We start from the raw sequence: 57,671 nt of genomic DNA, 5'->3' as shown, positions 1-57,671 counted from the left end.
GCTCCGCGCCGTCGACGACGGCTCCTTGCGCGCCCTCGCCGCCGACGACGAGCACCTCGAGATCATGCGCTGCATCGGCACCACGTCGGCGATCGTCGTGCCGCTCATCGCGCGAGGCCACACCCTCGGTGTGCTCTCGTTCGGCACCACGCGCGCGCGCTACACCCAGGCCGACCTCGCGCTCGCCGAGGAGCTCGGCCAGCGCGCCGCGCTCGCGCTCGACAACGCGCGCCTCTTCCACGAGGCCCAGGAGGCGAGCCGCGTGAAGGACGAGTTCCTCGGCGTCGTCTCGCACGAGCTGCGCACGCCGCTCAACGCCATCCTCGGCTGGGCGCGCATGCTCCGCACCGGCGCCGTCCGCGAGGGCAACCAGCCGCGCGCGCTCGAGTCGATCGAGCGCAACGCCGTGCATCAAGCGAAGCTCATCGACGACCTGCTCGACGCCTCGCGCATCACGGCCGGAAAGCTCCGCCTCGACCCGTCGATCCTGGAGCTCGCCCCCGTCGTCGAGGCCGCGGTCCACTCCGTCACGCCGGGCGCGACGAACCGCGAGATCACGCTGCATACGGCCTTCGATCCGGGCAGCGTCCCGGTCTTCGGCGACCCGAGCCGCCTCCAGCAGGTCGTGTGGAACCTGCTCTCGAACGCGATCAAGTTCACCCCCAAGGGCGGGCGTATCGACGTGCGGCTCGCGCGCGCGGGCGACGAGGCCGTGCTCGTGGTCCAGGACAGCGGCCGCGGCATTCGCGCCGAGCTCTTGCCGCACATCTTCGAGCGCTTCCGCCAGGGTGACGGCACGCTCACGCGCGCCTCGGGTGGCCTCGGGCTTGGCCTCTCGATCGTGCGTCACCTCGTCGAGGCGCACGGCGGCACGGTGCGCGCCGAGAGCGACGGCCCGGACACGGGCGCGAAGTTCACGGTCAAGCTCCCGATCGCCAAGCCGCGCCCGCTTGCCGTGCAGGGCCCGCCGGCCGACGAACGCCGCGCCGAGAAGCGCGCGCTCGCGGGTCTGTCGATCCTGGTCGTCGACGACGAACCCGACGCGCGGGAGATCCTCTCCGAGATCCTCGACATCGCGGGCGCGACCGTGAAGACCGCGGCCGACGCGGCCGAGGCCCTGCGCATCCTGTCCGACTTCGTGCCGGACGTGCTGGTCTCGGACCTCGCGATGCCGGGCGACGACGGCCTCTCGCTCATCCGCAAGATCCGAAGCCGCACGCCGGATCGGATCGCGACGGTGCCGGCCATCGCGCTCACGGCGTACACGCGGCCCGAGGATCGCGTGCGCGCGCTGAACGCGGGGTTCCAGATGCACGTGCCGAAGCCAGTGGATCCGACGGAGCTCGTGGTGACGATCGCGAGTTTGCGGACGCTCTTGGCCTGAGGGGGCGGGGCGAGCGCCGCTTCAGGACGGCCCGACCCCTCGCCTCCACGGACGGGGTCAAGCGGGGGCTCCAGTCCGCCTTTGGCGCTTCGCCGACGACCCCCCCGGCCGCTCCCACCTCCCGTCGGCGCTCCGCCGAAGGGCCCCCGGACCGCTCCAACCCCCTCTTGGCGCTTCGCCAAGCGTCACCCGGACCGCCCGGACCTCGCTTCGGCGCTTCATCGCTCCATTTTCGGAGCGATTGCTCACATTCTAGGCGATCGAGCCTCAGGGCCTCGGCGGCGGGCAGGTTTCCAGGATGGCCCGCCCTCACAGCGGCGGGCACCTCTCCAAGCAGGACCTGAGCCAGCTTCCACACGTGTTCTCATCGTACACTTCGAGGCACTCAACATACTCCGTCTCGCACTGGGTCGTGCAGTCGTCCTCCGCGGCAGGGGCCGCGGCAAAGGCGAAGAGAAGCGCGGAAAACAACGCGGTTTTCATGGGGACCACCTCCTCGCTTCGTTCGACCGCAACGGTCGTACCGCGCGTAGCCGGTGTCCGCGGTGCAAGCGTTGCTCGCTCGCGAGTCACCGCCGTGCACGCGTGCCGATGGGAAGGGATGACCTGGAGGGGGACGTGCGACGGGGGCTCAGGGCTTGCCCGCCTGCTCCTGCACGAACTTCGCGAGCAGCGCCCGATCCTTCTCGGACAGCTTCTCCTTGAAGCCAGCATGTGCCCTTCGAGCTTCGGATCCATCGCGCCCTTCGGGTAGGTCGCGCCGCTGCCCGGATCATCGATCTGCGCGAGGATCCACGGCACCGAGGCCCAACCGCGCAGCTCCGGCGCGAGCGAGTCCTCGTCGTCCGTCTTGCCGTCGAGCCTGTGGCAGCTCTCGTGGGGGTGTCGGCCTTCATATCGCTCCATTTTCGGAGCGATTGTTCACATTCTAGGCGATCGAGCCTCAGGGCCTCGGCGGCGGGCAGGTTTCCAGGATGGCCCGCCCTCACCGCGGCGGGCAATTCTCCAAGCAGAAGCTGTACTGGTATTTACACATCAAAAAATCCACCGGGTCGCGGGCCGATCCCCGGCACTCGGCAAACTTCGTCTCGCACTGGGTCGTGCAGCTCGGCGGCGGCTCGTCCTCCGCGGCAGGGGCCGCGGCAAAGGCGAAGAGAAGCGCGGAAAACAACGCGGTTTTCATGGGGACCACCTCCTCGCTTCGTTCGACCGCAACGGTCGTACCGCGCGTGGCCGGTGTCCGCGGTGCAAGCGTTGCTCGCTCGCGAGTCACCGCCGTGCACGCGTGCCGATGGGAAGGGATGACCTGGAGGGGGACATGCGACGGGGCCTCCCTTGCGAGGCCCTTCGGCGGGCTCAGGGCTTGCCCACTCATGGCGTACACGCGGCCCGCAGCACTCGCCCCGCGGTCGCGGCGTAGTTTCTCGCGTTTCACCTGTAAGGTTTTCCGTGGAACATGGGCCCCCCGCGCGATGTGCTAGACAGAGCCCCTCGTCGGATCCGGGGTGAAACCCCGGCGCTACGCACCGGAACACCCTCTCAGGGCTGCCAGCAATCCGCAGGGACCTTGCAGACGTCGGTCGCGCTATCGCAGCTCGCGTGCGCGCGCTCGAACTGCGCCGCTACCTCGGGGTCGTCGGTCTGCGCTCGGCAATCCGAGGGGCGCGGCTCGTCGGCCATGCAGAGCGTGACCACGTCCCCAGGATCGCTGATCTCTCCCTTCCGCTCGACGTTCTGGCACAGGCCGCCGGAGCACACGTACTCGACGTCCGAAAATTGCGGGCACTCGTCGTCCGCGTCGCACGCGACGAACCTGCACATCGACGGATCCGTGAACCACGCGCCGCTGTCCAACCCGACGGCCGAGCAGATCTCGATGAACCTATGCCAGAAATGCGAATAAAAAACCCTGCCGGGGCTCCCGCTGCCGCTGTTGCACGGCACCGGCGGCGGCGCATCGAGGGGCTTTATCGCGCAGCCCTCGTTGTAAGCGCACGTCAACGAGAACGTCGCGCCTGTCGTGTCCCGCAAAACCTCGGGGATGGAGTTCCCGCAGGAGATGTTCAGCGCGGCGGAGAGAGCGACCAGCAGCCACACCCCCCTGGTCAGACCGTATCGAGTCTTGCGCATCGACATGTTGCTGCTCATACGGCACGCGGCCGGATGCTGGGTCAAGTGTGAGCACGAATCCGCCCGCCGCTTGCCGCCTACGCTCCCGCGGTCGCCTCGACGCCCCGTTGGGGCTCGCCTCTCGCGCCCCGCAAGCCTCGCGGCCCTGACTCCCCGTTCCGGTCATTGAGGCTTTCCGATCGCCAGCCCGCAACTCGCACGCTCCACCTGCGATTCTTGGTTTCTACGCGTGCAGGATGAACCATCTCGCGCAGTCGGCGCTCCAATGGGTCGCGCAGCCGCCCAGACGTGGATCCACGCGCGCGCCGACGAACCCCTCGCCGGCCGAGTGTACCAACGGCCCGCGCTCCGACGCCCTCTCCCCTGCCGAGGCAATCACCCACCCACCCTCCGAAGCCCCCATCGGCTCCCCAGGCGCCCACCCGCCCACGCGCCGACATGCCTCTCGCCTGCCGAGGTGCCCGCCCGCCCGCCCTCCGCCTCCTCCTCGGCTCCCGGGTCCCCCACCTGCCCGCCCTCCGACGCCCCTCTCCCCTGCCGAGTTCGTGCTCCCCCTACGCTATCTCACTCTCCAGCCTTTTTCGTATGCCACGATGCCGATGTTCTGGACGGACATTCCCCCCCGTCCCGGGAGGAGACCTCATGGCCGACGATTACATCGACTACATGGAGTGCGCTGAGTATGCCGATCACCTCTACACCGAGGGCCAGAAGCTCGTCGGCGCCTCGCCGCTGGTGGATGTCTCGGCCCTCCTCTCTTACGTGAAAGGCGCAGCGGACGCCGTCAGCGCCGAGCTCTCGAAACAGACGCTCACCACGAGCGCCGCGCGTGGCGGCCGCGCGGACGTCGAGGCGCAGGCAGAAGCCGGGCGCAAGGAGGTCACGCGGTTCTTCAAATACCTCGGCACGCTCGCCGACGACGTCCCCCATGACAAACAGGCCTTCTTCCCGGGAGGCAAACAAGGCGACGTCAAAAAGCTGAAGCCCGCCGACGTGCAAAAGAAGCTCGCGAAGGTGCTCGCCGGCTTCGATGCGAACGCGAACGCGCTTCTCCCGGAAGCGGCCAAGTGGAAGGCACGGCTCGTGAAGGCCGAGGCGGATCTCGGCGCGGCGATCGGGCAAAAGACCTCGACGGTCGGGACGAAGATCATCCACACCGCGGAGCTCGTCGCCGCAAGGCAGGCCTTCCTCAAGGCGTACACGAACGTCGCCAAGCCCCTCGTCCGTGGCCTCCTGGCGAAGCTCGGGCGCGAGGACGAGTTCTCGGTTTACTTCAAGGACACGACGGTGGTGGAGCGGAGGCCCCGGAAGAAGGGAGCCGACGAAACCGTGGCCCCCTCCTGATTCGACTTGACATGAGCGCGGTGGTGTAAAACCGCCGCCACCTTCCCTACTTGCCCGCCTGTTCCTGCACGAACTTCGCGAGCAGCGCCCGGTCCTTCTCGGAGAGCTTCTCCTTGAACGCCGGCATGTGGCCTTCGAGCTTCGGATCCATCGCGCCCTTCGGGTAGGTCGCGCCGCTGCCCGGATCATCGATCTGCGCGAGGATCCACGGCACCGAGGCCCAGCCGCGCAGCTCCGGCGCGAGCGAGTCCTCGTCGTCGGTCTTGCCGTCGAACCTATGGCAGCTCGTGCATCGTTGCCCCACGAGCTTCTCGCCCGGCATGCCCTCGCCCTTCTTCCCTTGCGCTTGCGCCGCGAGGAAGTCCGCGATCGCGTCGAGGTCCGCCGGGTTCATCGCCGTGAACGCCTTCGCCGCCTCCGGATCCGCGGGCGGCTTCGTCATGCTCGGCATCTCGCCCTTGAACGCGGTCTTGCCGAACATCATGTCGTGATCCGGCTCCTCCATCACGCGCTTCGCCCACGCCTTCGTGCCGAAGCCCGAAAGGTCCGGCGCCGTGTCCTTGTCCTTCGGCGGCCCCAGATCGCCCATGCGATGGCAGCTCGCGCAGTGCTGCTCGAACAGCGCCACGCGCCGCGTCTCCGGATGGTTGCGCAGCATCGCGAGCGCGCCCTCCGGCGGCACGCCTTCTTCCGCCAGCTTGCGCGCCTTGTCGCCTTGCGCCCCGGCCTTCACCACGGCCTTCGCGAACTCCGCGTCGGCGGCGTCCGTGCGGATCGACGCGAACGTCAAGACGCCGAGCGCGGCCCCGAACAGACCCACCGGCACGAGCAGCGGCAGCCGCTTCATCACGCCGCGATCGGCCTTCTTGTCGATCAGCGGCAGGACGAACAGATAGCCCGCGACGAGCCCCGGGATCACCACCGTCGCGATCAGCTCGAGCTTGCCCGGGAAGGGCTTTCGCATCTCGTAGAGCGCGAGGAAGTACCACTCGGGCCGCGCCGGATAATCGCTCGTCGGATCCGCCGGCGCGTCGAGCGGCGCGCCGTGCCGCAGATACGTGAGCGCCCCGATCACGCCGAGCACCAGGACCGCCACGATCACGTCGCGCGCCGCCTGCGTCGGGAAGTACCGATCCGACTTCACCGCGTCCGCGGGCGTCGCGAGCGCCGGCCCGTGCTTGCGCGAGAGCCAGAAGTGCGTCGCCGCGATCGAGCCGAGCAGGAACGGCAAGACCACCGTGTGCAGCGTGAACAGACGCGACAGCGTCATGTGCCCCGGCGTGCCTCCGCCGAGGAGGAGCTGCTGGAGCACGCCGCCGACCACGGGCACCGTCCCGATGATCCCCGTCTCGACCCGGAGGCCCCAGAAGCCACGTTGATCCCAGCGCAAGGGATTGCCCGTCAGCGCCGCGACCACGACGAGCCCCACCATCGCGAGCGCGAGCCAGTACGTGATCTCGCGCGGCTTGCGATACGCCCCGCGCACGATCGCGTAGCCCACGTGGATCACCGCGAGCACGATCGCCGCCTGCGCGCCGAACTGGTGCAGCCCGCGCACGACCCAGCCCGCCGGCACCTTCTGCTGCAGGTACGCGACGCTCGCCCACGCCGTCGTCGCGCTCGGCGAATACACGGTCATGAGCAAGATGCCCGTCACCGCTTCGAGCAGAAGCACGATCCCGAGCGCCGCGCCCCACGCGTACGCGAAGCGCGCTCCGCCGGGGACGGTCGCTTCCACGAGCTTCCGGGTGAGCGCCCGGTAGCCCGTCCGTTCGTCGAGCCAATCGCCGAGCTTCACCCGACCTCCTTACGCTCCGCGATCCCCTGGCGGAAGAGCTTGAAGTCCACCTCGACGTGACCGTCCACCACGCGCACGGCGAGCGGATCCATCCCGCGCGGGCTCGGCCCCGCCTCCGCCGCGCCCACGAGCGAGAACCTCGACGTGTGGCACGGGCACGAAAAACTCTTCTTGTCGCCGTTCAGATCGATCGAGCAGCCGAGGTGCGGACAAACCGCGCTGAGCGCCGACACCGCATCGCCCTTCTTCGTCAGCCAGATCGAGCCGAGCTGTTGATCCTTCGTCACGGTGTACGCATCACGCTCGTCACCGACGACCACGACGCGCCGCGGCTCGCCCTCGGTCAGATCGGCGAGGCGACAAACGCGCATCCAGCGCGCCGCGCCCACGCCGCCTTCGGACGACGGGGCCAGCATGGTCACGGCCGGAACGACGATCGCGCCCGCATACGCCGCGCCGCCCAGCGCGACGAGCACCTTCAGCGCGCCGCGACGGCCGCCGTCCACGCGCGAAGGTTCCTCGGGACGCTCGGCCCGCGGCGGCTCGACGCCGAGGTCGTTTTGCATTGGCTCCGCCATCTCGTAGGCTCTCCCTCCGCCGCGACCGCGCGCGGCGGCTTGAGGATACCCGAGGGGGAGGTCACTTGACGCAGAACAGGAGCACGTCCCGCGTCGTCTTGCGCAGGCTTTTGCCCCTCGCCTTGCCCCTCGTCACGTCCACGGCGTGCCAGACCACGCCCCCCAAAACCCCGACGTGTAACCCTCAAGACCTCTCCGGCTGCATCATCGAAGAGGTCGACGTCCTCGGCAACGACGAGATCCCCGACGCCGCGATCAAGGACAGCATCGCCACCGCGGAGAGCGCGCACCCGCTGGGCGGGGTCCTTCAAGGCATCCCCATCGCCGGCTTGAGCGACGTCCTCGCCGTCGAGTACGAGCGCTTCGATCGGTTCGTCCTCGAACGCGACCTCACCCGCATCGAGCGCTACTACCGCACCCGCGGGTTTTACGAGGCGCACGTCGAGGCCGGCCGGGTCATGCGCCGCAAGTCCGACGGCAAGATCCGCATCGAGATCGTCGTTCACGAGGGCAAACCCGTGAACATCCGGAAGGTCGATCTCGCCTGGGTCGACTGGCGCATGCCCGACGCCGCCGACGTCACGCGCCCCGTCACCGAGGCGAAAAACGAGCTCCCCCTCGGCAAACGTTTCGAGGAGAACAGCTACGAGGCCACGAAAAAGGCCATCACCCGCGTCCTCACCGACCGCGGCTTTCCCTACGCGAACGTCCGGGGCGACGCCAAGGTCGACCTCGTCGCCCACACCGCCGACGTCACGTACCACATCGAGCTCGGCCCCCGCGCCACGTTCGGCGACATCCGCATCGAGGGCCTCGGCGAGCTCCCCGAAAAACCGATCCGCGCCGCCCTCGGCTTCCACAAAGGCGAGCGCTTCTCCACCAAGACCCTCGCCTCCGCCGAGCGCGCCCTCGCCGACTTCGGCATCTTCGGCGCCATCGACGTCCGCCCCGAGCTCCCGCCGCCCGATAAGCCCCGCACGAGCGTCGTACCCATCACCATCGTCGTCCAGCCCGCCGCGCTCCGCGCCGTCAAGCTCGGCTTCGGCGCCGAGGCCGGCGGACGCGTCGAGGCGCACGGCGTGGCGAGCTGGGAAGACCGAAACTTCCTCGGCGGCTTGCGCCGCTTCGCCATCGAGGCGCGCCCCGGCCTCGTGTTCTACCCGAACGCCCTCTACAACCTGTTCCTCGCGCGCCCGAGCTACATCCTCCCCGAGATCCGCCTGCGCTTCGAGCTCCGGCAGCCCGGCGTGTTCGAGCCGCGCACGCAGGCCGTCCTCCGCGGCGCGGGCAACGTCTACCGCCCGCTCAACATCATCACGGCGCCCGCCCCGGGCACACCCGAGGCCAAGGAGCCGGCCCTCGGCTACCGCGAGGCCGCCGTCACCCTCGGCCTCGAGCGTCGCTTCTCCGACTTCACCCACTACCTCGGGCAGTTCATCCACGTGCAGTACGACGACCCGTTCCTGTACTGGCACGACGCCGCGCCCGAGGGTTTTACCCGGCTCCTGTTCACGTACCTGGAGACCGTCGGCACGCTCGATTTCCGTCAAAACGACCGCGGCGAGACCGACCGCGTCGCCCCGCGTCGCGGCGTCTACCTCAACCTCAACGCCCAGCTCGCGGGGTATTTCCTGCCCGGCGCCGCCGACGACGTCCGCCTGCGGCCCGAGTTCCGGGCCTACGTGCCCGTCGCCAAGCGCGTCACGCTCGCCTTCCGCCTGGCCGGCGGCTTCCTCATCCCGCGCTCGGACGACTTCAAGCAGACCCTCGAGATCCTCGAACCCAAAGCCCGCGAGCGGAAACGCCCCGACGAGGACGACGACGGCATCGTCGACGGCACGAACGTCTCGCTCGACGACCTCCGCCGCTCCCTGCAGCTCCTGCAATTCCGCGGCTTCTACAGCGGCGGCCCCAACTCGAACCGGGGCTACATCTACAACGGCGTCGGCATGCACGCGAGCGTGCCCCTCCGCGACACCGCGCGCGGAGCCGTGCCGCCGTGGGCGCCGACGGGCGGCCTCACACTCTGGGAGTCCGCGCTCGAGGTGCGCCTCTCCTTCACCGACAACCTCGGCGCGATCCTCTTCCTCGACGCGAGCGACGTCCGCCCGGGCCTCGGGGAGCTCGCGCTCACCCGCCCGCACCTGTCCGCAGGCCTCGGCCTCCGGTACGCGACCCCGGTCGGCCCGGTCCGCGTGGACGTCGGCTACCGCGTCCCGTGCGCCCAGCAGATCGGCATCTGCGACGAGGCCAAGCTCGCCTACGACGTCGGTTTGTTCGGATATACGGGCGGATTCCCGATCGTGACGACGATCGCGATCGGCGAAGCTTTCTGACGGAAGCTGGGTCTCATCGCGAGGCGTCGCGCCGGGGCGCTGCCCCGGGCCCCGCGGGGGCTGTTCGCCCCTCGACCGGGCGTTTGCGATGAACTGCGCACCGCGCAGTTCATCGTCCTGGGTCCAGCCCCTGGCTGGTCCGGGTGCAGGGGCGGACAGCCCCTGCTGGGGCCTGGGGCAACGCCCCAGCGCAGCGGCGTGTTGGGGGGGAGGGTTTATCCCTCTTCTTCTTCGACGCTCCACGTGGCGAGCGCCGTGATCCCGATGGCCGTCGCGCATTGCGCGCAGAGCGGCGGCTCTTCGTAGCGGACCTCGTCTCCGCGGGTCCACACGTACAGCCCTCGACCGGCCGGCTCCCCTTCGATGAGCTCGGAGCAGGCGTCGCACCGGAGCTCACCGGCGTCCTCTGGCGTCACGCGCGCTTTGAGCGCCACGTCGGCCAGCGAATCGATGGCCATGGAAAAAACCATGTTTCGCGGTTGCTCCATTTGCCTCCCTCGGTCCGGCGACCGCCCGAATCTAGCTCAGGCTCTCGTCGGACGCACGTGCTCCGGAACGAGGGGGGGTGGACCGGGCGATTCCTGGTGGGAATTGAGGGAATCGCGGAACTTGCGTGATCAGGCCTCGGCCTGTGCTTCCGCCTCGGGCGCAGCCTTCTTCGACTTTTCCTTCTTCGGCGCGCCTTCGAGGCAGCTCTCCAGCAGGATTTCCGAGACGTCGAGCTGACGCACGCTTTCTTCCTTCCCGTGCGCCTTGAGCCCGTCGGTGATCATCGTCTGGCAGAACGGGCACGCGGTCGCGATCGTCTTCGCCTCCGTCTGCAGGAGCTGGAGCGTGCGCTTCACGTTCACGCGATCCTTGTTTTGCTCCTCCATCCAGAACTGCGCGCCGCCGGCGCCGCAGCACAGGCCCTTGTTGCGGTTCCAGCCCTCCGCCTCGACGAGCTCCACGCCGGGGATGCTCTTCAGGATGTCGCGCGGCTGCTCGTACACGTCGTTGTAGCGGCCGAGGTAGCAGGAGTCGTGGAAGACGACCTTGCCCTTCACCGGGTTCTTCGGCGAGAGCTTCCGCTCCGCCACGAGCCCGAGCAGGAAGTCCGTGTGATGCACGACTTCGAACTTCGCGCCGAAGTCCGGGTATTCGTTCAGGATCGTGTTGAAGCAGTGCGGGCAGGCCGTGATGATTTTCTTCACGCCGCCCTGGTCCTTGTAGCCCTTCAGCGTGGCCACGTTCTGCTCGGCCAGCATCGCGAACAGGTACTCGTTGCCCGCGCGCCGCGCCGGGTCGCCCGTGCAGGTCTCCTCCTGCCCGAGGATCGCGAAGTCCACGCCCGCCGCCTTGAGCAGCCGCGCCGTCGCCCGCGCGATCTTCTTCGCCCGGTCGTCGTAGCTCGCCGCGCAGCCGACCCAGTAGAGGACCTCGGCCTTCGGATTGTCGGACATCATCGGCACGTCGAGCCCCTCGGCCCAGTTCGCGCGATCCATGCGGGCGAGGTTCCAGGGGTTGCCGTTCACCTCCATCGCCTGGAACGGACCGTTGAGCTGCGCCGGGAACTCGCCCTTCACGAGCACGAGGTGCCGCCGCATCTCCACGATCTTGTCGACGTAGCTGATCATCACGGGACACTGCTCCTCGCAGGCCCGGCACGTCGTGCAGGCCCAGAGCACGTCCGGGTGGATCACGTTCGCCACGAGATCCTTGCTCGCGTCGCCGGCCGCGCCGTTCGCCTGCGCCTGCGCGCCTTCCGGCTCGGAGCGGTAGGGGCCGACCTCGCCGTTGTCGTCGGTCGTCGCCTCGGGCCGCGGCAGCGCGGAGCCCACGCGATCGGCCTCGTGCTTCAGCGCGATGAGCTCGCTGTCGTGGTCGTACAGGTGGTCGCGCAGGTTGAGCGTGAGCTGCTTCGGCGAGAGCAGCTTGCCGGTCTTGTGGGCGGGGCAGTTGTCGGAGCAGCGCCCGCACTCCGTGCACGTGTAGAAGTCGAGGATCGCCTTCCAGGTGAAGTCCTGGATCTTGTTCACGCCGACGGGCTCGGCCTTCGCGGGCTCCTCGGCCATCTTCATGACCATCTCGCCGATCGCCTCCGCGCTCGGCGCCATGAGCGGCAGGCGCCCACGCGGCTCGACGCTGCGGAAGAAGACGTTGAAGACGGCCGTGATGACGTGGAAATGCTTCGAGTACGGAAGGATGTTCAAGAAGATCAGGACGAGCGACGCGTGCGTCCAGAACCCGATCTTGGCGATCACGAGCAGGGTGTCGCGCGGCACGCCGGCGAGCAGGGTCGCGAACAGCGAGCCGGCCGGCGAGGGGAACGGCGCCCACGCGAGCGGCTGCGTCGGCGCGGGCCCGAGCGGGGCCACGACCTTGCGGACGGCTTCGCAGTATTCGGGCTCGAGGTTTCTGCCCGTACAGCCCGCGAGGCCCTTGTGGTGCAGGACCATGCTGGCGCCGTCGTAGAGCATGTCCGCCAGCATCATCGTCATGATGATGCCGAGGATCAGGATCGCCTCGCCCGACTTGGTCATGCGGGGGTCGACCTTGATCACGCGGAAGTACAGGAAGACGAGCGCGCCGACGATGACGAGCGACGCGATGACGTCCTTCAGGAACTCGTAGGCGTGTCCGAGGGGCAGGCCGAGGAAGCCCTCGGGCCCCAGGATGAAGAGGTTGAACGACGGGTCGAAGCCACGCCCCCAGAGGATGATCGACCGGGCCAGGAGCACCACGAAGCCCAGGAAGATGAGCATGTGGGCCGCACCGGCGAGCCGGTAGTAATGCATCTTCTTCTGGGCGAGCGCGTAGATCGCCGTGCCTTTCACGCGCTCGGGGACGTCGTCGAAACGATCCTCCGGCCGCCCGACCTGGAGCAGCGACCACCGCCGGCCTGCGCTGTACGCGAAGGCCCCGGCCAGGCCGAAGATCATGAGAAACATCAGGAGCGGATTCATGGCGCGCGTTCTCCCAGGGAAACGGACCCTGTTGTAGGTGGCCAAATGGCCGCGCGTCAACCCGAGCGATGCCGCGCGTCAAACGAAATGCGGCGCGTGATCGCGCGCCCGCATCAAAGTGTGAACTCGAACGACTTCTCTTCCGTGCCCGCGCCCGGCGCGAGCTCGACGACCATGCTGAACGGCCGCTGCCCCACGCGCGCGCCGAGGCGCACCCGCACCGGCGCGGCCGCGCCGTTGAGCTTGTCGAGGCGGATCACCACGCGATACCGCCCGCGCTTCGGCTCTCCCTCGGACAGGTAGACGTTCTCCACGTTCTGGCCCTGGCACTCGTTCTCGGACTGCGGGCAATCGCGGTCCTTCACGAGGCCCGTCGAGGTCGGCTCCCCGACCCGCGCGAGCTCGCCGCCGACATCGTAGACGTTGAGGTCCACGTCCGCCTCGACGGCCTCCCACGCGATCGCGAACTGCAAGATCCCCGTGTGCAGCCCGCAGCCCTCGTCGATGACGCCGTTGCAGTTGTCGTCGCGGGCGTCGAAACACGTCTCGATGCCCGTCGGCACGCACGCGGTCTCGAGGACCACGCCCTCGCTCGCCTTCACGTCGACGACCTTGAGCGCGTCCTTCGGCGGCGGCGGGGGCACTTCGATGCACGCCGGCGCCGCGAACAGAAGCGCGAGCGCGGCAAGGCGATGCCGGACGGTCAGAACGTGCCTGCGCATGAGACGCCGAAACCGCCGAGCGGACCGCAGGCGAACGAGTGGATGCCCGCGCCTTTTTGAGCTGTGGGCGGAGCTTCATCCTTGGGCTTCGCGGGCTCTTCCGGCACCGCGAAGATCGTCAGCACGATACCTCCGGCGCCGAGCACGAGCGCGCTGATGCCGAGGCCCACGCTGAGATCACGCATCGTGTTCGCATCGCGCCCGTCCGCCGCGATGAGATCACGATCGAGCTGACAGAACGAGACGTCCCCGCGGCTGCAGTTCGTCCCGTACATCCGCTCGTGGATCTGGATGTCGCGCGCGACGTTGTTGCGCAGGTGGATCGACGCGAGGCTCGCGCCGAGCGTGCCGAGCCCGAGCCCCGCGCCCACGCCCGTCGCCACGAGCCCGATCAAGCGTTGCTGCGGGATCCAGTTCTTCCGCGCGGGCGGAGGAGGCGGCGGCGGAGGTGGAGGCGGCGGCGCCTCTTTTTTGAGCTCCTTCGGATCGATCGAGAGCTCGAGGGGTTTGCCGCCTTCGAGCTCGATCTCCTGCACCTCGTCCTCGTGATCCGGCGCGCTCACGACGATCTTGTGCTTGCCGGGCGAGAGCCACACAGGCTTTGCGAGCGGCAGATTCGCGGCCGGCTGATCGTCGACCACGAGCTTCGCGCCGGGCACCTTCGACGTCACGTTGAGCACGCCGATGTGCGCCATCGCCTTCGCGAGCTGCTCCTTGACGTCGGTCTTGTCCTCGTCGGACAGGGGCGCGACGTCCGAGACGAGCGCGGCTTCCATGGCCTCGGCCGCGGGCATCCACTTCTCGAGCGCGAGCAGCGAGTAGCCGATCATGCGGACGATCTGCGCGCTCGGATAGAGCGCCTTCGCCTGCTCGAAGAGGTTCAGCGCCTTGTCGAACTGGCCTGCGCGATACGCGGCGAGCCCCTCCGACGCGGCCTGGCGCGCGAGCTGGATCTGGGCCTGCGACGTCTGCGCATCGGCCGCCCGCGAGGGCGAGGGCGCGGCGAGACCAACGAAGGCGACGAAGGCAAAGGCGAGTGAACGCCGGCAGAGCTCGTTCATCAGAACTTGATGTTACCGACCTTCGGCGCGACGGTACTAGAAGCCTTCGGTTTTACGGTGCCCGTCTTCGTCGTCGCCGTGGTGGCGGCCACCGCGCCGGCCGTGGACTTGGCCGTCGCCGTCGTCGTGGGCGCGGCCGTGGCCGCGGCCGAGGGTTCGGCCGTGGTCGCGGGTTCGATCTCGAGATCGTCGGGCTGGGCCGTCGGCGCAGGCTCGGCCGTCGGCGCGGCCGTGGCCAAAGGCTCGGTCGTGGGCGTGGGCGCGGGAGGCGGCGCGACCGGCGGCGGCGCGGGTTCAGCCGTCGGTGCCGCGGTCTGCGCCGCGGTCGCCTGCACGGCGGGAGCCGGGTTCTGCGCGCCTTTGCCGTTCAGCAAGAGGAAGAGCCCAACCGCGCCTGCGACGCCGAACGCGAGGAAGGCGCCCGCGACGATGGCGCCGAGCTTCGGCTTCGCGACCGGCGTCGCGGGGGCCTGCGTCGAGTAGAGCGGCGCGCCCGTGGTCCCCGGCGGGATCGTCATGCGCGGGATCGGCGCGCCCGACTGCGACATGCCCATCGCCGCGAGCTGCGCGGCCGTCGCGCCCGCGTGCGAGATCGCCGCGGGGTTCACGCCGGGCGGCAGCGGCATGCCCGCTTGCGAGAGACCGGCGGCCGGAATGCTCGTCCCCGGGATGGGCATGCCCGGCGGGATCGAGCCTCCCGCCACGCTCATGCCGTACATCGGCACGCCTTGCAGCGCTTGACGCACCTGCGCCGAGGCGGAGAGGTCCGCCGGGTTCGGCATGTCGAGGTTCGTCGGCTGCGCCGCGTAGTTCACCTGCAGCGCTTGCGCGAGCGCCAGGATCTGCTCGGTCGCGTTCGAATACCGCTGCTCGGCCTCACGCGCGCAGGCCCGGGAAAACCACGCGTCGAAGCGTGGCCCGAGGTGCGGCGACATCGTGCTCGGCGGGACCATCGGCTCGTAAAGGATCTGCCCGATGAGCGCGGCCATGCCCTCGGCGGACCAGTAGTTTTTCCCGGTGAGCAGGCGATACGCGATGAGCCCGAGCGCCCAGAGATCCGCGGCGGGGCCGACCTTCGAGGCGTGCCCGCGGGCCTGCTCGGGCGACATGTACCAGGGCGTGCCGAAGATCGCGCCGTCCTGGGTGAGCTCTTTCGCGTCGCTCTGATCGACGAGCTTGGCGATGCCGAAGTCGAGGATCTTCACGAGCGGCGTGCCGTCCTCGCGTTGCGTGACGATGAGGTTCGCCGGCTTGAGATCGCGGTGCACGATGCCGAGCGCGTGCGCCTTGTCGAGCACGCGCGCGACCTGCTTCAGGTACACGACGACCTCGCCCGCGGGCAGCGCGCCGCGTTGCTTGAGCTCCGAGCCGAGATCGCGGCCCTTGAGGAGCTCCATCACGATGAACGGCACGCCGCCGATCTCGGGCGCGACGTCGGCGTCGATCACGCGCACGACGTGCTCGCTGCCGATGCTGACGGGCGCGCGCGCCTCGGTGCGGAAGCGCTCGACAGCGCCGGGGTTGTTCGCGACCGACGGATGCAGGAGCTTGAGTGCGCAGATCTCGCCCGTGTTGAGGTGACGAACCGCGTACACCGCGCCCATGCCGCCGCGACCGATGAGCTTCTCGATGCGGTAGCGGCTCTGGATCACGAGGCCGGGCTGGAGATCACCTTGCTGCGGGTTCACCGCTTCGCCGACGCCTTCGGGCACGGCCGGCGCACCGGCGGCAGGACGCGGCGCGGGCGCACCGGCGGCAGGGCGCGGTTGCGGAGGCGCGGCGGGCGCGGCCGCGTCGATGGGGCTCGGGAACGGCACCGTCGCGACGGCGGAGGGCATGGGCGCGTCTGCGAACACGGGCGGCGACGGCGCGGGGTTTGCCGCGGAGGGGCCGGGGTGCACGGGCATCGGCACCGTTCCCGCGGGCGGCCGGGGAGGCGGCGCGGAAGGGCGCGCGATCGCGCCGGGCGCAGGGGGAGCCGCGCGAGGCGGCGCAGGCGGTTTCGGCGGCGCAGGCGGAGCAGGCACGAGGACTCCCGGACGATCGAAAGCAGCCGACAATCGTCGTTCCGGAGAGGCTATCGACTTTCGCCGGAAGGGGCAAGCGAGGCGGAAATTTCCCGCGCGTCAGCCCGCCGCTTCTTCGAACCCGAGCGCGTCCTCTCCGAGTGAAATCCCGTTCGCGAGGAGGATCTCGGCGGCGTGGTCGATCGTGAGGATCATCGCGCGGGCCTGGAGCGCGCGTTGCTCGTCCTCGGAGAGATCGCCGGACCGGCCCGAGGTCGCATGCTGGAGGAGGATCGCGCCGGTGACGCTCACGTTGAGGCTCTCGACGAAGCCACGCATGGGGACGCGGACGCTGCGCTTGCAGGCGGCGACGAGCTCATCGTGGATGCCGTCGCGCTCGTTGCCGAGCACGAGGCAGACCTTCGGGATCGAACGAAGATCCTCGGGCGCGAGCTCACCTTGCGGATGCGTCGCGACGAGCTCGTGGCCGGAGACGGCGAGGACGTCGAGCGCCGCTTGGCTCGTCGGGTACGTGCGGACGTGGACCCACTGCTCGGAGCCACGCGCGACCTGGCGGGCCGCGAGGAACGAGATGCCGCCGCGCTCGACGACGTGGAGGCGCTGGACGCCGAACGCGTCACAGGACCGGAGGACGGCGGCGCCGTTGTGCGGGTCGTACGGCGCGTCCATCAGGACGGTGACGGAGCCGAGGCGCGAGGAGAAGACCGCGTCGAAGCGGGCCTGTCGTTCGGGCGTGAGGAAGGGGCCGAGCACGCGGACGATCGCGGCGTGATCGAGGCCGGCGAGCCGGGCGAGGAGCCGCTTCTGCGCGAGCTCGACCTGGATGGCATGAGGGGTCCTGCGACGCATCGCGGGGCGGGGATAGCACGGGGGACGAGGAGGCGGAAACGGGAGCGGGAGCGGGAGCGGAAGCGGGAGCGGGAGCGGGAGCGGAAGCGGGAGCGGGAGCGGAAGCGGAAGCGGAAGCGGGAGCGGGAGCGGGAGCGGGAGCGGGAGCGGGAGCGGGAGCGGGAGCGGGAGCGGGAGCGGGAGCGGAAGCGGAAGCGGAAGCGGGAGCGGAAGCGGGAGCGAGGGCGACGGGGACGCAGGGGAGCCCGCTCGGGGACGGCGAGCTTACCGTCGTGCTCGGTCTCTGCAAGACCAGGCCGTGCTCGCCATCCTCGCCACGCTTCGCGTGGCTGCGGGTGGCTCCGCGCGGTGCTTCGCAGTCTTGCAGAGACCTGCGCGCGACGGTGCGGGACCAGGGTCCCGGCGAACGGGTCGTCGGGAAGGAGGTTTCGTCGTGTTGCGAATCTACGAGGTCGTCTTGGCCATGGCCGGGGACGCGGCCGGTATTGCGGAGCAGATCGAACGGAGGGACTCGGACCTGGCTCGGCAACTGCGCAGGGCCATGCATAGCGTCGCCTTGAATCTCGCCGAGGGAATGGGCAATCACGCCGGTACGAAGCGGCAGCGCTACGCCTCCGCCCTCGGCTCGGCACGGGAGGTGCTGGCATGCGTCCAAGTCGCCCAGGCCATGCGTTATATCGGTAGCGTCGATGGACGCGCGCTCGACCGAATGGACCACGTCATCGCCACCCTCGGCCGCCTCGTCTACCGCCGCGCATCGTGAAACGAAGGGCGGGCCGTCCTCTCCACGGGCGGCCCGCCCGTTCCGCCGGGATCACAGCCCCCATTGCGGTGCTCCTCGTCCTATTCCCTATGGATCGCAGGTTCTCCCCCGACGAACCAATCTCCACCTTTCGTGATTGCCTTCCCCCACGATTCATGAGACAAAAGCAAGCGACGCCAGCCGGTGCAGGAACACCGACCGGCGTCTGACCCGCAAACCCCAACTCGACTGGAGTTCACAAGCTGTGACCAATCTAGAGGTCTGCCCTGAATCCGCCAAGAAACCGGTAACCTTTCCCTCCCCGGAGGCATCCTTCGCGCAGTTTTACCGCGAATGCTGGGGCTTCGTTCGTTCCGTCCTCCTCAAGCGTGGCGTCCCGGAGCGGGAAGCGGACGACCTCACGCAGGAGGTCTTCGTGGTCGCGTGGCGACGGCGTGACTCCATGGTTTGGGACAGGCAGGCGCGAGCGTGGCTCTACACGGTCGCCGGTTATATCGCCGCGAACCATTGCAAGCTCGCGCGGCACCGGACGGAGGCGTTCGTCGCCGAGCTGCCCGAGCCCGCGGTCCATCCGCAGGTGACGCAGGCCATGGACGCGACCCGCCTCCTCTGGAGGGCCCTCCCAAAGCTCGGGGCAAAGCTCGCCCCCGTGCTCGTCGCTTACGAAATCGAAGGCCGCTCGATGCCGGAGATTGCCCGCACGCTCGGGATCCGGCTGAAGACCGCCTACGCCCGCCTGCAACTGGCCCGGAACCGCCTCGCGCACTGCGCCCCCGTCTGACGCTCCCGCTCCCGCTCCCGCTCCCGCTCCCGCTCCCGCTCCCGCTCCCGCTCCCGCTCCCGCTCCCGCTCCCGCTTCCGCTCCCGCTCCCGCTCCTGCTTCCTCTCCCACTCCCCTCCCTACGTACGAATCCCGAGCAATCGCAGCGCATCCGACCAGAGTTGCCAGAGCGTCCGGAAGGGATGCGTCGCGAGGAGGACGCCTCCATTCGGGAGCCTGCGAACGTGGTAGGGGGCGTGCTGCTCGATGAAGCGCTCGTGTCTCTCGGTGACAGTGATCTCCCGCGTGGGCGCCCCCTCCGTCCTCGCATGGATCGCCTTCCGGGCGAGCGGCTCGGCCGCGCGCCATTCGTCGTCGCGCAAGGCTGCCGCCGACGCTTCGAGGGCCTCGAGCAGCGCACTCGGCGGCGTCGCAATGGCCCGCAAGACCTGCTCGCGGGTCAGCATCTCGTCACCGGGTCCGATGGGTCGCGCACCCTTGCGTGCCAGCGGGGAGAAGTGGCGTCGCCTGGGGTCGTCCAAGCTCGCTTCATCATCATCCTTGCCGTGCATCCGCACGCCGTCGACCAAGGTCGCGACCCCGATGCGCGCGCCTTCGGGGGCGGTTTCGACGCGCGCGGCGAGCTCGTCGAGGGAGAGCTCCGCGATATACCCAATCTTGTACCCGTCGTGGACGTGAACCCATGAGAGGGCGAGGTCGCGCGCGACGCCTGCGGCATTGGCGTGGTACGTCGCGTTGCTCTCCAACGGCGCCCGCCACGGCCACCAATCGCAGCACGCGCCGAACGTCACGAGCCCTGCGTCCGGCGCGCAGAGGCCGAGGAGAAGATCCTCCACGTCGCCTTCCGTGTCGATCGCCATGGCCGCCGCCTCGACCGACGCGGAATGCGGCCCCATTCCGAGGCGGTGGGGCTCGCGACGCAGAAAGAATTCATCGCGATCATCCCCCCATATGCTCATCGGGATGTGGTACACGGAGCCCTTATACGCCTCCCCGCGAACGTCGACGCTCAGGTTGCAGGTCCACCGCCCTACACGGAACGGCCTGCCGACATAAAACGACGCCTGCGCCATGTCTTTGCTGAGGTGGGCCCGCACGAGCCTCCGCGCCTCCTCGAGCGAAATATACTCGTGTGTCTCATCGACACCGCGCGCCTCCAGATACACCGCGAGTGCATCGCCACCGAGCGCGGCTAGGGCCGCCACGAAGGCGTCGACCCTGGCCGTTTGGTCGCACCACGCAAAGAAGTGCGGGCCGTCGCAGCTCATAGCTGGATCACCCGGATGATTTGGCCTTCGATGAGCTTCGGCTTGCCGGCCGCGTCGTCCAAGTAGCTCACGAGGACGTCATCGACGACCCCATAATTCGGATTGCTCATCTTCGCCCCCTTCTTCATGATGAGCTCGAGGTGCGTGACACTGCCGTCGAGGTTCAGCTCCTTCAGCTTCTTCATGGCGTTCGCCAGTTGACTGACCACCTCGTGGCCCTTCACGCCGCCGCCCTTCGCCTCGCTCACCACCAGCAGGTTCTCCTTCGTCACCGTGAGGAAGTCCGGTGCTTGGGCGACACCTTCGGGGACGCCGTTTCCTCCCTTCGGGATCCCGATCGCCGACCGCACCCCGTCATCGCCCACGCCAATCATCCCCCGTCCCTCGCTCTTCATCAAGTAGAGCCCCGCCATCTTCTCGAAGTCATCCATCGGCTGCTTCGTCACCGCATGGCGCAGACCCTTCCACACGTCGATCTTACTCGCCCGCAACGCCTGGGTAAACTCCTCCCCGAGGTTCAGCACGCCAGCCGCGACAATCTTCGCCCCCGGCTTGACCCCGGCCGCCTTGATCCCGGCCCAAGCCTTCATGATCTGCCCGAACCCGAAGCCCACCGCCGAGCCGACCCGCTCCTCCGTGGACAGATCCTTCCCCCCGGGCAAACACAAGAGCTTCCCCGTCACCGCCTCGCACAAATCGAGCGCCGGCCCTGCATACGGCACGAACCCGATCGCAATGCGGGACGACGCATGCACCAGCGTCTGCATCACCTCCGCATAAGCTGCGGCCCCTTCCCCGACGAACGACATCGCCCCCGCGAACGCCCGCACCGTCTCGATGAAGGAACCCTGCTCCGGCCCGAGCGCGATCGCCTCCCACACATTGAGGCTCTCCTTCATCTGCTCCGCCATCTCGGCGAAAGCATTCTTCAGAACGCCATCCACCTGCGCTCGGACATCCGCGGGGATCGGCGAATCCAGAAACCAATCCGACGCATCCATGTACTGCCGCACGAAACCCGTGACGCGAATCTGCGCCTGCAAGAACGCGCTCGTCTCCGCCTGCGAAACACTCACCCGCGCGGCCAGCGCCTTCTCGATCGCCGCCGTATTCGATCGCCACGCCCGCACGTTCGTCACGAAGTCCCCGCGCAGGATCACCTTCCCGCCCTGCACATCCTGCGACAGCGCTTCAATCACGGCGTCCGCATACCCCGCATAAGGATCCTTCCCCGGCTCGAACGCCCCCGCTGCGCCCGAGACGTCGGGCACCTCGACCCACGGCACCTCCGACGACGTCAGCGAATACTCGAACGGATCATCCGGCGAAAACCCGGCCGCCCGCGCCTCCCCCGTCACGAGGTCCGCCACCGCATCCGCCTGCGCGCCGAAATGTTCGAGCAGGCTCGCGAGCTCGTCCTTCAAATCCTGCACGCTCTTCTTCAGGTCCGCGAGAAGCTGCTCCAGCGCGGCCCGCGTGGCCTCGTCGACCACGTCTCCGTAGCGCTCCAAAATCGCGTCGAGGTCGATCTCGCTGATCTCGTCGAGCGGCCGGGACACGAGATCATGCAGCTCCGTATCGAGCTGCTGGAGCAGGTCGAGCCGTTCCGCGAGGTTCGCGGCCTTCGCCGCGTTCTCGATGAGCCACTTTCGCTCGGCCGCGATCTCGACCTCCAGGTTCGCGACGTCCCGCGCGAGCGGCGGATTGATCTCCGAAAGCGAGAGCCCGACCTGCGTACTGCCGCTGAAGGCCGTCCCGTCACGCCGGACGTTGAAGAGCGGCTTTTGGATCCCGAGCGGGATCGAGACGAGGGTCACGAAATTCTGCTGGTGAACGCAGGTATCGTTGCCCATGGCGTTCTGGACGCCGAAGGTGAATTCGTTCGTGCCCATGCGGAGGAGCACAGAGTCGAACGGAGCCTCCGCCACGTTGCTCTTCGGGCCGTTCGGGATCGACACGTAGGCGCCCGGGACCTCGAAGGTCGCGAGCGGCATCCGGTTCGCGTGGAAATATGCACCGCCGGGGGCGTTGAGCCGGGCATCCTCGCAAGAGTTGCTCTCCTGGAGCATCTCCCAGTGCACGCTGTACGGCGTGCCTGCCCGCGCATGCGCAGGCACGAGAAGCGCGAACACCACGATCCAGCAAACAAGCAAGCGACTCATGTCCCCTCCGCGCCGCGCAATGCGGCATCATGCAAAACGGCAGCCCCTTTCACATCCCCCGCGGCGAGCTTCGCCGCCGCCGCGTCGAGCAGCGTGCCGCCCACGCCTTGCGCCTTCATCGTCGAAAGCCCCGTCTGGACGAGCCCCGGCAACGTCGTCGCGCGGTACGTCGCCGCCGCCTTGAAATGCGGGCGCATCGCCGCGCAGCCGGCCTCACGCCACGATGACGAGGGCAACTCGCAGAGCGGGCGCATCTGCAAGAAGGCCGTGACCTCGTCGTATCGCTTCGCGAGGTACGGGAGCGATAGCTTCACGCCTAGGGGCGGCGCCTTCTCGAACGCGAGCACCTGCGCCTCCGCGCTCTCGTGAAACGTCGCCTCCGCCTTCGCGATCTTCGCCTCCGCCACCGTGTCCCGCACGGCTTGGCTCTCGTCGAGCAATTGCAGCGCTTGCCTGCGCATGGCGATCCCGAAGAGGAGCGCCATGGCTGCCCGATCGCTTCGGCGAATGCGCAGCTCGACGTACCCGAGCATCGCATTCATCGAGCGCTGCGCCCCGGAGGTCATGTCCGGATTCGCCGCGCCATGCGTGGTCATGAAGTCCGCATGCGGAGCAAGCGCCTCCTGCGACGTGACCTCGAATTGGGTGACCTCCGCCGAGAGCTTCATCGCCCGCAGCACCATCTCTTGCGGCGCCGCGCTCGCGTCATGCGCCGCTTCGAGGATCGCCGTCTCGATCGCGTCGAGCTCGGTCACGGTCGCCGTCGACGCCTTCGCCGCGAGCTTCGTGTACGTATCCATCTCCCCGGACTCCGTCTTCCGATACACCGCGAAGTCCGCCGCGAGATCCGCATAGGCTACCGAGAGCGGCCCGACATCGAGCGTCACCTGATCGAGCACCCCCTGCACGGCGCTCATGGAAAGCTTATCCGCGGCGATCTCCGCGACGAGCGGGTCCTTCTCGGCTGCGCCCTTCGACGCGAGGGCCTCCTTGAACCTCCCCACGGCGTCGATCGGCTCTTCCGCGAGGATTTCATTTTGCCGGATGCGCGCCGACCCGAGCGCATTCCTCAGCGGCCCCGGCGCCATGCTCGCTTTGTAGGACTCCGCGCACCGCTCCTCGGCGCGCACATACCCGAGGGCCTGATCGATATCCCCGAGCCACCGATCCATATCGCGCGGGCTCGTCACCAGCGTGTCGAGCGTCATCCCCTCCGGACGCCTGGCCCACATCTGGATGGGCCGGGATCCACGCGCCGCCGCTTGGTTCCACGCGCTCGCGGGCCCCTCGCCCGACGAGACGCAATACTCGCCGCCTTCCGCCGGCGCCGCGCAAATGCGGCCCTGTCCTTCGTCCTCCCCGAACGACCACAAACACCCAGGCAACACGACGCCCGGCGCCGCGACGACGAGCGCCGCGACGAGAAAATCCCCTCGCCTCATCTGGAAACCCCTCCTGCGATGAGCTGTGGCCTATCTATCAGCGGGACGAACGGGTCGGGCAAGACAAATCGCGGGTGCTCGGACGTTGTCTGTCCGGGGTCGAGCCTCGTGCCGCATGCCCCGGCCCCTACCTCCTCCCAGGTCGGACCCCCTCTGCCGACCCTCGCCCCCACCCCGTCCCCCGGTCGACCCCCCAGCCGAGACGCCCGCGCCCCCTGTCGCACCTCACCCGACCGCCGATCCGGGACCCCCGCGCCCTCGTCGTTTCGTTCTCGCTCGCGAACAAAGATGGTCCCGCACCTCGCCGTCTCGTTCTCACGCGCGAACTTCGAAGCCCTCGCCCCTCGAAAGCGCCGATCCGAACCCGGCGAGCGCCGCTCTCGGTCCGAAAGACGCGCGACGTGAGCCTCGACCTTGGAGGTCGCGCTCCTCTTCGTCTCGCGCGTCGACGCGGACGCACGAGGGCGGAGGGCTCTTTCATCGCGACCCGCATGACGAGTGAGGAGGTCCAAAGGTTCTTTCATCGCGACCCGCATGACGAGTGAGGAGGTCCAAAGCCTCATCGATCGGCGCTCGCGTCGCGATCGTCGAGGTCGCATACCTCCTCGCGCGCGGGCCGAGCGTGACGCGGAGACCCCCGCGGTTACTTTCCTTCGCGCGCGTGTTCCAAACGAAGACCCCCGCGGCCACTTTCCCCCGCGCGCGTGTTCCAAACGAAAACCCCTTCGCCCTCCTTCACCGGGGCCCACGTCACGCCCCGCGAGCCCCGCCTCCTTCCGCGCTCACGCCCAGGTCCCGCTCGACGAACGCCCTTGCCTTCCTCGTCGCGCCTCGGGCAGCATGCGCGGTGTCTCACGACCTCCCGCGCCGAGGCTCGACTCTCGAAAGGACCGCCCGCATGGATCCCGTCCTCGCGTCCCTCTTCAACTTCTACACCTTCTCGACCGGCCGCCGCCTCTTCGCCCTCTTCCAGGTGCGAAAGGCCGCCGTCGCCGCATCGCTCGTGGATATCGCCAAGCACGTGGACGCGGCGATCACGCACGACATGGAGACGCGCGCTCTGGAGGCGAAGTGGGTGGCTCGCAAGCCCACGACCTATTCGCCGGAGGCCAAGCAGATCGATATCTACGTGGACGCCGCGATCACCGCGTTCCGCGACGGCACCGATGCGCAGATTCGGGCCTCCGCGGAGGGCGATCCGCTCGCGGAGGCGGCGCAAAAGATGCTCGCGGTCCTGCTCCCGAAGGGCGCGGGCGCCGTCACGTCCCTCCCGTTCGTGGAGGAGCTGGCCGAGGTCCAGCGCATTCTGTCGCGCGTCGACGAGCCCGATTACAAGGCGCTCGTGACCGAGCTCGGCCTCACGCGGCAGGTAGCGCGGCTCAAGGACCTCGAGGCGAAGTACCGCGCCGCCATCGAGGGGCCCGGGCAGTTGACGTTCGCCCAGGTGAAGGACGCGCGCACGAAGGGGCAATCCCTCATGCTTCAGGCCGTGGCCATGATCCTCGGCAAGTATCCCTCGGACAGCGAGGCGGATCGGAAGGCGCGCGGCGCGCTCCTTTCGCCCATTCTCGTTCAGAACGAGGCGATCCGGCGCTACCTACGCGACCGCAAGCCCATCGAGGACGTGAACCCGGAGACTGGCGAGATCGAGCAAACGCCGCCGGTGGAGGGCGAGTCGCAAACCCCTTGACAGCCCTTTCCCGACCCGTACGAACGCTACCGCGCGCTCGTCCGCGGCCTCGCGAACCCCGTTCCGGGTTCTGTCGCCCGCCTTGCCAGTTCGAACGCGCCCGATCGACCGCAGCGCCGCGATCACGGCATCAGTACGACGCGGCCATCGCGAAGGCGATCCCGCTCTGGACCGTGCTGCGTGTGACGATGCCGCCGAGGTCGGCCTGGATCTCGACCAGCGTCTGCGCGACGTCTCGGCGGACGCCGGTGAGGATCACCTTCGCGCCGAGGAGCTGCACCGCGCGGGCGGCCCGGACGAACGCGTCGGCCACCTGCGTGTCGACCACCGAGATGCCGGTGATGTCGAGGATGGCCGTGCGCGCGCTCCGCTCGGTGACGCCTCGGAGCAGCGTCTCCATGACCTGCTGCACGCGCTGCGCGTCGAGCACGCCGATGAGCGGCATCACCACGATCTCGTCGGTGACGGGGATGAGCGGCGTCGACAACGCGGACAGCGCCACCTCCTGCGCGTCGATCACCGCCTGCCGGCGCATCCCCTCGGCGAGGGCTTGCTCGGCGCGCTTGCGATCGGTGATGTCGCGCGCCACGACGATCACCACGTCGTCCGACATCGGCGTGATGTTGGCGCTGAAGAAGACCTCCCGATCGCCGATCGGCAAGCTGTACTCCATCGTGACGAGGGCGTTCTGCGCAAGCGACGCGCTGACGTGCGACAGGAAGAAGGCCGCCATCTCCGGCGGCATCACCTCGTCGAGCGTCCTGCCGAGGAGATCGTCGCTCGGCTTGTAGAGGAGATCCGGCCCGGTGGGCGCGATCTTCAGGTACCGCCCCTCCGCGTTCATGACGATCACCACGTCCGTCATGGCCGTGAACATGGCCCGGAGCTCCGTCTCGGCGGCGCGCACGGCGGTGAGCTCCCTCTCGGCTGCCGCAAGCCGCGCGCGTAGCCGCTCTACCTCCTCCCGCAGCGATACCTGTTCGTCCTGGCCGCACCGCTCCGACATGATTTCGTACATCTCGCAGGCGGTACACGTTGTCCAGCCCCACGCGGATCGAGCGGGTAGCGCAGGACCCATCGCGGGTCTGATGGCCCCCTCCGAGCGAGTCCCAACTCACCCAATCGAACGCAGCGCCGCGACGACCCCTCCCAGCGACGCCCGGTCATCCCGGTCGAGCGCGCTCGTCCCGCGCGACAGCGCCTCCACCAGCACCCGCAGATCCCCGTCGCGCACCGGCGGCTCGATCGACGACACCCGCTCGGCCCGCGCGACGTCGTCCAGCAAGAGGCCGAGCTCCCGCTCGTCGAGCCCGAACGCCTGCACCTGCTTCGACACCACGCCCGCCGCGCTCGCCACGGCGGCGAGGCCCTTCTGCGCTTGCAGCCCGAGCCGCGTCAGCTCCGCGCGCTCCCGCAGCGATCGATACGCCGACTCGATCACCTCGAGATCCGCCCGCGCGTGGGCCAGCGGATCCTTCGGGCGCCCGTCGTCGTCCTCGTCGTCCTCGTCCGCGTCCGGGGCCATCGGCGGGACCGTGGGCCGCCGCGTCGCGACCTCTTCGAGCTCGGCGCGCGCCTCGGCGATCGCCACGAGATACCCATCGATCCCCGCCGTCGCCGCCGCGAGCCGCGCCTCCGGATCCCCCGACGCGGCCGGATCGAGCCCCGCGATCTCCGCGGGCCGCTTGCGCACGAGCTTCTTGATCGGCATCGCGCACGCGAGCCGGAACGCCGCGGCCTCCGCCGCCGCGAGCACACGTTCCCCGAGCTCGATCCGCAACGTGAGCTCGTCCCGGAGGCGCGCGACCTCCGGCGCGAGCCGCGTCTCGCCCGTGCCGTTCACCGTCTGAAGCTTCTGCCCGAGCGCCGCGCGTGTATCCACGAGCGTCCCGAGCGCCTCGCGTAGCCTCGTGAGCGCGTCGTCCGCGGCCGAAAGCTCCGCGCGCAGATCCTCGCCGGCGAGCCGCTTCTTCGCCGTCGCTTCGAGCTTCGCCGTCTCCCGCGCCCGCGCCGCCGCGAGCGCCTTCGCTTGCACGACGCGCGCGCCTTCGCGCTTCGCGGCCGTTCGCATCGCGAGCATCGACAGCGCGAGCGCCCCTCCTCGCGAGAGCGCGCCGAGCGCCACGGCGAACGTGATCGTCCCGAGCGTGCCTCCGACGGTCGACGTCGCGATCACGAAGGCGAACGTGATCACGCCGAGGATCGTGGCGATCGCACGCAGAACACGCGCGCGGCCCGCGACGACCTCGGGCAGCACCCCGCGCGGCGCGGCGAGCCCTTCGAGCCCCTGCGCGGCCGCCGCGAACACGTACGCACTCGCCGCGAGCACGAAGAGCAGCGAGACGAACGCCACCACGCCCGCGAGCGTCGCGACGAGCTGCCCGAGAAAGGTGATCTCGATCATGCGCCTCTCCTCAGAGCGTGACCTCCGTGTCCTTCGCGCCGAGCTTCGCCTTCCGGATCGTCACACGAAACGCCTTCCCGTCCCACGCGATCGCGTGCAGCGTGACGGGCACGTCGCGCCCCGGGCTCGCCTTGCGGAAGCGCGCCAGAAACGCGAGACGCGCCTCGTCGCCAAGCGGCAGCTCCACCGCCGAGATCCCGATCGACGCCGCGTCCGAGACCTCCGTCAGCGTCGCCTCGACCGCGCCGTCTTTCCCGACGAGCCCGAGCTCCGTATCGAGATCCTCCCACGTGAGGATCGCGAGCGCGCTCGGGCCGCTGAAGAGCGACAGCTCCTTGAGCTTCCGCGACAACCCATCGGCGAGACCCGGCTCCACGGGTTTGCCCTCGCCTTCGAGGAGCCGCCCGAGATGCGCCGCGGCCCAGAGTCGCGCCCAGAGCCGCGGATCCCGCGGCCCCGGCGTCCCCTCGGCCGACGCGACCTGCCGCTCCAGACGCAGCGCCTCGTCCACGCGCCCGCTGCCCGAGGCGGCCAGCGCCAGGCGCAAGAAGCTCGGCGCGTCCGCGGCCGGCAGATCCGTGAGCGTCTTGTATTGCCGGTACGCCGCGCCGTACCAGCCGTGCCGCAGGAACACATCACCGAGCAGCCGCCGCGACTCGGCGCTCTGCGGGTCGAACTCCACGATCTCCGAGTACGTGCGGAGCGCCTCGTCCTGAAACCCCTGCGCCGCGAGCACGTCGCCGAGCGCGAGCGCGAGGTCGGGGCTCATGAAGCCGCGGTCGCGCAGACGCCTTCCTTGCGCGAGCGCGTCGTCCTTCTTGCCCGCCTCCGCGAGCAGCCGCACGACCCGCAGATCGCCCTCGGGATCCCCCGGCGCGACCAGCATCCGCTCGCGCAACTTCGCGAGCTTCGCGTCCACACCGTCGATCGCGGCGAGCTCCGCGTCCACCTGCTCCCAGGCGATCTTCTCGCCGAACAACGTGCGCCGTACGGACGCGGCGATCCTCGGATCGACCGAGCGACGCAGGATCGCCTGCGCCACGTACGCGCGCGTGTCGGGCGCCGACTCGAAGTGCGCGAGCAGCGTGGTCACGGCATCCTCGGTGCGGGCCTTGCGCTGGAGCAGGTCGAGCAGCGCTTGCTCGGCGCGCCAGTCCGGGATCTCGCACGCGCCGCGCGCGGCCTGGTACCGCGACACGAGCGTCTTGCCATCGATCTCGCCGCGCAGCCGCTTCGACCACATCACGATGCGATCCGCGAGTGGCCTCCGCGCGACGTCGCTGCACGGCGTGGGCGGCAGGATGTGACTCACACGCGGGCTCGGCGCTGCCGGGAGTTTTTTCGTCGCGTCGAACGTGGACGTCGCCGTGGGCGTCGGGGGCGGCGGCGGCGCCTCGGGCGCGTGAACCTTCTCCTTGAGCGCCGGCAGATCCCCGTTCGCCGGTCCGATCACCGCCGACCGCGTGACCGTCTTCTCCAGCGCTTCGATCCCCTCCTGCTCCGCCGCCCCGCGGAACGCCCCGCCTCCCCCGCCCGGCGCAGGCTTCGCAGGCGAGAGCGCGTTGCCGGCGACCGCGGGCTCGGGCTCCGCGGGCTCCGCGGTCGCCATCGCCGTCGCCGGGGGCGTCTCGTTCTGCTGGTCCGCCGGTTTGTCTTCGACCACCAGCGGCGCGGGCGCGGCCGCCACGCTCTCCGATGCCGGCGCCTCCTCCTTGCTGCGAAGGCTGCACCCCATCGCGACCGCGGGCGCCGGATTCAGCGCCGCATCCATCAGCGCCCGCTCCGTGCGCGCATCGAGCGCCGAAAGCCGCACGCCACGCAGCGGCGAATACCTCCGCCGGATCCCTTGCCGCGCATACGCCGCCTCGCTCTCCAGCGCGAGGATGCTCGTGAACGGCGTCATCAGCCCGTATTCGAGCCCGATCTCCACGATCTTGCCGCGCTGCTCCTCTGGATCCGTCACCTCGCCGAGCAGCCGCCGCACCTTCTCCGCCGCCCACAGCCGCGGCACGAGCGACGTGCTCGTCCCTTGCGCGAGCGTGATCGGATAACTCTTCGCAAAATCCTTCCCGCCCACGCGACCTTTCACCGTCGCCTCGGCCGGCAGCGCGTGGTGCGTCCGGGCAAACAGAAGCACCTCCTCCCCGCGCGACACCTTCCCGCTCGCCGTCAGCATCGCCTCGTCGAGCCCGGCCCCGAGATCGATCGCGAGCTCCGTGATCGTCGGCGTCTTGATCGCGCTCGCGAGCCGCAAGACCTCGCTCGTCGCCGTCTCCATCCGATCGATGCGGAAGCTCTGCCCGCCACCCTGCCGCGCAAGCTCGCGCAAGAGCCCCACGTTGCTTTGTGTCCCAACGGCCACCGTGAACAGCCGCGCCCGCGACGTGGACAAACTCCGCCGCAGCCGCTCCGACAGCCGATCGCCGCTCACCTCGCCCGACGTGGGCAAACCGTCGCCGATGTACACCACCGCCGGCTGCTCGGTCCCGTGCAGCCGCCCGAGCGCCGCGTCGAACAGCGCGCCGAGATCCGTCGCGCCGCCCGACGCGTGCTCCGCGAGCCGCGCGAGGGCCGCCGCGATCTCCTTGTCCGTCGCCTCGGCAAGCCCGTCCTTCGGCCAGAGCACCGTCGGCGCCGAATCGATCGCGATGAGCACGAACCGATCCTTCTGCGACAGCGCCCGCAGGATCGCCTCCGCCGCGGCCGCCTTCTGCTGCCGCACCGCCTCGTCCCCCGACGCCGACGTATCGACCACGACCGCCACGTCCCCCGGCGGCTCGGGCACCGTGGCCCAGTCGATGTCCGGCACGTAGCGCGCCATCACATAATCGGCCCGATCCGCGCCCGCGGCGAACCGCCCGACCGTCAGCGCGACCCGCTTTTCAGGCTGGATCGGCGCCGCTTCGAGCTGAAAGTCCGCGCGCGGAAGATACCCGCTCCGACGCATCGTCACGCGCCGCCCGCCGTCCTCGACCACCGCGTCCGCGAGGCTCGCGATCCGCATCTTCGAGCCCGCCACGCCGAGATCCACCTCGAGGGAAAACTCCCCGATCCGCGCCGGATCCTCGCCGCGCATCGGGTAGAGGTACTCGAGCTTCCCGCCCTGCGAAGGCAACACCTCGAGGTACCTGAGCACCACGCGGCGCGAGCCCGACGCCGGGATCGGGTAGATCCGCGAGCGATACGTCCGCCCGTCGATCCATTCGAGCAGCGCGGGCGAATTCCCCGTCGCCACGGCCGTCGCGTACTTCGCGGCGGCCTCCTTGCGCTCGGTCACCTCGCCCTCGACGAGCACGCCGTTCGTCTCGACCGCGAACGACGTCACGATCGCCCGCTCCGGCACGCTGAACCAGTACCAGCCCTCGAGCACGCCGCCGCCCGGATTGCCGAACGTCTGATCGACCTCCGTCTCGGCGAGCCCCTCGCGGATCACCGCCCGCACCGACTGGCGGCTGACCTCGAGCACCTTCGCCTTCTCGCCGGCAAGCCCCGGACTCACCCCGTAAATCCGCCCCGCGCCGCTGCCCGCGCCCGCGAGCGGCCGACCGTCGCCCATGCCGCCGGTCCAGTCGTCCCAGAAGAGCACCGGGCTCACCTTGGGTTTGTCATTCCCGGACGCCTGCGCCTGCTCCCCGGCGTTCACCTCCACGCGCCCGCCCGGCGCCGTCAGCACCGCGAGCCCACGCGTCACCACGACCACGACCTCGGCGCCCGCGCGCCGGATCGAAAGCCCCGCGTCCGCCGCGGCGATCGTCGCGTCCCCGGCCTTGTGCTTGAGGCCGCCGCGCTCGGACGGCGGCGCGTCGAGCCACACCTCGCCGGCCACGATCTCGGCGCCGTCCGGCTGGAGACGCACGGTCGCGTCGCCCCGCAAAAACAGGGACGATCCATCCGACAACCGCACGAGCGCCCGCGCCCCGGTCCCGGTCGCGAGCTCCGCGCCCGCGGGCAGCGGCGCGCCCGAGATCACCGTGCTCCCCTTGCCGGCCTCGACGAGCCGCACCTCGCCCGCAGCGAGCTCGAGCCGCGCGTCGACGACGCCCGGGCGCACCGGCGGCACGCGCTGCGACTTGATGAACACGACAAGGCTCGCGACGAGCACGAGCAGACCGATCGCCGCGCGCAGCGGCAGGGGGTGATTCTTCGCGAGCGCCCTGATTCGATCCAGCGAGCGGGTCATGGTCCTCCGGAGCCGACGAAGGCCGAACGGCCTGGGGGCTCGGAGCTGACACCCCGCTCGATGATCCCCCGACCGCGTCGTCCATGTTCGCGCCGTCCGCGCGGCGGCGGGAAGATTTCTCGCGTGACGCCGATTGCGACGGCGCCTTGGCGATCACACCCCCGGCTTTTTTTCGGGCGGCGGCACGGCGGAGAGGCGCCCCGTCGGCGTTCGTGTGACATCCGGCACCATCGACGACCGCCCCGGCGAGGACGGCGGGATCGTGGCGCGCCCGATCCGGGCAAACACCCGCTCCGGCGTCTCCCCGTCGGACGATTCCATACCCATCGTCTCGCGAACGAGGATCCCGATTTGGTAACAAATCGTCCCGCCGTCCCGCACGCCGCGCTTCAAAAGCGCCGGGGGCAGCGTCTTTTCGAGCACCACGATCATGGAGCGAGGCGTCACGTTCTTCGGCAAAAACCCTGCTTCCCGGAGCGCGAGCCGCAACGTCCCCCGCGCCTCCAGCCGGCTCAGCTTCGTAAGCCGCTCGAGCTCCTCGGCGACCCGCTCGAAGACCCGCGACCCCTCGCTCATGACGCAGCCCCTGCGCCGAGGCGGCGCTCGACGTATCGCACGTACGCGACCGGCGGGAAAAAGCTCAATCCGAACGCCAGCATGGCCGGTACCCCGAATGCCGCGCCGCCCACGAGGAAAACGTCGGCGAAGCGTGATTGTTGCACGTGCAGCGCGCCGCCCGCGGTCAGGCCGTCGAGCATCAGCGCCGCGCAAAGATACCCGAAGCCCCAGAGGCCGAACCGATCGGCCACGATCGGCTCCGCGAGCCCAAAACGCACGCGTTTTCGCATGAGCACCGCATACCGGAGCGCCTCCACGGCGGCCCAGCCATAACAAAGCGTCCGCAAGACCGCGCGTGGCCAGAGCGCCGAAGGCAATCCATTGGACCAGGGGACGACGTGGTTCACGACGGGCATCGCGAGCCCCACGGCCCCGAGCAAGAGCGCGAACCCCTGGGCCCAGGCTTCTTCCCGGCGGAAGACGAGCCACACGAAGCCCGCGACGACCAAAAATCCCGCATCGACCACGAGCCCGCCGATCTCCACGGCCATCGGCGCGGGCACGCCGCCTCGGGTCACCGCGCTCGTCACCTGGATCGAATACCCCACGAGTGGAAGCAACATCGACAGACCGAGCAAAAACTCGGGAGCTTTGTGCGTACGCGCCGCAAGCCCGAGCAACCTCGCCGCGACCGCCGCCACGACGAGCCCGAACACCACCAGTACCATGAGGGTGAACGGTTTCAAACCAGCTAGGAGACGCTACCACGATACGCGGCTCGACGTCGAGCCCCGCGCGCCGGGGCAGGAAAACGCCATGGGCCACGCCTTCCTGTCTCGAAAAGCGCGGCCCATGTTTTTCCTATCGGCACATTTTTAGTTGCTCTGGACGATGATCCCCCCGTACGCGGGCACCTCGAACGACGTGCCCGTGAGGCCGGAGATGAGCTCCGTCCCCGCGGCGGCCAGCGTGACCGTCTGCGGCGTCGACTTGCGGCTCAGGACGACCGTGATCGTCTCCGTGGCGTTCTGGAGCTTGTATTCGTAGACGTCAGCCGTGTTCTTCACGAGCGTGATCGTCGCGGCGAGGTCCGTGAACACCGCGTGCTGCTTGCGGATCGCGGTGATCTGCCGGTAGTGGTTCAAGAGGCTCGACGGGTCGGTATCCTGCGCGGCCCACGAGGCCGGCTCCTGCTCCGACATGAACTTCACGAACGGATAATCCGGGTTCGGCGCGACCGTGATGCCGAGGCCCGGGAACGGCAGCGCGTCCTTGTTCGCCTCGTTCGTGGCCGCCACGTCGATGTTCCAGCCCGTCGTCTTGTCGCCGACGAACACGTTCGTCTCGAACCAGCTCATCGGCTCGCGGATGAACTCGTCGCGGTCCCACTCCTCGTTCCCGACGTACTTGTCGCGCTTGCCCTTCTTGCCGAATTCCTCGCCGTAATAGATGACCGGCATGCCGGGCAGCGTGAGCACGACCGTCGCGGCCTGCTTCAGCTTCGCGTCGAGCGCCGCGCCCGCGCCCTCGAACTGCGTCGCCGGCCGCTCGAGGTCGTGGTTCGACAGGAACCGTTGCAGGTAATGGTGCGGGCTGCCGCCATTGCCGCCAGCTGCGAGGTCCGCCTGGACCTTTTTCACGTACCCCACGAAATCGACCGCGTCGCCCGTCTGCCCGTTCACGAAATTGCCGACGATGCTGCGGAACGGGAAGTCGAACTGCGAATCCATGTCGCTGCCGTACGGCAGCATCTTTCCGTACTGCGCCGGATCGTCCCAGCGATTCTCACCCGTCAGAAGCACCGCGGCCGAGCCCGCGGGCCGCACGACGTCTTTCTTGACGAAATAGTTGAATTCCTTCCACCACACGTGCGTGCCGTGCTTGTCGAGCGAGATGTTCGCGTTGTCGTCGAACTGGTCGATGTGCTTCGACGCGTCGAGCCGGTACCCGTCCGCCCCGAGGTGGATCCAGTGCTCCGAGATCTTCTTCATCTCGGCGCGCACCTCGGGGTTGCGGTAATTGAGCTCCGGCATCGGGCCGCCGAAGATCTGGTGGTAGCACTGGTAATTCTTGCACGCCCACATCACGGCCGAGCCGTCCCACGGGTGCCCGTCCGCCAGCATGTTCGAATACTGATCGGACCAGACGAACCAGTCGTGGTACTTGTCGTATTCGGCGTGCTTCGGATCCGAGCCCGCGATGAACCAGGGGTTCACGTCGGCCACGTGATTCTGCACGAGATCGAGGATGATCTTGATCCCCGCGTCGTGCGCCGCCTGCGTGAGATCGGTGAAATCCTTCATCGTACCGACCGACGGATCGATGTCGTAGAAATCCGTCGTATCGTAGCCGTGGTAGCTCTTCGCCTTGAACACCGGCGTCATCCAGATCGCTTCGACGCCGAGGCTCCCCAGGTACGGCAGCGCCTTGCGCAGACCGACGAGATCCCCGATGCCGTCCCGCTTCGTGTCGTCGATGCCGCTCTCCGTCTCGGAATCGGCCACCGCCTTCGTCGCGCCGCCGTCCGCGAACGTGCGCACGATGAGCTGGTACATGATCCCCTTGCTGCCCCACGACGCAAAGGAAGCTGCGTCCGTGATCGTCGCATAGGAGATCGGCGTCAGATCGAGCACGTCCGACGTGTCCTCGAGCTTCTGCCCATTCGCGTCGAGCGCCGTCGAGATCTTGTAATACACGGCCTGGCCCGGCGTCAGCCCCGTGATCACGAGGCCATTCTTGTTGATGTCGTCCGCGGCCGTCCACGTCGCCTTCTTGTCGAGCATACCCGCGGCCGCGCCGTACTCGACCGTACCCGTCGAGCCCTTCGCCACGCGGAACATCATCCGCACGCTGCCATTGCCGAGGTCGATGAAATCCTTCGGCCGCGAGATCTCGTACGCCGGCCCGCCCGCCGCCGGCGGCGTCGTGGAGACCGCCTGGCCCTGCGTGATCCAGCACTCGGCGATGTTCGGATCCTGCGCGTTCTTCGTGAGGTCGGTGAAACGAACCCCCGTCTCGACGTCCTTCTTGCAGTTCCCATTCGAGCATTGCACGGGAATGAGCCCGAGCCAGGCGTCGTCCGCCTCGCCGGTCACGGTCACCCGCACGTCGGTGTACACGCCGAACTCGTCGGTCCCGTCGAACACCTGCGGCGATCCCCACGCCGGCGACGTCGAGCCCGCGCCCCAGAAATGCACGCCCCATGACTTCGGATCACCGCCGTCCTGCAGCCGATAGTGGATCCGCACGAAGCTCTCTTGCATGCTCCCGCCCGCGCCGCCCGTGCCACCGCCCGCGCCACCGTTGCTCGTATTCGTGCTGAGCCCCGAGCCGCCCGTGCCGCCGGTGTTGAGATCCTCGCCTTCGCACCCCGCAGCAATCGCGAGGAGGCAAGCGAACGAACCGAGGACCGAATAACCAAGAAATCGTCTCATCGTGATCTCCCGTTCTGTCGAAGCCGTCCCGGACCCGCGAATACACCTTCGCACCGCATTCACGGACGGTCGCTCATGATGCGATCCACGACCTGGATGTCAAGCGAGGAATCGGACGCTCGTGTTATGGCGAATTCCTGCGCGAACCGCGCCGACTTCGGGTCACCGCCAATACCACGCCGATCGTACCGAAGAGCCCCGCGCCCGCGCCGAGCCCGAAGCCGAGCAAGAATCGCTTTCCCCCGCCCCCGTCCGGGCGCGGCTTCGATACGATCCCGGCAGCCGGCACGGAATCGCGCAACATCGCTGAAAGATAGACCTTCCCCCGCACCACCTCGGACGACGGCGCGGCCGGCCGCACGCTCACGAGGTCCGCGCTCGGCGGCCCGCCCCAGATGTCGAAATCGGGGCTCGGGCACGTCACCGGGCCCTGCCAGCGATGGCGATAAACGTAGCGCCCCTGGAATGTGCTCACCTCCGCGGGCACCGCCGCCTGCCCCTCGCCGCCGCGCCCGCCCTGGATCGGCGACGCGCTCCGCAAAACGAGGTCCTCCCCGAGCGCCTCCTTGCGATAACGCGCATGAAGCCGCGTATGCATGACCATCCCCGACGGCGCGCCCAGCAATCGCTTTTCCTCGGGCGAAAGCATGGGCCCCGGACACGGATCACACGACCCCGCGTCCCACGCGTATTCGGTCACGAACGCACCGGGATTCTTGTCGAGCGTCGCGTCGAAGAGCGACGCATAGAACTCGCCGAAGCGCGCGCGGGCCGACCCGTCGACCTCCACGTTCGTCGGAATCGTGAAATTCGGGTGATTCGCGGCCTCGTATCTGTCCTCCGCGAGCACGTGCACCACGACGTCCTGCGTGCCCGCTGAGCTCAGGAGCCCGACGCGCAAGGGCAGCCGCACCGTCTCTTCGTCGTATTCGAACTGGATGGGCGGAAGCACGACGCGGCCGTTCCGCATTTCGTCCTTCCGGGGATCGATGGACACCACGAAGAATTTCCACCCGGCCTCCTTGTACGAGCGCAGCACGGGCGCGACGTTCTCCGGGATGTGATGCCCCCATCGCGGGATCCAAGACTCCAGCTCGGAGGCCTCGACGACCTCGACATAGGAGCCGCGCCATTGCGCGTCGATCTGAACCCGGGAGGTCTCCTGGCCGCGCGGCCGCGTGGAGCCCTCGTCCGGCAGCGCGCTCGGGCTGCCCTCCTTGTCGCGGGCCGCGATCGAGGCGATGTCCGCGTAGGTGCAGGGATCCTGCTGCCAGGATTCGACGAGCCGCGGCGCGCTGATCACGTCGAGCCGCTCGAAGACGTCCTTCGGGAGCCACTTCACCGTGTCGGGCTTGAACGTGGCCGGCACGGGCACGATCATCGCGACGTTGCGCATGTCGGCCGACTCGATGTAGTCCATTTGCATCGAGACGACGGTGCGCGTCCCGCGCCGCGCGATCACCAAGGTCGTCGCGCTGTTCGTGATCGGCGCGTCCTCCTCCCTCCGGGAGTCGTTGTAGAAGTAGTAGCCCGAGAATGCTTCGGCCGACGCGGCCGCCGCCGTCAAGATGGCCCACGCGAAGACGCCCGCCGCGCGCATGCCGTGCAGGGTATCGACGGCCGCGGCGCGTTGTCACGGTTTTTCCCTCGCGGCGCGGGGCCTGGTCCGGATACCCTGCGCGACGTGGCTGACAAGGACGCCTCGGGGAGCCCCGAAGAGCGAGCCCGCCGCGCGTCCCGACGCACGCGGCAAAACCTCGCCGTCGCGACGATCACGCTCGTCGTGCCGATCGCCGTCGCGCTCGCCCTGCTCGCCGAGTCCGAGGCGGGGCTCGTGCGGATCGCCTTCTTCAACCTGCACCTCGCCGAGCCCCGCGGCGCGCTCGCCGTGGGCTTCGGCTTCGGATGCGCGCTCGCCGCGACCGTCGCCCTCACCCGTTTCGTCTCGCAGCGGCGCGCCTCGGCGTCCCTCCTCTGCCTCCCGCCCGCCTTCCTCGCGGCCACGACCCTCGCCGCCTCGATCGCGTGGATGCCGGATCCGCTGGCGAAGATGCCCGATCTCGCGTTCGGCGACCGCGCGCGCGCCGCGGCCTCCGCGCTGATGCTCCGCGCCTCCCTCTTCGATGCGGGCCTGCTCGTCGCTTCGATCTCGCTCGGCGTCGCCGCGCTCTCGCTCCGGCCCGCGCGCGCCACGGCGTCGATCAACAAGGACAAACGCCCCCTCGTCGCGCTCGTCGTCGCCACGCTCTCGCTCCTTTCGGCGGCGCTTGTTGCGCGCCTCCTCGGCAAGGACGACCTCGGCCGCGACGCGGTCGGGAGCTGGGTCGCGGCGCTGCCCGCGGGCATGGGCCTCGTCGCCGTGGTGCTCGGCGCCTCGCGGACGAACCGCGGCGACGGGTATGCCGCCACGCGCCTCCTCGCCTCCGCGTGCGCCGGCATCGGCGGCGTCCTCCTCGCCGCGCTCGCGCCTGCGATGGGCGAGATCATCGCCATCTCGACGCCGGGCGCCCCCCTCGCCGACCTCGGCCGCGCCGCGCGTGGACTCCGCCGCACGACCGTCGAGCTTGCGGCCGCGGGCGCGCTCTTCGCCGTTCCGATCGTCCTCACGACGCTCGTCGCGATGCCGCCGCGTGGCCTCTCGGGCGCCCTCTCCCGCGCGCGCCCCGCGTTGCTCGTGACGTTCCTCCTCGCGCTCGCGCCCGCCCTCTTCGTCCTCCCCACGAACGCCGGGCTCCGCCACATCGAATCACTCGTCGCCGACCAGACCCGCCTCTCCGCGAACCCCGGCGTCACGCTCGCGGACCCGTCCTTGCCCGCGGGCGCGCTCGTCGTGGATCTCGTGAGCCCCTTCCCGACCGAGCTCCCGCCCACGACCGCCGCATCCGTCGTGCTCAGCTGGCAGTTTGCCCCGGCGCGTCGGGAGGATGGCCTGTCCGTGCGCTTCGACGGCCTCGACGAGAGCACGTACGACCTCGTCCTCCACGGCCCCTACCTCAGCGCGCCCCTGCGCGTCTCGCTTCCCGATCCGCGCGTCGGCGCCCGCATCCTCATGCCCGCCCTCCCGCTCGCGCCGCCGCTGCTCGAGCTTGCCGAGCCCCTCCATGTCGATCCCGAGACGGCGGCCCTCTCGCCGCGGATCGGGTACCTCGAGATCGACGCGACGTCGTCCGACACATTCGTCCTCCAGTGGCGTATCGCCGACATCGCCAAGGTGCAGCGCCGCGTGCCCCGCGAGGACGCGATCGCGGGCGGCTTGCGGTATCCGACGCTCACCGCGGCGGCGCACGAGATGTGGACGGCCCACGGCGGCCACCGCGACCCGCAGGACCGGAAGCGTGACCGCGTGATGATCCGTTTGTCGCGGGGCACGTCGCTCGAAAAGGCGCGCGCCGTCGTCGCCGCGGTGCTCTCCCTCGAACGCACGAGGAAGACGCCCCACGGCGAGGAGCGCTCGATCCCGGTGTTCGAAGTGACGGTGGCCGAGCCCCTCGTGCCGCGCGAGCCGATGCAGCTCCCGAGCCCCGCCGCCCCCGAGGATCCGGGGACGGAGACGGAGACGGAGACGACGGAGGCGCCCGAGGTGCTCACGTTCTTCGGCAAACTCGCGCGCGAGGACGCCGACGCCCGGCTCGCCGTCCTCCGCGCCTCGGTCGAGGATTGCTACCGGGACCATGTCGAAGTGCACGGCCCGGAGAGGCTCGAACCGGTGGTCCGGTTCGTCGTGGGAGCGGACGGGTTCATCGGCCAGGTGAACGTCAACGAGCCTCGCCATGGGCTCACCGCGAACGACGAAGAACGCATCGCGCCCTTCACCCGATGCGTGCATCACGCCACGCACCGGCTCACCTTTCCCGAGCCGGAAGACGGCTCTTACGGAGGAATCGTCGTGAAGTTCTCTCTGGGGCCTCTGCCGACGGCCTCGGGCTTTCCCGCGGGCCCGCCCTGATCGGCCCAAGCCGAGGGAATGGTTTCCCTGGAAAAACCTATCCCCCCGCCCCCTGATCCTCCACATTCGGCGGCAGCGCGAATCGTTTCTCCTCGCAACCATACGCCGTCGGGGTCAACTGGATCACCGTGTGCAGCGGCACGCTGATCGACGGACACTCGCTCGGCGGCCGGTCCATCAGGTACGCATAAATCGCCCTGAGCACCGCCTGGTGCGCGATCACCAGCGTCGGCGAGCGCTGCCGTTCGAGCTGGATGATCACCGGATCGAGCCGCTGGATCACGTCCTCGTACGACTCGCCGCGTGGATATCGATATCGGAATTTGTCGGCGCTCCGCGCGGCCCACACGTCCGGCATCTCGATCCGCACCTGGTCGTACGTCATCCCGTCGCACACGCCCGCGTCGATCTCGTCGAGCGCGCGCCACGTCCGCGGCGACCGCGTGATCTTCGTCGCCGTCGAGATCGTCCGCCGCAGCGTGCTCGTCCACACGGCGACCTCCTGATCCCGCGGCGCGTTTTTCCGGACGAACTCCGCCAGATGCTTCGCGTATTCCTCGCCCGCGGGGGACAGCTCTGGATCGCCGCCGATGCGGCCGTGCCGGTTGTAGTCGCTTTGCCCGTGCCGTGTCAGCCAGATCGGGCGCGGCGAGACGTGCAGGTCGATGAGCAGCGGCGCGAGGCGCGCGGGCAGGTAGCCGTGGATCCGGTTCAGGATCACCTGGCGACCGACGTCGATGATCTTGATGTAGCTCTGGTTCGGATCGTCGAGCGTCTCGTACATCGACTCGTAGTGGGCGATGCGCCGCAGGAAATCCTGCGCCGCCGCGTCCGGGTCCATGTCGACGTAGTCCGGCGACTTGAGCTTCGTGTCGCGGACGTTCGCCTCGATCACCGACGAGTCGTTGCAGAACGACTCGATGAAGACGACCGGCAGGCCCTCCTTGCGGCACCGCTCCTCGACGAGGCGCCTGCGCTCCTTCGTGCTGTTCGTCGCGTCGAAGATGCCGACCTCGCCGCCCTCGCGCAGCCACGCGAGCATGTCGTCGAGCGCCGTCATGGCGAGGTCGTGCAGCACCTGCCGGCCTTCTTTGTTCGTCGGCGCGAAGAAATCCGCTGGCTGGCTCGCGCCGATCTGCCGGCGCCGGTAGCTGCCCACGTTGAAGACGCGGGTCGGATGACCGAGCCAGCTCAGGTAACGCGCCACGCGGCGCCCGATGTACGTTTTTCCCCGCGCGGGGAGGCCGACCATGGATAGGACGGTCGTGGCCTTGTCTCGCTCGCCCGGCACCCTTTTGCTCCGTACCCCCGACACGGCACGCTCCATACCGCCCTACGAGGATGAGGGGAAGCACGAACCGCCCATGCCTCTTGCGCGCGCCGTCGCCCACGGCGAACAATGCGCTCCTCCCATGAGCCCCCGCGCCGGCACGACCGACACGAGCCTCCTGCTCGCCGAGGGCTGCAACCTCGCCTGCCCCGTCTGCGACTGCCGCGCCAAGCCAGCGGACGAAGGGACGCGGCAGCGAGAGCTCCGGCGCGGCGGCGGCGTGCTCGAGCTACGCGGAGAAGCTTCACGTCTGAAGGATCTCCGCGCGATCGTGCAGGACGCGCGCGACGCAGGCTGGGGCGCGGTCTACGCGCGGACGAACGGCGTGGCCTACGCCGCGGAGGGCCGCGCCGAGGAGCTCCGCGCGGCGGGCCTCTCGGGGGTCGTGTTTTTCCTCGCGAGCGACCGGCCGGCCGTGCACGACGCGATCGCCCGCGTGCGAGGCGCGTTTTCCGCGGTGCTCGCAGGCCTCCGCGCGATCGCGGCCACGGGGCTCGACCTCGTCTTCGAGATCCCGGTGCTCGATCCATCGATCCAGGACCTCCGCGCGGCGATCGCGCTCCTCGCGAGCGCGGCCCCGAGCGCGCGTCGCGTCCGACTCTACACGCCCTCCGCGCTCCGGCCCGTGGATGGGCGCGCGCCGCGCGAGCTTTCGCCGCCGCGCTGGGATCGGGCGCGGGACGGGCTCCTCGCGGCGATCGGGTTTGCCCGGGAAAAAGGGCTCGAAATCACGCTGACAGAGCGGGACGGGATCCCGCTCTGCGCCGTGGCCACGAAAACCGCCGACGGCGGCGTCGAGGTCCCCGAACGCTTGCTCGCCGATCGCGGCGGCCGCCCGATCCCGCGCCACGCGACCTCCTCGCTCGCCCCTGGCTGCGACGCTTGCGGCGCCTCCCGCGCCTGCCCGGGCACGACGACACTTTACCTCAACACGCACGGCGCCGCGGGTTTGTCCCCCTTGCCCCGCGCCCCGCTCCAGCGGCCACGCGAGCGCTGGGACGAGACCCGAAAAAGCGCGGCGCGCGCGGCGTTTTTCACGGTCCTCCGCCCGACGGTTCATTGCAATCAGGATTGCTGGTTCTGCAGCGCGAACGAGACCTCCCACAACGTCGAGGAGGATCCGGGCCGGATGATGCGGCGGATCGCGCGCCTCGGCCGCACGGGGGTCGAGCAGATCTCCTTCAGCGGCGGCGAACCCACGCTCTCGCGCCACCTCGTCGATTACGTCTCCGTCGCCAAGCGGACCGGCGTGCGCAGCATCGAGCTCGTCACGAACGCGGTGCTCCTCGACAAACCGGAGAAGGTCGACACCCTCGTCCGGGCGGGCCTCACGAACGTCTTCGTCTCGCTGCACGCGCACGACGAGGCGCTCGCGCGGCTGCAGACCCGCAAAATGGGCGACCACGCGCGCACCGTGCGGGCCTTGCACCTCTTCGCGCGCCACGAAGAGCTCCGGCTCGACGTGAACCACGTCGTCTCCGCCCAGAATTACCGGCACCTCGTGCGATTCGTCGAATGGATGCACGCCGAGTTCGGCACGCGCATCGGCATCTCGTTCGCGTACGTCACGCCGCAATACAAGGCCCTCGAACGGCTCGCCGACCACGTGCCACGATTCTCGGACGTCATGCCGTACCTGAAGCGCGCGATCGCGCGGGCGAACGAGCTCGGCGTCGAGGTCGTGGTGGGCTCGCGCCAGGGCGTGCCGCCGTGCCAGCTCGAAGAAATGGCGCCGTGGAGCGACGTGCTCGTCGCCCTGAGCGGCGCGCTGACCGAAGACGCCCCGCAAAAACAAAAAGGCCCGGCCTGCGCCGATTGCCGCTTCGACCTCGTCTGCACGGGCGTCTGGAAGCCGTATGCGGCGCTCTTCGGCACGGGCGAGCTCCTGGCTGTCCCCGGCGAGAAAATCACGCCGGAGAAATGCCTCTCCGAGCCCCGCATCGCGCGTTTCCGGCCCGGCATCGATCGCCTCGACGAGCTCCGTTTCGGCGACGGCCGCATCCCGCGCAGCGACGAGATCCCGCTTCCGGAAGCGCCGCGCGAGCGTGTCCACCTGCCCGTGGCCCCCGCCTCCACGCCGCGCGCCCTCCGTGTCGCGATCCTCGGCACGGGCCGGCGGGGCCTCGCCTTCGCGGAGGCGCTCGCGCAAGCAGGTGGGTTCGTCCTTTCCGGCATCGCCTCCCCGCACGCGCCGGACAAAGATCTGCCGGAGATCGCGGCCGACGTACCCCGCGCGCGCTCGCTCGCCGAGCTCTGCGAGCGTACTGCGATCGACGCGGTGATCGTCGCCACGAGCACGCGGCAGCACGCGGAGATCACGCGCGACGCGATCACGCGGGGACTCCCTTGCCTCGTGGAAAAACCGCTCGGCGCGACGCTCGCCGAGGCCGAGGCGCTCGCTTCCGAGGCGAGCGAGCGCATCACGGTCGCGCAGCAACTCCGCACGGCCGGCGGGCTCGAAGAGATTCTTTCCGTGCTCGGGGATCGAAAAGGGCCCGATCGTCCCGTCGACATCGAGGTCGTTCACCGGGCCACGCCGACCTCGCCCGCGAGCTTGCACGCGTGGTCCCGCACGGCGCTTTACGAGCTCCTGATCCACCTCGGCGACGTCGCGCAGGCCGTGGCAGGCGAGGATCTCCACATCCGAAAAGCCACGGCCAAGGGCGGCGGAAGGCCCGAACGCGTGACCTTGCGCGCGCGCGGCAGTGGTCCTTCGCAGCCCGACGTGACCATCGAGCTCTTGCTCGCCGAGGCCGCGGACGCCCTCGAAGTGCGGGCGCGCCTCGGCGATGGAAGGCGTTTGTCCTGGATACGCTCGGAAGGGCGTGACCTCGTGGAGGTGAGCGACGCCGGCGGCAAACGGACCCGCACGCCGCCGCGCGGAGGCGACCTCGCGCGCCTGCTCGTCGCGTTCCGCGAGAGCGTCGTCCGGGGCGATCGGCCGAAGGTCACGGCGGAGGACGGCGTGCGGGCGATGCGGCTTGCGGCGGAGGCGGTCACGGCGCTGGAAGCCGCGGGCGCGCCGTTCGATCGGGCCGCGGAACCGAAACGTGTGGCCTCGGTTCCGCTCCGGGATCGGGTGGGCTGAGCCCCTTCAAGGCGTGGTCATGCACCGATCCAGCAGTCGATAGCCATTCACGTGCGTCGCCGCCGGCAGCGTGCGCGACACCGTATTCCCGCTCGACCCCCAGCCCCGCCGATAGAGCACGTCATACGTGCCCGACGGCACCTTGCCACCGTAGGTGTTCGGGCTCAGCACGTAGACCCCGGGCGACTGATACTGGTAGCTGTAGCCGCCGATCGCATGCGCGGCCTCCGTGTCCTTCGCCACGAGGAAAATGTCCGCGCCGTCGTAATCGTTGTTCGTCCCCGGCAGCGCCGCGCCCGCGAGCGTGATCGTCCCGCCGACGAGCGACACCGGGATATCGACGTGCAGCGTATTCGCGCCCGCCGAGAGCGTGACATTCGTTGCCAGCAGCCGATAACCATTCACGTGCGTCGCCGCCGGAAGCGTACGCGACACCGTATTCCCGGCTGACCCCCAGCCTCGCCGATAGAGCACGTCGTACACGCCCGCAGGCACCTTCCCGCCGTACGTGTTCGCGCTGAGCACGTACACGCCCGGCGACTGATACTGGTAGCTGTAGCCGCCGATCGCATGCGCGGCCCCCGTGTCCTTCGCCACGAGGAAGATGTCCGCGCCGTCGTAATCGTTGTTCGTCGCCGGCAGCGCCGCGCCCGCGAGCGTGATCGTCCCGCTCACGCTCGCCACCGGGATGTTCACGTCGAGCGTGTTCGTCCCCTCGGTGAGCGTGATGTTCGTCGCGAGCAGCCGATAGCCATTCACGTGCGTGGCCGCCGGAAGCGTCCGCGACACCGAATTCCCGGCTGACCCCCAGCCCCGCCGGTAGAGCACGTCGTACACGCCCGCAGGCACCTTCCCGCCATACGTGTTCGCGCTGAGCACGTACACGCCCGGCGACTGATACTGGTAGCTGTAGCCGCCGATCGCATGCGCGGCCTTCGTGTCTTTCGCCACGAGGAAGATGTCCGCGCCGTCGTAATCGTTGTTCGTCGCCGGCAGCGCCGCGCCCGCGAGGGTGATCGTCCCGCTCACGCTCGCCACCGGGATGTTCACGTCGAGCGTATTCGCCCCCGCCGAGAGCGTGACGTCCGTGGCCAGGACCCGGTAGCCATTCACGTGCGTCGCCGCCGGAAGCGTACGCGACACCGAATTCCCGGCTGACCCCCAGCCCCGCCGGTAGAGCACGTCGTACGTGCCCGCAGGCACCTTGCCGCCATACGTGTTCGCGCTGAGCACGTACACGCCCGGCGACTGATACTGATAGCTGTAACCGCCGATCGCATGCGCGGCCTTCGTGTCCTTCGCCACGAGGAAGATGTCCGCGCCGTCGTAATCGTTGTTCGTCGCCGGCAGCGCCGCGCCCGCGAGGGTGATCGTCCCGCTCACGCTCGCCACCGGAATGTCCACGTTCAGCGTGTTCGCGCCCGCCGAGAGCGTGACATTCGTTGCCAGCAGCCGGTAGCCATTCACGTGCGTCGCCGCCGGAAGCGTACGCGACACCGAATTCCCGGCTGACCCCCAGCCCCGCCGGTAGAGCACGTCATACACGCCCGCGACCACCTTACCCCCATACGTATTCGCGCTGAGCACGTACACGCCTGCCGACTGGTACTGGTAGCTGTAGCCGCCGAGGGCATGCGCGGCTCCCGTGTCTTTCGCCACGAGAAAGATGTCCGCGCCGTCGTAATCGTTGTTCGTCCCCGGCAGCGGCGCGCCCGCGAGCGTGATCGTCCCGCTCACGTTCGCCACCGGGATGTTCACGTCCAGCGTGCTTTGCCCCGTGCCCACGACGACGCCCGTCGCGAGCATCCGGTAGCCATTCACGTGCGTGGCCGCCGGAAGCGTACGCGACACCGTATTCCCGGCTGACCCCCAGCCCCGACGGTAGAGCACGTCATACACGCCCGCGACCACCTTGCCGCCATACGTATTCGCGCTGAGCACGTACACGCCCGGCGATTGATACTGGTAGCTGTAGCCGCCGATCGCATGCGCGGCCTTCGTGTCCCGCGCGACGAGGAAGATGTCCGCGCCATCGTAATCGTTGTTCGTCGCCGGCAGCGGCGCGCCGCCGAGCGTGATCTTTCCGCTCACCACACCCACCGGGATGTCGACGTTGCCCGTACCGGGATGCGTGGTCGCGCAAGCCCCGCCGTCGCATCCGGCCGAGGGCGTGCCCTTGCAGGCGCCCTGCACGTCGCACACATCGCCGCTCGTGCACGAGATGCCGTCATTGCAGGAGGACCCCGGCGACGCGAGCACCATCGGGAACGACTGCGTGGCCTCGTCACAAGCGCCGTAGCTCACGCACGGACTGATGCTCACGGGCTTTTGCGGCACGTTCACGTGCACGCATCCCTCCGCGTCCGCGCCCGACTGAAGCGGCGCGCAGACCTCCGCGCCCGTGCACCACGCCCCGTCGTCGCAGGCCGCATTGCTCGTCGTGTGCGACGCAAGCCCGCCCGCGCACGCGTCGACCGTGCACGCGAACCCGTCGTCCGGCACGTTCGTATCGTCGTTCGTCGCGACGCACCCCGCCGAGAGGTCACACGCGTCGTCCGTGCACACATTGCCGTCGTCGCACACCCGCGGGCTGCCGCCGGCGCAGACGCCCGCCTGGCAGGCCTGGTCCACGATGCAAAGCGACGTCTGGCACGCCGTCCCGTTGGCGAGCGGCGTGTGCTGGCAGCTCCCGCCCACGACCGTATCGACCGTGCACGGGTTCTGATCGTCGCACATGGGCGTGTAGCATTGCGGCATCCCGCCCACGACCTCGCAGGCCTGGTTCATCACGAGGCAGAAATTCGGCGTGCACGGGTCGTCGGTGCACCCGCCGCTCCCGTCGTCGTGATACCCCGGATCGCACGAGCACACGTACGAAGCGCCTTCTCCCGCGCAGACCGTCTTGTTCGGCATGACGCAGGGATTCGGCAAACACGGGTCCGCCGTGCAGCCGCCGTTTCCATCGTCGTGATAGCCGCCCGCCGTATCGCACGTATCGCAGGAAGCCCCGGCAAAGCCATCATCACACGTGCAAACCACGTGGCCACCTTCGACCGCGCACGTGCCATGGCCCGAGCAAGTCGACGGCGTGCAAACCTCGTCGATCACGCAGGCGCCATTCTCTTCGTGATACCCGGGATCACAGCCGCAGACGGGCGACCCTGCTTCGACGGTGCACACGCTCGCGTGCGGGGCCACGCAGGGATTCGGCAAGCAAGGGTCCGTCGTGCAGCCCCCGTTCCCGTCGCTGTGATAGCCCCCCGCGTCGTCGCACGCGTCGCACGCGCTGCCGCTCCAGCCGACGTCGCACGTGCACACGGGCTCGCCCCCCTCGTCGTCGCAGCTCCCGTGACCGCTGCACGTCGTCGGCAGGCACGTCTTATCCTCGACGCAAACGCCGCGCTCTTCGTGCGTGCCGGGCTTGCACACGCACTTCGCGGTGCCCGAGCTCCCGTCGCACACGCGATCGGGCGACATGCACGGATCCGGCACACACGGGTCGGTCGTACAGCCGCCGGCCCCGTCGTCGTGGTAGCCGCCCGCGGCATCACACGACGCGCACGTCGCGCCCGCCCAGCCCTCCGCGCACGTGCAGACGGCCGATCCGCTCGAATCGTCACACGTCCCGTGTTCGCCGCAGGGATTGTTTTGACAGCTCCCCTCGAGCACGCACACACCGCCGTCGGGGTACGATCCCGGCGGACAGCCCGCGTCCGGCTCCGAGGCATCGGGCTCCGTGACGTCGGTCTCTGTGGCGTCGCGCCCGGCGTCGACCGGGCCCGGCGGTATGCCGCCGTCATCGCCGCAGCCGAGGGCCACGAGCGCGAGAAACACGAAGAGCGTGGGGAGCCAACCCGTCGGGGGGCGCTTGCGCATGGCGCGCATCCTATCGGCGTTTTCCCCGGCCCGGAAGAGCGTGCTCGTTCGTTTTCCGAGGAGTCCGCGTCAGGACAGCGTCACGGCGTCGAGCAGCCGGAGGTCGCTCAGGACCAGATTCGCGAGCTTTTGGATCGCCTCGGCATCCTTTCGATCGAAGCTGTCACGCACCCGGCGCACGACGTCGTCCACGGTGCGCTCGCCGTTGCACGAGGAAAGCGTCCGCTCGACGATCTGCAGCGTCCGCTGAATCCCGCGCTCCTCGCGCCCTTCGAGCGGGACCGGGGGACGATAGACCCGCTCGCCGAATGCTCCGAAAAACCGCAGCTCCGGGAGCCGCCAGAACCGGTCCGAGTCCACGTCCGTCGCCACGTAAGCGCTCACCTCGGCGCGCTCCACGCGCGAGTGCGGCCGAAGCGAACGATCGAGCAGCTCGCGCCGCAACGGATCCCCCGCGGCCGATCGATTCTCCAGCCCGTCGAGGGAAATCGCGAGCCCCCGATCCCCGAACGCACACCCGAGGTGCACGAAACGAAAATCCGTCAGAAACCCTGCGGCGAACGTCATGAAGGCGGAGACGTCGTCCCGGTTGATCTCGCGCGCGCCCCGCGCCGAGCTGCCGAGCTCCGCCGCCGTGCGTAGCCATTCGTCGATGCCGGCGACGCCGCGACGGTGGTACCACCAGCGCGCCATCGCGAGAAACCCGCCATAGAGGTCACGGTAAAACGTGGCGTATCCCGCATGGAGATCCTCGACGGAGATATCGGGGTGATGCCACTCCGTGTTGATGGCATTCGACACCGAGAGTCCCGAGTGGTGCGCGAGCAGGATCCCCGACGAGAGGATCGGATCGACGAACGCCGCCGCGTCCCCCGCGAGATACCACCCGGGCCCGGCCGGATTCGCGTGGCTGTACGACCAATCCGCGATCGTGTGCGTGCGCGGCGGCTCCGTCTCGCCCGGCGCGCTCGTTTGCGCCGCCTCGGCCAGCATGTCCTGCATTTCCGGCACGGTCGCGAGCTCCCGGTCGAAGAGCGCAGACGGCTCGTGGGATTGCAGAAACGGCCTTCGCGTGACGAGCCCGACGCTCACGAGGCGCGACGAGAGCGGGATGAACCACATCCAACCCGCCGGCGTCGCGCTGAAAAAGATCTTGGAGCGATCCTCCGCGCCGATGAGGTCTTCGCGCCAGCGAAAACCTTCGTAATAACGGTAAATGGCAAGGTCCCCGAGCGCGTGCACGTCCTTCGACAAACCGAGCCACCGCGAGAGAACACGCGCCTGCCCGGACGCGTCGACGACGAAGTGGCTCTCCCAGGTCGTCTCCGTTCCTTCGTGGGATACCCTGAGGCCGGTGACCCGGTCGCCTTCACGCAGCACCGAATCGACGCTCGCCGGCTGACGAATCTCGACGCCCTGGGCGCGCGCGTGTTCGAGGAGGATGTGATCGTAACGGCTGCGATCGATCTGCCACGCGTAATCGGGCAGCCCCTCGCCGCCGTCACGCACGAGGGAATCGAGCACGCCGGTCGAGAAGACCTCGCTGAAGACGGGCTTGTCGTGCGCCCATTTGTACGTGATTCCCCGCTTCCGCACGAACCCGGCAGCGTCGATGGTGCGGAGCACGCCGAGCCGACGGAGGATCGGGTTCATGTCCGGCAAGGTCGATTCGCCGACGTGGTGCCGCGGGAACGGGGTGCGCTCGAAGAGGACGACCCTTCGATCGGGGTTCGTTCGCTTCAGCATCGTCGCGGCGGTGGTCCCCGCGGGGCCGCCACCGATGACGAGGACGTCGGCGCTCTCTCGGCTCATGGGCGCACGATACGCGGCGTCCTCGCCCCGGCGCAAGCGGGCGATGCGGCGCGTGGACGGGATGCGGAATGCCTTCCTGAACGCGCCGTGAGTGAAGGCCGTCGCCCGAGAACAACCCCCGTCAAGGCGCTCCTAAGGCGCAGCGATTTCCCTCGCAACCTGAGTCCATTCGAGCGTCCGCGCGTTCAGTTCGAATCGGCGCCAGTCAAAGTTTGATGTGTGGACGCGAATGCTGACAGACGGCTCCCATCGGATCACGGGGTTGACAAAGTGTACGTCGGTGCCTTCGGGGGACGGGGTCGTCAAGCATCCAACGATCGGGCTTGTCGCGCGCACGCCGGTTGGGCCGACCCGAAGGAGCCAGTACCCGTAGGTGCCGCACTCGGGGCTCCCTTGGAATAAGGCGGCGAACAGCAAATCCAGTCGCTGTCCGCGGACATGTGTCCCCACGTGCATGAGGTCCTTCCTTAGATGAAGCTCGAGATGGCTACGCGAACACAGCCCACTGGCGGGAGGGGTAGGCGCGTCGCATTGCGGAGGGTACACAATCTCGCTGTCCACGACGATTGTTTCGACGAACTGAGAACCGTGAAAACCTGCGCGAAAGCGAAGGATCACTCGCTTGTCGCCGACAGCAAACTCGATTGGGGGTGCCGGGTCCCCTTTACCGTAGAACCTTCGCGCGACGTCGACAGAATCGGGGCTCCCTCGACGGGGCGGAGCTGATTCATTCGAGGGCACGGAACTGCTCACGGGTTGCGGAGTCGGGTCGGTGCCTTTCGTCGAGGCCACCGGCGGGGCCGGCGCCGACAGCGACCCGGGCGCGGAGCTGCCGCCGCATGCCGTGAGCCCGATCAGAGCAGCCCAGAGCGCCCCGACCCGCCGCGCGCCCGGCGAATCATCCGAACGACGAGACGACGAGCTTGACATGCCCACGAAGATACTCACTCCCGCCCCCGCCCTAAAACTTTTCCTCCCGGAAGACGCTCCCAAGCCCCTCCCGAGGAAACCCCTTCCCCGTCCCCTCCCCTCCCCGAGCCCCACCTGGAAAATTTTTCCTCCTGAAGCCCCCTCCCCCACCCCGAACCCCGCAACCTTTTCCTCGCCCCCTTCACTTCACGAACCGTTTTGCATAACCGTTCCCTCCCGCCCCTCCCTCCCCGAAGCCCCTGTGCAAAACGTTTCCTTCTCCTGTACAGTCCCCCACCTTCCATCCCTACAAACCAACGGAAAGAAACCATGTCAGCCCCCATCGACCCCAAGAAGGCTTACGAAAAGCACCTCCCCGCGGCGCAAGCCCTGCAAGCCGACCAGATCTTGCCCTTCCGCCTCGACCTCGACCTCGCGCTCACGAACGTCACCACCGGCATGCACGTCGCCGCGGCGCACGAGCACGACATCCCCATTCACCTGCCCAAGCTCGACCTCGCCGCGCTCTTCGCCCTCCCCGAGCTCGCAATCGCCACCAAATTCGCCGCGCTCCGCGCCGAGCAGGAGGCGCCCGGCGAATCACTCCTCCAGGCGAAGCTCTCCACCGCCGCCCGCCTGCGCGCACAGCTCCTCTCGTCCGCCAAGGCCCTCGCCTCCAATGGCACGATTCCCCAGGCCGAGGTCGACGCCATCATCGCGGGCCGCGGCGCGCGCGACCGCGCCGAGGATTGTATGTCGCTCGCGGACCTCTTCCGGAGACACGCCCAAGCCATCGCCGGAAAACACCCCGTCACCTCGGCGCAAATCGACGAGGCCGCGGAAATCGGCGCTTTCCTCGTCACCCACCTCAAGCCCGCGGACGCGCCGAAAGCTGCCCCCGCCGCCCCCACCCCCGCCGTGGACATCCGCAATCGATTGGCCACCCTGCTCGTCCGCGCGCACGCCCGCCTCCAGGCCGTCGCCCATTACTTTCATCCCGACAACTGGGAAGAGCTCGCGCCCCCGCTCGGCGCGCGTTCCGTCAAGCGGCCAAAGCCCACGGAGCCCTGATTACGGGCGCGCCCCGCCGCCCCGCCGCCCCGCCCCGACCCCGAGCAAAAGCACGTACACCACCGTCTCCTTCACCTCGTCGAGCTCGCTCTCGAACGCAGACAGGGCGAGCCCGAATACCACCGTGCACACGGCCACGAGCCCCGCCGCCATCGTCTGATCCCGCGTCGGTATCAGATCCCCGAACGCGGCCCGCCATGCGCCGAGCCACCCCGAAGACGACCGTTTCGGGGCAAAATGCGCGAAAAACCCCGCGCCGAACAAAGCTAGCAGCGGGAGTGCAAACAGGTGGTACGACATCCCCCACCAGTAATTGTGCACATTGGTCCGACCGATCGCGCGCCGCAGCGGGTCGGACACGGCCGTGATCCCGACGACCTCCCCCCAGTTGAGCTCCTCGCCGAGCACGAACATCAAAAAAATCGCAATCGCAAGGGCCCAGCCGCGCCCCTTCGCCGCGCGAAAGGCGGCGACGATCCAGGCGCCGATCCCCGCGACGAGCAGCACATGCTGCACATGCTCCAGCGGCCCTTCCTTGGCCGCGAATTCACGCGTGAAGCCCGGCGCGACGAACGTCATCACCATGAAAAGCAGATAGGTGATGCCGACGATCCACGTCACGAGGCGTGAGACCGTATTGGACGAGCCCGCCCGTGTCAACGGCCCGCCACACGAACGAGCCCCCACACCCGCACGTCCACCCGTGGTACACATCGACCCGCCGAACGGCCGCTCCGATGAACCCCGCCGCTCCGTCACGCCCGCCGCGCTCGCATCTCGCCGCCCTCGCCGCGACCGCCGCTCTCTTCCTCGCGCTCGCCTGGCCCGGCGCCGGGTCGCGCGGCGTGGTCGCCGAGGAGGTCCAGCCTTACCTCGAACGATACCATTTCGTCCTCGAGCTCGGCCCCGACCGCCGCCCGAGGCCCCTGCCGCCCTTCGAACAAGGCGCGCCGCCCCGGCCTCGCTGGGTCTCGACCTTTCAATGGCCCGTCGTCGCCTACGACGGCGAGAGCCGCGTCTGGCCCGTGTTCATCCGGGGACATCAGACCGCGCTCGGCAATTATTTCGGAATCCTGCTCGGTCCGCTCCTCGGCGGCGGGATCGCAGGCGTGCAAAGGGCGAGCGTCCTGCTCTGCCTGCCCCTCGTCCTTTTCGCGTACGTCGTCGCGCGCCGCTCGTCCTCGTTCCAGAAAGGCGCTTCCGCCGTCACGCTCCTCGCGCCTGCGCTCGTCGCGCTCACGTTTGGAATCCTCTTTTTCGCGCGCACGGGGTATGCCTTCGAGATTGCGAGCCGGGTGGCGATGCTCGGCGCGGTCACGATCGCCGCGAAACACGCGCCGCTCTCCCGCGGCCGCGCCGTCGCAATCGGGCTCGTCGCCGCGCTCGCCGTGCTCTGCCGCGCCACCATTGCCGTCACGCTCGCGCCCGTCTTGCTCGCTCTTTTCGCGCGCCCCGAGCGGCGAGGCGATTGGCGACGCGCCGCGCTCGTCCCCGCGCTCATGGCGGCCGTGCCCCTCCTCGTCGTGGCGCTCCTGTCGCAGCTCGCGCCTTTCCGCCCGGGAACGGAGCCGCTCGCGGATTTTCGCGTCGGGCGTATCCTCTCGCATCTCGCCGAGATACCGGCGTGCCTGCTCGTGCAAATCGCGTGGCTCGGCGACGCATTGTCGATCTTGGGCCCGCTCCGCACGGGCGCGCCCTTGCCGCTGTCGATCACGAAAGGCATCGTGCTCGGCCTCGCCCCGCTCGTCATCGCCCTCGTGCGGCTGCGGCGCGGCACCGCGGGGGACGGGGAGCGAATGCTGCTCGCGGGGCTCCTGGGGAATGCCGTGCTCGGCGCATTGCTGTACGGCGATCCCATGCAATTCCAGCTCGCGATGGCGCTCGATCCGCTGCTCGCCGTCGCCGTCGCCGAGCAGATCGCGTCCGTGCCTTTCCGGCGGCTCGTCCCGCTCGCCGGCCTCGCGCTCGCGTGGCGCGCGCAGAGCATGGCGATCGGGCTGTGGCAGGATACACGCGTCTCGAATCCGATGTTCAGCGGCCACGCCCAGCGCGCGGTGATCACGAAGCTCGAATCCCTCGGCGCGAAAGGCCCCGATCTCGTGACGACCACCTACAACCAGGCGGGGGTGATCGAGGCCTGGACGAACGGCGCAATCGCCCCGGTGCACGCCTGGCCGGTCTTGATGTTGAATCGCATCATCCAGGACAGGACCACCGCCGAGCGGTTCGGCGACGTGCTGTCGCAATACAGGCCCCGATGGGTGCTGCTCACCGAGGGGGCCAACCTGTACGAGGGGCCGTTCGCCGACAACGAGGAAATCGCCGCGGCGCTGCGGACGGCCGCGGAGAAGAAGGGCGCGCAGATCGATGCGGAATGGACGTTCCCCACGGAGTCCGGCGCGCCCGGCTACCGGCTCGTGTCGCTCGTCTATCCGCGCGAATGAGCGCGGGGGCCGGGCGTCCTCGAAAAACGCTCGACGGCCGCGGCGATGGCGCGCGCGTCGAGGTGGAAGATGAGATCGGACTCCTGGTAGGGGCTGATCGCGCAGCCAGGGCCGCGGGTGGGATGCGGCATTTCGAGGAACGCCCGAACGAACCCGATCTCGCGGCCGTTCGGGTAGGTGGCTTCCTTCGACACGAGGTGGCACGGCACGACGACGCCGTCGGGCAGGACGGTGCCGAAATAACGGCCGGCATGGCAATCGCCGCAATCGCCGAAGGCGGGCCCGCGGCCCAGACGTTCGAGGAACCCCGGCGAAGCCGCGACGGGCAAGCCAGCCGCCCGGGCCCGCCCGAGGTCACGCGCGAGCGCTGCGAGCACGTCGGCCGAGAGCGCGGGATCGAGGCCCCGCGCATGCTCGAAGCAATCCGCGTACGCCGGCTGGAAATACGCCCAGAACCCGTGTTTCTCCGCGAGCGCGAGCACGTCGTCGACGACGGAGAGGTTTTGCCGCGAGAGCACGGTGATGGTGGCGACCGCAATGCCACGGCTCCGCGCGAGATCGATCGCGCCGAGGACCCGCTTGTAGGAGCCACGCTTGCGGCGGACGAGGTCGTGCTGATTCTCCGGCCCGTCGATGGAGACGACCATCATGTCGAGCGAGGAGGCGAGGGCGTCGATGTGCCGGCCGACGAGCCATCCATTCGTGTTGAGCGACGTGAAGAGGCCACGCGATTTCGCGTGCCCGAGGATCGCGAGCGCATCCGGCCGGAGGAGCACCTCGCCGCCGGAAAAACTCGCCCGCGCCATTCCCGCCCCGGCGAGCTCGTCGATGGCGGCGCAGAATTCGTCCTTCGACATCTCGTCGCCGGCCGCCGCGGGGATGTCGCAATAATCGCACTGGAAGTTGCAGCGGTGCGTCAGGATGAACGTCACCGAATACGGGAGCCTCCTCCGCGTGGCGAGCGCAAACCCGAGCCGAGCCGAGCGCTCGATCATCGGGAGGGCTTTTCGGACGGCGCGCGTGATCATGTCGTTTGTCCGAGCCAATAAAGGATCGCGCCGCCCGCGGCGGCCACGCCCCGATGACGTTTCCGCGCCGCGGCAGGATCGCCTCGCCAAAGCGCCGCCGCGGCGCCCGCAGCGAGCACGAGGCTGGCCGCGCGGGCGAGACCGGGCGTCGGCGCGACAGCACGCGCGATCACGGCGAAGGGCACGGCCACGGCCGCGGCCGCGAAACGCGCGCGCTCGGGCCCGAGCCAGCGGGCCGTCGTGAACGCGCCGCCCGCCGCGTCCTCCGTCGCATCGGCAATCTCGTGCAAGAGCTGGTTCTGCACGAGCAGCCCCACGAACGTCGCCGCGAGCAGCTCATACGCGGGCGGCTCCTCGCCCTCGATGACGCAAAGGCCAAGGAGCGGCGCGAAGATCGCCGTGTTCGCGACGAGCCCGAGCACGGGGCGATCCTTGAGCCGCGGCGGCGCGCTGTAGAGCGTCCCCGCCGCGAGGGACACGAGCGTCCGCAAGGAAGCACGCGCGCCGAGCGGCACGCTCACGCCGAGCGCGAGCGCAGCCGAGGCGCCGAGCGCTGCGATCATGAACGATGGCAAGGGCGCGTCGCCCGTGAGGGGGTTTTTCTCGGCCGAAGCATCACTCGCGCGATCGTGGACCGCGTTGAGGCCGTACGCATACGCGAGCGAAAAGGAGGCGGCCGCGAGGCCGAGCGCGCCGCGGGTAAGGCCGCTCTTCGAGCCGAGCGCCGCGCGTGACAGACCGGCGAGGGGCAACACCACGAAATGGGCCCACTGCGGGGCACGGAGCGCGGAGAGCGCGCGGAGAAGCTCCCCGAACCCGTCTGCCCTTGCGTGGGTTTCCATCGCTTGGCGCGGGAGTATACACGGAACGCGGCCCTGGCACATCACCTCCGCCCGGCGTAGTCTCCGCCCCCATGCGTACCCTCCCGGCTCTCGCCCTCGCGGGCCTCTGCTTGCTCCTCGCCCCCCGCGCGCTCGCGGACGGCGATCCCGCGCGCGGCAAGCAGCTCCTTTTCGAGCGCGGATGCGCGGCCTGCCATTCCTTCGACGGCTCCGCGCGCCCCGGGCCAACGTATCTCGGCCTCGTCGGCAAGACACGCAAGGTCACGACGCAGGAAAAACCCCGCGAGATCGTGGCGGACGAGGCCTACATCCGCCGCAGCATCCTCGAGCCGAACCACGACGTCGTCGAGGGATACATGCCCGGCGCCATGCCCGGGCTCGCGATGCGCGAAGGGGACGTCGATCACCTCGTCGCCGCGATCGTCGAGATCGGCGGCGCCCCGAAGCCGGGGCCCGCGAAGGGCGAAAAAGACGGGAGTCTCGGCGTGCTCGCGGCCGCGACGCTCTCCTTCGTGCTCGGCCACATCGGCCTGTCGAGCCTGACCCTCCGCCGCCCGCTCATCCAGAGGCTCAGCGAGAAGGGTTTTCAGGGTGTCTATTCGATCCTCGTCCTCGCGGCGTTCGTCTGGATGATCTTCGCCTATCGCGCGGCGCCCTACGAGGAGCTCTGGCGTGCCCCGGCGTGGACGCGCTTCATCCCGGTCGTGGTCATGCCGATCGCGTTTTTCTTCATGGTCTGCGGGTATTCCACGCAAAACCCGACCCAGATGATGCAGGAAAAGGCGGTGGGCGCGGAGCCGCGGGGGATCGTGCGAATCACGCGCCACCCGGCGTTGTGGTCGTTCGCGCTCTGGGGGCTGGCCCATATCCCGCCGAACGGGGACGTGGCGTCGATCTGCCTGTTCGGCGGAATCGCGTCCCTGGCGATCGCGGGGATGCTGCACATCGACAGCCGCCGCAAGATCGCGCTCGGCGAGGCGTGGGAGCCGTTCGCCGCGAAGACCTCGCTCGTGCCGTTCGCCCGCGGCGGCGTGGGCAAGGCATTCGCTGAAATCGGTATCGTGCGGTTCGTCGTGGCGATTCTGCTCTACGTGGGCATGCTGCACGGACACCGCATGGTGATCGGCGTCTCGGCGATGCCGTAATGGGTCTCTTCTGGGAGGCGCTTCGCTGGGGCGTTGCCCCAGGCCCCACCGGGGCTATCCGCCCCTGGACCCGGGACCAGCGCAAGCGCTGGACCCAGGGTCGATGAACTGCGCATCGCGCAGTTCATCGAACAGGCCGAGTCAAGACCAGGAGCGACCCTGCCGAGCAAGACTGCCGCGCTGCGATTTCGACCGGCAATGCTGTCCCTGGTCTTGCCACCGGCCGGTGGAAGAACTGCGCATCGCGCAGTTCTTCCACAAAAGGTCCAGGGCTTGCCCTGGTTCTGAGCATTGGTCTCATCTTGGGATGCGCTGCGCTGGGGC

Annotated in this window: 38 protein-coding genes (1 of these 38 running past the window's edge); 11 read left to right on the top strand and 27 right to left on the bottom strand. The window is 69.1% G+C overall.

What is annotated here, in order from left to right; translation table 11 throughout:
• On the top strand, positions 1-1,384 hold the 3' portion of the coding sequence (locus KEG38_RS40390) for a GAF domain-containing protein (protein ID WP_272425805.1). The gene continues 1,940 nt to the left of window position 1, outside the view; the window shows 1,384 of its 3,324 coding nt (coding positions 1,941-3,324); its start codon lies off the left edge, out of view; its stop codon occupies positions 1,382-1,384.
• A 309-nt stretch (positions 1,385-1,693) separates the two neighbouring features.
• Here the strand turns inward: KEG38_RS40390 and KEG38_RS40385 are convergent, their stop codons facing one another.
• From KEG38_RS40385 to KEG38_RS40375, 3 genes are all read right to left on the bottom strand, one after another.
• Positions 1,694-1,867, bottom strand: coding sequence for a hypothetical protein (locus KEG38_RS40385; protein WP_272425804.1), 174 nt, complete (start codon positions 1,865-1,867; stop codon positions 1,694-1,696).
• A gap of 502 nt (positions 1,868-2,369) precedes the next feature.
• Positions 2,370-2,567, bottom strand: a complete 198-nt coding sequence (locus tag KEG38_RS40380) for a hypothetical protein (protein WP_272425803.1) — start codon at positions 2,565-2,567, stop codon at positions 2,370-2,372.
• Between the two features lie 356 nt (positions 2,568-2,923).
• The gene (locus tag KEG38_RS40375) at positions 2,924-3,520 is read right to left on the bottom strand and encodes a hypothetical protein (RefSeq protein WP_272425802.1); all 597 of its coding nucleotides are present in this window, start codon (positions 3,518-3,520) and stop codon (positions 2,924-2,926) included.
• 636 nt (positions 3,521-4,156) lie between these two features.
• Here KEG38_RS40375 and KEG38_RS40370 point away from each other — a divergent pair.
• On the top strand, positions 4,157-4,858 hold the full coding sequence (locus tag KEG38_RS40370; protein ID WP_272425801.1) for a hypothetical protein: 702 nt from the start codon (positions 4,157-4,159) through the stop codon (positions 4,856-4,858).
• Positions 4,859-4,904: 46 nt separating this feature from the next.
• On the opposite strand, the gene KEG38_RS40365 is transcribed toward KEG38_RS40370, so the two are convergent.
• Together KEG38_RS40365 and KEG38_RS40360 are read right to left on the bottom strand one after the other, a co-directional pair.
• The gene (locus KEG38_RS40365; RefSeq protein ID WP_272425800.1) at positions 4,905-6,656 is read right to left on the bottom strand and encodes a cytochrome b N-terminal domain-containing protein; all 1,752 of its coding nucleotides are present in this window, start codon (positions 6,654-6,656) and stop codon (positions 4,905-4,907) included.
• Complete coding sequence (locus KEG38_RS40360; protein ID WP_272425799.1) at positions 6,653-7,222, bottom strand: QcrA and Rieske domain-containing protein; 570 nt, start codon at positions 7,220-7,222, stop codon at positions 6,653-6,655. The genes KEG38_RS40365 and KEG38_RS40360 overlap by 4 nt, the downstream gene beginning before the upstream one ends.
• A 77-nt stretch (positions 7,223-7,299) precedes the next feature.
• Between KEG38_RS40360 and KEG38_RS40355 the strand changes: the two genes are divergently transcribed.
• Entirely contained in the window at positions 7,300-9,570 is a 2,271-nt protein-coding gene (locus tag KEG38_RS40355; protein ID WP_272425798.1) for an autotransporter assembly complex protein TamA, read from the top strand.
• Positions 9,571-9,785: 215 nt separating this feature from the next.
• On the opposite strand, the gene KEG38_RS40350 is transcribed toward KEG38_RS40355, so the two are convergent.
• The 6 genes from KEG38_RS40350 to KEG38_RS40325 form a co-directional block, all read right to left on the bottom strand.
• Positions 9,786-10,028 (bottom strand): hypothetical protein, encoded by a 243-nt coding sequence (locus KEG38_RS40350; protein WP_272425797.1) that lies wholly within the window; start codon positions 10,026-10,028, stop codon positions 9,786-9,788.
• A gap of 159 nt (positions 10,029-10,187) precedes the next feature.
• A complete protein-coding gene (locus KEG38_RS40345; protein WP_272425796.1) occupies positions 10,188-12,515 on the bottom strand; it encodes a (Fe-S)-binding protein in 2,328 nt (775 codons plus the stop codon).
• Positions 12,516-12,628: 113 nt separating this feature from the next.
• Complete coding sequence (locus KEG38_RS40340; protein ID WP_272425795.1) at positions 12,629-13,237, bottom strand: hypothetical protein; 609 nt, start codon at positions 13,235-13,237, stop codon at positions 12,629-12,631.
• On the bottom strand, positions 13,219-14,298 hold the full coding sequence (locus KEG38_RS40335) for a PEGA domain-containing protein (RefSeq protein ID WP_272425794.1): 1,080 nt from the start codon (positions 14,296-14,298) through the stop codon (positions 13,219-13,221). The genes KEG38_RS40340 and KEG38_RS40335 overlap by 19 nt, the downstream gene beginning before the upstream one ends.
• Positions 14,298-16,325: a serine/threonine-protein kinase gene (locus tag KEG38_RS40330; protein ID WP_272425793.1), complete on the bottom strand. Its 2,028-nt coding sequence runs from the start codon at positions 16,323-16,325 to the stop codon at positions 14,298-14,300. The genes KEG38_RS40335 and KEG38_RS40330 overlap by 1 nt, the downstream gene beginning before the upstream one ends.
• A 99-nt stretch (positions 16,326-16,424) precedes the next feature.
• Positions 16,425-17,174 carry a TrmH family RNA methyltransferase gene (locus tag KEG38_RS40325; protein WP_272425792.1) on the bottom strand — a complete coding sequence of 250 codons (750 nt, stop codon included), beginning with the start codon at positions 17,172-17,174 and terminating at the stop codon, positions 16,425-16,427.
• A gap of 433 nt (positions 17,175-17,607) precedes the next feature.
• Between KEG38_RS40325 and KEG38_RS40320 the strand changes: the two genes are divergently transcribed.
• Both KEG38_RS40320 and KEG38_RS40315 read left to right on the top strand, forming a co-directional pair.
• Positions 17,608-17,937 (top strand): four helix bundle protein, encoded by a 330-nt coding sequence (locus KEG38_RS40320; RefSeq protein ID WP_272425791.1) that lies wholly within the window; start codon positions 17,608-17,610, stop codon positions 17,935-17,937.
• Positions 17,938-18,181: 244 nt separating this feature from the next.
• Complete coding sequence (locus KEG38_RS40315) at positions 18,182-18,718, top strand: RNA polymerase sigma factor (protein ID WP_272425790.1); 537 nt, start codon at positions 18,182-18,184, stop codon at positions 18,716-18,718.
• Between the two features lie 119 nt (positions 18,719-18,837).
• On the opposite strand, the gene KEG38_RS40310 is transcribed toward KEG38_RS40315, so the two are convergent.
• Genes KEG38_RS40310 through KEG38_RS40300 form a run of 3 tightly spaced genes read right to left on the bottom strand, consistent with a single transcriptional unit; the run spans position 18,838 to position 23,590 of the window.
• A complete protein-coding gene (locus tag KEG38_RS40310) occupies positions 18,838-19,923 on the bottom strand; it encodes a hypothetical protein (protein WP_272425789.1) in 1,086 nt (361 codons plus the stop codon).
• Positions 19,924-19,982: 59 nt separating this feature from the next.
• Positions 19,983-22,148 carry a hypothetical protein gene (locus tag KEG38_RS40305; protein WP_272425788.1) on the bottom strand — a complete coding sequence of 722 codons (2,166 nt, stop codon included), beginning with the start codon at positions 22,146-22,148 and terminating at the stop codon, positions 19,983-19,985.
• The gene (locus KEG38_RS40300; protein WP_272425787.1) at positions 22,145-23,590 is read right to left on the bottom strand and encodes a hypothetical protein; all 1,446 of its coding nucleotides are present in this window, start codon (positions 23,588-23,590) and stop codon (positions 22,145-22,147) included. Before KEG38_RS40300 ends, KEG38_RS40305 begins: the two co-directional genes overlap by 4 nt.
• A gap of 898 nt (positions 23,591-24,488) precedes the next feature.
• On the opposite strand from KEG38_RS40300, the gene KEG38_RS40295 reads away from it, so the two are divergent.
• Positions 24,489-25,280, top strand: coding sequence for a DUF6261 family protein (locus tag KEG38_RS40295; protein ID WP_272425786.1), 792 nt, complete (start codon positions 24,489-24,491; stop codon positions 25,278-25,280).
• Between the two features lie 130 nt (positions 25,281-25,410).
• Here KEG38_RS40295 and KEG38_RS40290 read toward each other — a convergent pair whose 3' ends face one another.
• From KEG38_RS40290 to KEG38_RS40260, 7 genes are all read right to left on the bottom strand, one after another.
• Positions 25,411-26,286, bottom strand: coding sequence for a PAS domain-containing protein (locus tag KEG38_RS40290; RefSeq protein ID WP_272425785.1), 876 nt, complete (start codon positions 26,284-26,286; stop codon positions 25,411-25,413).
• A 108-nt stretch (positions 26,287-26,394) separates the two neighbouring features.
• Positions 26,395-27,684 (bottom strand): hypothetical protein, encoded by a 1,290-nt coding sequence (locus KEG38_RS40285; RefSeq protein WP_272425784.1) that lies wholly within the window; start codon positions 27,682-27,684, stop codon positions 26,395-26,397.
• A 10-nt stretch (positions 27,685-27,694) separates the two neighbouring features.
• Positions 27,695-31,864 carry a VIT domain-containing protein gene (locus KEG38_RS40280; protein WP_272425783.1) on the bottom strand — a complete coding sequence of 1,390 codons (4,170 nt, stop codon included), beginning with the start codon at positions 31,862-31,864 and terminating at the stop codon, positions 27,695-27,697.
• A 153-nt stretch (positions 31,865-32,017) separates the two neighbouring features.
• On the bottom strand, positions 32,018-32,440 hold the full coding sequence (locus tag KEG38_RS40275; protein ID WP_272425782.1) for a hypothetical protein: 423 nt from the start codon (positions 32,438-32,440) through the stop codon (positions 32,018-32,020).
• On the bottom strand, positions 32,437-33,150 hold the full coding sequence (locus tag KEG38_RS40270) for a hypothetical protein (protein ID WP_272425781.1): 714 nt from the start codon (positions 33,148-33,150) through the stop codon (positions 32,437-32,439). Before KEG38_RS40270 ends, KEG38_RS40275 begins: the two co-directional genes overlap by 4 nt.
• 147 nt (positions 33,151-33,297) lie before the next feature.
• Positions 33,298-35,856 (bottom strand): alpha-amylase family glycosyl hydrolase, encoded by a 2,559-nt coding sequence (locus tag KEG38_RS40265; protein WP_272425780.1) that lies wholly within the window; start codon positions 35,854-35,856, stop codon positions 33,298-33,300.
• Positions 35,857-35,980: 124 nt separating this feature from the next.
• Positions 35,981-37,456 carry a DUF2330 domain-containing protein gene (locus tag KEG38_RS40260; RefSeq protein ID WP_272425779.1) on the bottom strand — a complete coding sequence of 492 codons (1,476 nt, stop codon included), beginning with the start codon at positions 37,454-37,456 and terminating at the stop codon, positions 35,981-35,983.
• 84 nt (positions 37,457-37,540) lie between these two features.
• Between KEG38_RS40260 and KEG38_RS40255 the strand changes: the two genes are divergently transcribed.
• The gene (locus KEG38_RS40255) at positions 37,541-39,802 is read left to right on the top strand and encodes a GumC domain-containing protein (RefSeq protein ID WP_272425778.1); all 2,262 of its coding nucleotides are present in this window, start codon (positions 37,541-37,543) and stop codon (positions 39,800-39,802) included.
• Positions 39,803-39,839: 37 nt separating this feature from the next.
• On the opposite strand, the gene KEG38_RS40250 is transcribed toward KEG38_RS40255, so the two are convergent.
• Positions 39,840-41,093 (bottom strand): 6-phosphofructo-2-kinase/fructose-2,6-bisphosphatase, encoded by a 1,254-nt coding sequence (locus KEG38_RS40250; protein WP_272425777.1) that lies wholly within the window; start codon positions 41,091-41,093, stop codon positions 39,840-39,842.
• Between the two features lie 121 nt (positions 41,094-41,214).
• Here KEG38_RS40250 and KEG38_RS40245 point away from each other — a divergent pair, with 121 nt between their 5' ends.
• Positions 41,215-44,220, top strand: a complete 3,006-nt coding sequence (locus tag KEG38_RS40245; protein ID WP_272425776.1) for a radical SAM protein — start codon at positions 41,215-41,217, stop codon at positions 44,218-44,220.
• Between the two features lie 6 nt (positions 44,221-44,226).
• On the opposite strand, the gene KEG38_RS40240 is transcribed toward KEG38_RS40245, so the two are convergent.
• Together KEG38_RS40240 and KEG38_RS40235 are read right to left on the bottom strand one after the other, a co-directional pair.
• The gene (locus tag KEG38_RS40240) at positions 44,227-48,096 is read right to left on the bottom strand and encodes a calcium-binding EGF-like domain-containing protein (RefSeq protein ID WP_272425775.1); all 3,870 of its coding nucleotides are present in this window, start codon (positions 48,094-48,096) and stop codon (positions 44,227-44,229) included.
• Positions 48,097-48,165: 69 nt separating this feature from the next.
• Positions 48,166-49,908, bottom strand: a complete 1,743-nt coding sequence (locus KEG38_RS40235; RefSeq protein WP_272425774.1) for an NAD(P)/FAD-dependent oxidoreductase — start codon at positions 49,906-49,908, stop codon at positions 48,166-48,168.
• A 1,239-nt stretch (positions 49,909-51,147) separates the two neighbouring features.
• Here KEG38_RS40235 and KEG38_RS40230 point away from each other — a divergent pair.
• Positions 51,148-51,888 carry a hypothetical protein gene (locus KEG38_RS40230; RefSeq protein ID WP_272425773.1) on the top strand — a complete coding sequence of 247 codons (741 nt, stop codon included), beginning with the start codon at positions 51,148-51,150 and terminating at the stop codon, positions 51,886-51,888.
• Here the strand turns inward: KEG38_RS40230 and KEG38_RS40225 are convergent, their stop codons facing one another.
• Positions 51,889-52,509, bottom strand: a complete 621-nt coding sequence (locus tag KEG38_RS40225; RefSeq protein WP_272425772.1) for a hypothetical protein — start codon at positions 52,507-52,509, stop codon at positions 51,889-51,891.
• 116 nt (positions 52,510-52,625) lie between these two features.
• Between KEG38_RS40225 and KEG38_RS40220 the strand changes: the two genes are divergently transcribed.
• Entirely contained in the window at positions 52,626-54,332 is a 1,707-nt protein-coding gene (locus KEG38_RS40220) for a hypothetical protein (RefSeq protein ID WP_272425771.1), read from the top strand.
• Here the strand turns inward: KEG38_RS40220 and KEG38_RS40215 are convergent.
• Together KEG38_RS40215 and KEG38_RS40210 are read right to left on the bottom strand one after the other, a co-directional pair.
• A complete protein-coding gene (locus KEG38_RS40215) occupies positions 54,317-55,360 on the bottom strand; it encodes a radical SAM protein (RefSeq protein WP_272425770.1) in 1,044 nt (347 codons plus the stop codon). The two genes, KEG38_RS40220 and KEG38_RS40215, sit on opposite strands and share 16 nt — an antisense overlap.
• Positions 55,357-56,202 (bottom strand): UbiA family prenyltransferase, encoded by an 846-nt coding sequence (locus KEG38_RS40210; RefSeq protein ID WP_272425769.1) that lies wholly within the window; start codon positions 56,200-56,202, stop codon positions 55,357-55,359. The genes KEG38_RS40215 and KEG38_RS40210 overlap by 4 nt, the downstream gene beginning before the upstream one ends.
• Positions 56,203-56,273: 71 nt before the next feature.
• Between KEG38_RS40210 and KEG38_RS40205 the strand changes: the two genes are divergently transcribed.
• Positions 56,274-57,347 (top strand): NnrU family protein, encoded by a 1,074-nt coding sequence (locus tag KEG38_RS40205; protein ID WP_272425768.1) that lies wholly within the window; start codon positions 56,274-56,276, stop codon positions 57,345-57,347.
• Positions 57,348-57,671: the final 324 nt, after the last annotated feature.

It is taken from the genome of Polyangium jinanense, from assembly GCF_028435265.1.
Taxonomy (GTDB): Bacteria; Myxococcota_A; Polyangia; order Polyangiales; family Polyangiaceae; genus Polyangium; species Polyangium jinanense.
This window is presented reverse-complemented; position numbering and strand designations above follow the sequence as displayed.

Excerpts from the sequence above, each read along its gene's own strand:
- KEG38_RS40340 (WP_272425795.1), bottom strand. The coding sequence starts at position 13,237 with ATGCGCAGGCACGTTCTGACCGTCCGGCATCGCCTTGCCGCGCTCGCG.
- KEG38_RS40210 (WP_272425769.1), bottom strand. The coding sequence starts at position 56,202 with ATGGAAACCCACGCAAGGGCAGACGGGTTCGGGGAGCTTCTCCGCGCG.
- KEG38_RS40375 (WP_272425802.1), bottom strand. The coding sequence starts at position 3,520 with ATGTCGATGCGCAAGACTCGATACGGTCTGACCAGGGGGGTGTGGCTG.
- KEG38_RS40360 (WP_272425799.1), bottom strand. The coding sequence starts at position 7,222 with ATGCAAAACGACCTCGGCGTCGAGCCGCCGCGGGCCGAGCGTCCCGAG.
- KEG38_RS40335 (WP_272425794.1), bottom strand. The coding sequence starts at position 14,298 with ATGAACGAGCTCTGCCGGCGTTCACTCGCCTTTGCCTTCGTCGCCTTC.
- KEG38_RS40370 (WP_272425801.1), top strand. The coding sequence starts at position 4,157 with ATGGCCGACGATTACATCGACTACATGGAGTGCGCTGAGTATGCCGAT.
- KEG38_RS40290 (WP_272425785.1), bottom strand. The coding sequence starts at position 26,286 with ATGTCGGAGCGGTGCGGCCAGGACGAACAGGTATCGCTGCGGGAGGAG.
- KEG38_RS40270 (WP_272425781.1), bottom strand. The coding sequence starts at position 33,150 with ATGGTACTGGTGGTGTTCGGGCTCGTCGTGGCGGCGGTCGCGGCGAGG.
- KEG38_RS40345 (WP_272425796.1), bottom strand. The coding sequence starts at position 12,515 with ATGAATCCGCTCCTGATGTTTCTCATGATCTTCGGCCTGGCCGGGGCC.
- KEG38_RS40325 (WP_272425792.1), bottom strand. The coding sequence starts at position 17,174 with ATGCGTCGCAGGACCCCTCATGCCATCCAGGTCGAGCTCGCGCAGAAG.
- KEG38_RS40275 (WP_272425782.1), bottom strand. The coding sequence starts at position 32,440 with ATGAGCGAGGGGTCGCGGGTCTTCGAGCGGGTCGCCGAGGAGCTCGAG.
- KEG38_RS40285 (WP_272425784.1), bottom strand. The coding sequence starts at position 27,684 with ATGATCGAGATCACCTTTCTCGGGCAGCTCGTCGCGACGCTCGCGGGC.
- KEG38_RS40205 (WP_272425768.1), top strand. The coding sequence starts at position 56,274 with ATGCGTACCCTCCCGGCTCTCGCCCTCGCGGGCCTCTGCTTGCTCCTC.
- KEG38_RS40305 (WP_272425788.1), bottom strand. The coding sequence starts at position 22,148 with ATGAGTCGCTTGCTTGTTTGCTGGATCGTGGTGTTCGCGCTTCTCGTG.
- KEG38_RS40280 (WP_272425783.1), bottom strand. The coding sequence starts at position 31,864 with ATGACCCGCTCGCTGGATCGAATCAGGGCGCTCGCGAAGAATCACCCC.
- KEG38_RS40235 (WP_272425774.1), bottom strand. The coding sequence starts at position 49,908 with ATGAGCCGAGAGAGCGCCGACGTCCTCGTCATCGGTGGCGGCCCCGCG.
- KEG38_RS40380 (WP_272425803.1), bottom strand. The coding sequence starts at position 2,567 with ATGAAAACCGCGTTGTTTTCCGCGCTTCTCTTCGCCTTTGCCGCGGCC.
- KEG38_RS40295 (WP_272425786.1), top strand. The coding sequence starts at position 24,489 with ATGGATCCCGTCCTCGCGTCCCTCTTCAACTTCTACACCTTCTCGACC.
- KEG38_RS40385 (WP_272425804.1), bottom strand. The coding sequence starts at position 1,867 with ATGAAAACCGCGTTGTTTTCCGCGCTTCTCTTCGCCTTTGCCGCGGCC.
- KEG38_RS40230 (WP_272425773.1), top strand. The coding sequence starts at position 51,148 with ATGTCAGCCCCCATCGACCCCAAGAAGGCTTACGAAAAGCACCTCCCC.
- KEG38_RS40300 (WP_272425787.1), bottom strand. The coding sequence starts at position 23,590 with ATGAGGCGAGGGGATTTTCTCGTCGCGGCGCTCGTCGTCGCGGCGCCG.
- KEG38_RS40215 (WP_272425770.1), bottom strand. The coding sequence starts at position 55,360 with ATGATCACGCGCGCCGTCCGAAAAGCCCTCCCGATGATCGAGCGCTCG.
- KEG38_RS40350 (WP_272425797.1), bottom strand. The coding sequence starts at position 10,028 with ATGGCCATCGATTCGCTGGCCGACGTGGCGCTCAAAGCGCGCGTGACG.
- KEG38_RS40245 (WP_272425776.1), top strand. The coding sequence starts at position 41,215 with ATGAGCCCCCGCGCCGGCACGACCGACACGAGCCTCCTGCTCGCCGAG.
- KEG38_RS40265 (WP_272425780.1), bottom strand. The coding sequence starts at position 35,856 with ATGAGACGATTTCTTGGTTATTCGGTCCTCGGTTCGTTCGCTTGCCTC.
- KEG38_RS40240 (WP_272425775.1), bottom strand. The coding sequence starts at position 48,096 with ATGCGCAAGCGCCCCCCGACGGGTTGGCTCCCCACGCTCTTCGTGTTT.
- KEG38_RS40260 (WP_272425779.1), bottom strand. The coding sequence starts at position 37,456 with ATGCGCGCGGCGGGCGTCTTCGCGTGGGCCATCTTGACGGCGGCGGCC.
- KEG38_RS40220 (WP_272425771.1), top strand. The coding sequence starts at position 52,626 with ATGAACCCCGCCGCTCCGTCACGCCCGCCGCGCTCGCATCTCGCCGCC.